Source organism: Kribbella sp. CCNWLW201 (assembly GCF_037203805.1).
Lineage (GTDB): Bacteria > Actinomycetota > Actinomycetes > Propionibacteriales > Kribbellaceae > Kribbella.
Genome location: NZ_JBBCBQ010000001.1, coordinates 1,356,131 through 1,413,801, shown reverse-complemented (window position 1 = coordinate 1,413,801; position 57,671 = coordinate 1,356,131). Strand labels below are relative to the sequence as shown.

At 68.0% G+C, this 57,671-nt stretch carries 43 protein-coding genes (1 of these 43 cut by a window edge); 27 read left to right on the top strand and 16 right to left on the bottom strand.

The window, feature by feature from the left end:
- The 4 genes from V9K99_RS06800 to V9K99_RS06785 form a co-directional block, all read left to right on the top strand.
- Positions 1 to 41, top strand: partial view of a cupin domain-containing protein gene (locus tag V9K99_RS06800; protein WP_337323255.1) — the end only. It extends 400 nt beyond the left edge of the window; 41 of the gene's 441 nt are visible here — the last part of the coding sequence; its start codon lies off the left edge, out of view; its stop codon occupies positions 39 to 41.
- Entirely contained in the window at positions 38 to 412 is a 375-nt protein-coding gene (locus V9K99_RS06795; protein WP_337323256.1) for a DUF1304 family protein, read from the top strand. The genes V9K99_RS06800 and V9K99_RS06795 overlap by 4 nt, the downstream gene beginning before the upstream one ends.
- A gap of 159 nt (positions 413 to 571) precedes the next feature.
- Positions 572 to 2,110, top strand: coding sequence for an alkaline phosphatase D family protein (locus tag V9K99_RS06790; protein WP_337323257.1), 1,539 nt, complete (start codon positions 572 to 574; stop codon positions 2,108 to 2,110).
- A 1-nt stretch (position 2,111) separates the two neighbouring features.
- Entirely contained in the window at positions 2,112 to 3,365 is a 1,254-nt protein-coding gene (locus V9K99_RS06785; protein WP_337323258.1) for a hypothetical protein, read from the top strand.
- A gap of 1 nt (position 3,366) precedes the next feature.
- On the opposite strand, the gene V9K99_RS06780 is transcribed toward V9K99_RS06785, so the two are convergent.
- Positions 3,367 to 3,726, bottom strand: a complete 360-nt coding sequence (locus tag V9K99_RS06780; RefSeq protein ID WP_337323259.1) for a DUF4345 domain-containing protein — start codon at positions 3,724 to 3,726, stop codon at positions 3,367 to 3,369.
- Positions 3,727 to 3,739: 13 nt separating this feature from the next.
- Here V9K99_RS06780 and V9K99_RS06775 point away from each other — a divergent pair, with 13 nt between their 5' ends.
- On the top strand, positions 3,740 to 3,865 hold the full coding sequence (locus V9K99_RS06775) for a hypothetical protein (RefSeq protein WP_337323260.1): 126 nt from the start codon (positions 3,740 to 3,742) through the stop codon (positions 3,863 to 3,865).
- Here V9K99_RS06775 and V9K99_RS06770 read toward each other — a convergent pair.
- The 8 genes from V9K99_RS06770 to V9K99_RS06735 form a co-directional block, all read right to left on the bottom strand.
- Entirely contained in the window at positions 3,859 to 5,907 is a 2,049-nt protein-coding gene (locus V9K99_RS06770) for a beta-galactosidase (RefSeq protein ID WP_337323261.1), read from the bottom strand. The two genes, V9K99_RS06775 and V9K99_RS06770, sit on opposite strands and share 7 nt — an antisense overlap.
- Positions 5,908 to 5,948: 41 nt before the next feature.
- Positions 5,949 to 6,800 (bottom strand): carbohydrate ABC transporter permease, encoded by an 852-nt coding sequence (locus V9K99_RS06765; protein ID WP_337323262.1) that lies wholly within the window; start codon positions 6,798 to 6,800, stop codon positions 5,949 to 5,951.
- Positions 6,797 to 7,663: a carbohydrate ABC transporter permease gene (locus tag V9K99_RS06760; RefSeq protein WP_337323263.1), complete on the bottom strand. Its 867-nt coding sequence runs from the start codon at positions 7,661 to 7,663 to the stop codon at positions 6,797 to 6,799. The genes V9K99_RS06765 and V9K99_RS06760 overlap by 4 nt, the downstream gene beginning before the upstream one ends.
- Before the next feature lie 74 nt (positions 7,664 to 7,737).
- Positions 7,738 to 9,123, bottom strand: a complete 1,386-nt coding sequence (locus V9K99_RS06755) for an extracellular solute-binding protein (RefSeq protein WP_337323264.1) — start codon at positions 9,121 to 9,123, stop codon at positions 7,738 to 7,740.
- A gap of 113 nt (positions 9,124 to 9,236) precedes the next feature.
- Positions 9,237 to 10,301 carry a LacI family DNA-binding transcriptional regulator gene (locus V9K99_RS06750; RefSeq protein WP_337323265.1) on the bottom strand — a complete coding sequence of 355 codons (1,065 nt, stop codon included), beginning with the start codon at positions 10,299 to 10,301 and terminating at the stop codon, positions 9,237 to 9,239.
- 107 nt (positions 10,302 to 10,408) lie between these two features.
- Positions 10,409 to 10,864 (bottom strand): YbhB/YbcL family Raf kinase inhibitor-like protein, encoded by a 456-nt coding sequence (locus V9K99_RS06745; RefSeq protein ID WP_337323266.1) that lies wholly within the window; start codon positions 10,862 to 10,864, stop codon positions 10,409 to 10,411.
- Positions 10,865 to 10,983: 119 nt separating this feature from the next.
- Entirely contained in the window at positions 10,984 to 12,279 is a 1,296-nt protein-coding gene (locus V9K99_RS06740) for a phosphodiester glycosidase family protein (protein WP_337323267.1), read from the bottom strand.
- Positions 12,280 to 12,924: 645 nt separating this feature from the next.
- Positions 12,925 to 15,114, bottom strand: a complete 2,190-nt coding sequence (locus V9K99_RS06735; RefSeq protein ID WP_337323268.1) for a hypothetical protein — start codon at positions 15,112 to 15,114, stop codon at positions 12,925 to 12,927.
- 229 nt (positions 15,115 to 15,343) lie between these two features.
- On the opposite strand from V9K99_RS06735, the gene V9K99_RS06730 reads away from it, so the two are divergent.
- The gene (locus V9K99_RS06730; RefSeq protein WP_337323269.1) at positions 15,344 to 16,270 is read left to right on the top strand and encodes an AEC family transporter; all 927 of its coding nucleotides are present in this window, start codon (positions 15,344 to 15,346) and stop codon (positions 16,268 to 16,270) included.
- Positions 16,271 to 16,277: 7 nt separating this feature from the next.
- Here V9K99_RS06730 and V9K99_RS06725 read toward each other — a convergent pair whose 3' ends face one another.
- Together V9K99_RS06725 and valS are read right to left on the bottom strand one after the other, a co-directional pair.
- Positions 16,278 to 17,525 (bottom strand): hypothetical protein, encoded by a 1,248-nt coding sequence (locus V9K99_RS06725; RefSeq protein ID WP_337323270.1) that lies wholly within the window; start codon positions 17,523 to 17,525, stop codon positions 16,278 to 16,280.
- A 149-nt stretch (positions 17,526 to 17,674) separates the two neighbouring features.
- A complete protein-coding gene (gene valS, locus V9K99_RS06720) occupies positions 17,675 to 20,215 on the bottom strand; it encodes a valine--tRNA ligase (RefSeq protein WP_337323271.1) in 2,541 nt (846 codons plus the stop codon).
- 74 nt (positions 20,216 to 20,289) lie between these two features.
- On the opposite strand from valS, the gene V9K99_RS06715 reads away from it, so the two are divergent.
- The 11 genes from V9K99_RS06715 (at position 20,290) to V9K99_RS06665 (ending at position 38,957) form a co-directional block, all read left to right on the top strand.
- Positions 20,290 to 21,654, top strand: a complete 1,365-nt coding sequence (locus V9K99_RS06715; RefSeq protein ID WP_337323272.1) for a bifunctional folylpolyglutamate synthase/dihydrofolate synthase — start codon at positions 20,290 to 20,292, stop codon at positions 21,652 to 21,654.
- Entirely contained in the window at positions 21,651 to 21,977 is a 327-nt protein-coding gene (locus tag V9K99_RS06710; protein ID WP_337323273.1) for a DUF4233 domain-containing protein, read from the top strand. The genes V9K99_RS06715 and V9K99_RS06710 overlap by 4 nt, the downstream gene beginning before the upstream one ends.
- Positions 21,978 to 22,016: 39 nt before the next feature.
- Positions 22,017 to 22,427, top strand: a complete 411-nt coding sequence (gene ndk, locus V9K99_RS06705; RefSeq protein ID WP_337323274.1) for a nucleoside-diphosphate kinase — start codon at positions 22,017 to 22,019, stop codon at positions 22,425 to 22,427.
- Between the two features lie 185 nt (positions 22,428 to 22,612).
- Positions 22,613 to 26,158 carry a LamG domain-containing protein gene (locus V9K99_RS06700; RefSeq protein WP_337323275.1) on the top strand — a complete coding sequence of 1,182 codons (3,546 nt, stop codon included), beginning with the start codon at positions 22,613 to 22,615 and terminating at the stop codon, positions 26,156 to 26,158.
- 13 nt (positions 26,159 to 26,171) lie between these two features.
- Positions 26,172 to 32,162, top strand: a complete 5,991-nt coding sequence (locus tag V9K99_RS06695; protein ID WP_337323276.1) for an RHS repeat-associated core domain-containing protein — start codon at positions 26,172 to 26,174, stop codon at positions 32,160 to 32,162.
- A gap of 136 nt (positions 32,163 to 32,298) precedes the next feature.
- Positions 32,299 to 33,327, top strand: a complete 1,029-nt coding sequence (locus V9K99_RS06690) for a rod shape-determining protein (protein WP_443137098.1) — start codon at positions 32,299 to 32,301, stop codon at positions 33,325 to 33,327.
- A gap of 10 nt (positions 33,328 to 33,337) precedes the next feature.
- Positions 33,338 to 34,303: a rod shape-determining protein MreC gene (gene mreC / locus V9K99_RS06685; protein ID WP_337323277.1), complete on the top strand. Its 966-nt coding sequence runs from the start codon at positions 33,338 to 33,340 to the stop codon at positions 34,301 to 34,303.
- Between the two features lies 1 nt (position 34,304).
- Entirely contained in the window at positions 34,305 to 34,838 is a 534-nt protein-coding gene (gene mreD, locus V9K99_RS06680) for a rod shape-determining protein MreD (RefSeq protein WP_337323278.1), read from the top strand.
- On the top strand, positions 34,835 to 36,892 hold the full coding sequence (gene mrdA / locus V9K99_RS06675; protein ID WP_337323279.1) for a penicillin-binding protein 2: 2,058 nt from the start codon (positions 34,835 to 34,837) through the stop codon (positions 36,890 to 36,892). The genes mreD and mrdA overlap by 4 nt, the downstream gene beginning before the upstream one ends.
- A 36-nt stretch (positions 36,893 to 36,928) precedes the next feature.
- Complete coding sequence (gene rodA / locus V9K99_RS06670; RefSeq protein ID WP_337323280.1) at positions 36,929 to 38,095, top strand: rod shape-determining protein RodA; 1,167 nt, start codon at positions 36,929 to 36,931, stop codon at positions 38,093 to 38,095.
- 118 nt (positions 38,096 to 38,213) lie between these two features.
- The gene (locus V9K99_RS06665) at positions 38,214 to 38,957 is read left to right on the top strand and encodes a hypothetical protein (protein ID WP_337323281.1); all 744 of its coding nucleotides are present in this window, start codon (positions 38,214 to 38,216) and stop codon (positions 38,955 to 38,957) included.
- Positions 38,958 to 38,961: 4 nt separating this feature from the next.
- On the opposite strand, the gene V9K99_RS06660 is transcribed toward V9K99_RS06665, so the two are convergent.
- On the bottom strand, positions 38,962 to 39,423 hold the full coding sequence (locus tag V9K99_RS06660) for an Lrp/AsnC family transcriptional regulator (RefSeq protein ID WP_337323282.1): 462 nt from the start codon (positions 39,421 to 39,423) through the stop codon (positions 38,962 to 38,964).
- Between the two features lie 79 nt (positions 39,424 to 39,502).
- On the opposite strand from V9K99_RS06660, the gene V9K99_RS06655 reads away from it, so the two are divergent.
- A complete protein-coding gene (locus V9K99_RS06655; protein ID WP_337323283.1) occupies positions 39,503 to 39,913 on the top strand; it encodes a DUF2000 domain-containing protein in 411 nt (136 codons plus the stop codon).
- On the opposite strand, the gene V9K99_RS06650 is transcribed toward V9K99_RS06655, so the two are convergent.
- On the bottom strand, positions 39,910 to 40,902 hold the full coding sequence (locus V9K99_RS06650; protein ID WP_337323284.1) for an asparaginase: 993 nt from the start codon (positions 40,900 to 40,902) through the stop codon (positions 39,910 to 39,912). The two genes, V9K99_RS06655 and V9K99_RS06650, sit on opposite strands and share 4 nt — an antisense overlap.
- A 35-nt stretch (positions 40,903 to 40,937) precedes the next feature.
- Here V9K99_RS06650 and pcaD point away from each other — a divergent pair, with 35 nt between their 5' ends.
- The 6 genes from pcaD (at position 40,938) to V9K99_RS06620 (ending at position 47,712) form a co-directional block, all read left to right on the top strand.
- Positions 40,938 to 41,681: a 3-oxoadipate enol-lactonase gene (gene pcaD / locus V9K99_RS06645; RefSeq protein ID WP_337323285.1), complete on the top strand. Its 744-nt coding sequence runs from the start codon at positions 40,938 to 40,940 to the stop codon at positions 41,679 to 41,681.
- 266 nt (positions 41,682 to 41,947) lie between these two features.
- Positions 41,948 to 44,293, top strand: a complete 2,346-nt coding sequence (locus V9K99_RS06640) for a M43 family zinc metalloprotease (protein WP_337323286.1) — start codon at positions 41,948 to 41,950, stop codon at positions 44,291 to 44,293.
- Positions 44,294 to 44,403: 110 nt separating this feature from the next.
- On the top strand, positions 44,404 to 44,589 hold the full coding sequence (locus V9K99_RS06635) for a hypothetical protein (protein ID WP_337323287.1): 186 nt from the start codon (positions 44,404 to 44,406) through the stop codon (positions 44,587 to 44,589).
- Positions 44,590 to 44,591: 2 nt separating this feature from the next.
- Positions 44,592 to 45,914, top strand: coding sequence for a M28 family metallopeptidase (locus V9K99_RS06630; protein WP_337323288.1), 1,323 nt, complete (start codon positions 44,592 to 44,594; stop codon positions 45,912 to 45,914).
- Between the two features lie 4 nt (positions 45,915 to 45,918).
- Positions 45,919 to 47,283, top strand: a complete 1,365-nt coding sequence (locus V9K99_RS06625) for an HAD-IA family hydrolase (protein WP_337323289.1) — start codon at positions 45,919 to 45,921, stop codon at positions 47,281 to 47,283.
- Positions 47,284 to 47,334: 51 nt separating this feature from the next.
- Positions 47,335 to 47,712 (top strand): hypothetical protein, encoded by a 378-nt coding sequence (locus tag V9K99_RS06620; RefSeq protein ID WP_337323290.1) that lies wholly within the window; start codon positions 47,335 to 47,337, stop codon positions 47,710 to 47,712.
- Positions 47,713 to 48,036: 324 nt separating this feature from the next.
- Here V9K99_RS06620 and V9K99_RS06615 read toward each other — a convergent pair whose 3' ends face one another.
- Positions 48,037 to 49,968 (bottom strand): TIGR03960 family B12-binding radical SAM protein, encoded by a 1,932-nt coding sequence (locus V9K99_RS06615; RefSeq protein ID WP_337323291.1) that lies wholly within the window; start codon positions 49,966 to 49,968, stop codon positions 48,037 to 48,039.
- A 142-nt stretch (positions 49,969 to 50,110) separates the two neighbouring features.
- On the opposite strand from V9K99_RS06615, the gene V9K99_RS06610 reads away from it, so the two are divergent.
- Positions 50,111 to 52,603: a S8 family peptidase gene (locus V9K99_RS06610; RefSeq protein WP_337323292.1), complete on the top strand. Its 2,493-nt coding sequence runs from the start codon at positions 50,111 to 50,113 to the stop codon at positions 52,601 to 52,603.
- Positions 52,604 to 52,910: 307 nt separating this feature from the next.
- Here the strand turns inward: V9K99_RS06610 and V9K99_RS06605 are convergent, their stop codons facing one another.
- Positions 52,911 to 53,789, bottom strand: a complete 879-nt coding sequence (locus tag V9K99_RS06605; RefSeq protein ID WP_337323293.1) for a prephenate dehydratase — start codon at positions 53,787 to 53,789, stop codon at positions 52,911 to 52,913.
- 39 nt (positions 53,790 to 53,828) lie between these two features.
- Positions 53,829 to 54,632 carry a lysophospholipid acyltransferase family protein gene (locus tag V9K99_RS06600; RefSeq protein WP_337323294.1) on the bottom strand — a complete coding sequence of 268 codons (804 nt, stop codon included), beginning with the start codon at positions 54,630 to 54,632 and terminating at the stop codon, positions 53,829 to 53,831.
- A gap of 149 nt (positions 54,633 to 54,781) precedes the next feature.
- Between V9K99_RS06600 and V9K99_RS06595 the strand changes: the two genes are divergently transcribed.
- Together V9K99_RS06595 and V9K99_RS06590 are read left to right on the top strand one after the other, a co-directional pair.
- Positions 54,782 to 57,055: a M64 family metallopeptidase gene (locus V9K99_RS06595; RefSeq protein WP_337323295.1), complete on the top strand. Its 2,274-nt coding sequence runs from the start codon at positions 54,782 to 54,784 to the stop codon at positions 57,053 to 57,055.
- Positions 57,056 to 57,156: 101 nt separating this feature from the next.
- On the top strand, positions 57,157 to 57,657 hold the full coding sequence (locus tag V9K99_RS06590) for an anthrone oxygenase family protein (RefSeq protein WP_337323296.1): 501 nt from the start codon (positions 57,157 to 57,159) through the stop codon (positions 57,655 to 57,657).
- Positions 57,658 to 57,671: the final 14 nt, after the last annotated feature.

Here is a 57,671-nt window from a genome sequence, read left to right as displayed (position 1 = left end):
CGAGCCGGCACGGGGTCACGCTCGCGGGAGCGCCGACATGAGTACGGCGGCCCAGGTACTGGCGCTGGTGATCGCCTTCATGCTGGTGGTCGTGTTCGTGATGGAGTCGTTCCTCTATCGGCATCCACGGCTCTACCCGCTGTTCCTCACCAAGCCCGGCGACTTCGACGCGATCCGGCTGTGGACCGTGAATCTGGGGTTCTACAACCTGACGACCGCGGTCGCCTTGGTGGCCGGCGTCGTACTCGCGCGGACCGGGTATGAGGCGCAAGGGCAGGCACTGGTCGTCTTCACCGCTGCCCAGCACGTGTTCCTGGCCGTCGTACTTCTCTTCACGCAGCGGAAGCTGTGGATGAACACGCTGATGGAGGGGGTTCCTGCCGCGATTCTGCTCGCACTTGCCCTCAACTAGGCAGCTGTGAGCGGTAGGAAAGTTACGCAATTTGTCTCACCATGGGTATCAAGCACCACGCACACTCAAGGTTCCCCGGCCGGCTCCGCACCCGTCATCTATCGGGCACAGAATCCGGCCGGGGAACCCCCGCCCTGAGTAGTAGTGAAGGTGAGGCTCATGAGCCCAATCAGTCGCAGAACCCTTGTCTTCGGCGGGCTTGCCGCCGCCGGTGTCAGCGCTCTCCCGGTCCGATCGACTGTGATCGCGGCGACCGCTGCTGTCCCGTATCCGTTCCAGTTGGGTATCGCGTCCGGTGAACCGGATGCGAACAGCGTCGTGCTGTGGACCCGACTGGCGCCATCTCCCCTCAACGCCGACGGTCAGGGCGGGATGGCGAACGCCGACGTGACCGTCGACTGGCAGGTCTCCACTACCGACACGTTCAGCACGCTGGTCGCGTCCGGCTCGGTCACCGCACGCTATGCGAGCGCCCACTCGGTCCATGTCGTTGCCGGTGGCCTCAACCCGGACTCGGACTACTTCTACCGCTTCCGCGCCCAAGGCCACCTGTCACCGGTCGGCAGGACGCGTACGACGCCAGCACTCGGTGCAGCCGGGCGAGACCTGGTCATGGCGTTCACCTCCTGCGCGCACTACGAGGAGGGGTACTACACCGTCTACCGGCGGATGGCCGAGGACAACCCGGGTGTGATCCTGCACCTGGGTGACTACATCTACGAGTACGGCGCTGTGGCCGGCCGAACCCGTACGCACGCAGGCACCACCGAGATCGTGACGCTCGCGGACTACCGTCGGCGTTTCGCGCAGTACAAGACCGACCCGGACCTGCAGGCCGCCCACGCGGTCGCACCGTGGATCGTCGTACCGGACGACCATGAGGTGGAGAACAACTACGCCAACATGGTGCGGGCGGACAGCACGCCGTCACTCACCAGTGCACAGTGGACGGCTCGGCGGACGTCGGCTTACCAGGCGTACTACGAAAACATGCCGCTGCGGCCCACACAGGCGAACAGTGGCAACAGCATCCCGCTGTACCGCCGACTGCGGTGGGGGAACCTCGCCACCTTCCACATGCTCGACACCCGGCAGTACCGCAACGACCAGGCGTGTGGTGACGGCTGGAAGGTCTGTTCCGATGCGGATCTGGCGTCGCGCAGTCTGCCTGGCAACGCCCAGGAGACCTGGCTGCTCGACGGTCTGGCGCAGCACTACGGCACCTGGGACATCATCGGTCAGCAGGTGTTCTTCGCGCGGCGGTTCAACGCGTCCGGCGCGAGCATGGACTCGTGGGACGGCTACCGCGCCTCCCGGGCCCGGATCCAGCAGGGCTGGGTCGACCGCGGCACCCGCAACCCCGTCGTACTCACCGGTGACGTGCACCGCGCGTGGGCGAGTGACCTGAAAGCCGACTACAACAACGCGAACTCGGCCACCATCGGCAGTGAGCTCGTCACCAGTTCGGTCAGCTCCAGCGGCGACGGCGACGGGTCGACCACGATTCCCGACGTCGGGACCAACCCGTGGCTGAAGTTCTTCAACAACCGGCGCGGTTACGTCCGTACGACGATCAGCCCGACCCAGCTGCAGGCTGACTTCCGTGCGGTCGCGAAGGTGTCGGAGCACGGCGCCGCGGCGTCGACGGTGAAGTCGTTCGTCATCCAAGAGGGCCAGCCCGGCCTGCAGGCGGTGTGAGATGAAGAAGACACTGGCTGCGCTCACGGTCGTGGCGACCTCCTTCGTGATCACCACCCCGGCCGCACAGGCCCACATCGCGACACCGACCTGGTCGGCGGCGAACAGCGTGTCGACCGGCGACCAGGACGCTCCGGCGATCGCGACCAACCGCAACGGCTACGTCGCCGTCGTCTGGGAGGACGACCGCGACACGGACAACGCGACCGACAACGTCCACAGCGAGATCTACCTGCGAACGTTCCGCAACGGTACGGCGCTCTATGAGGTGAAGCTGTCCGCCGGGGGCAGCAGTGGTGTGACCAACTGGCGTCATCTGCACCCGGACGTCGGACTCGATGACAAGGGCAACGCGGTCGTCGTGTGGCAGGACGACCCGGACGGTAACGGCTACTACAACATCCCCTATCGCGTGGTGAACACCGCTGGCACCGTCACCGCGTCGGGTAGCGCCAACACCAGTTCGGACGGTCAGCAGATCAACCCGCGCGTGGCCGTGGATCCGGACGGTGCACCTGCAGGTGGTGCGGTCGCGTTCAGTGTGGTGTGGGAGGACATCCAGACCGGTACGCCGGCCACCGTGAAGGCCGCCGGGTACACGGGTCCGACGACGCGTGCCTGGGAAGTCACCGCATCCACGACGACCGGGCAGCACCACAACCCGGATGTGGCGGTGTCCGCCTCCGGTGACGCGGTCGTGGTGTGGGATGACGACGGTGACGCCAATGCGTCGTACGAGATCGGGCTGATCCGGCTGGGCCGGACCAATGGTGCGGCCACACTGTCTCGCCGGGTCGCGAACTCGAACACCGGCGGCCAGCAGACGCGTCCGTCGGTGGCCGCGAACTTCAACGGTGACTTCGCGGTCGCGTGGGAGTCCGACCACACCGGTACGGCGGGTTCGTGGACGCGGAGCTTCACCTCGACCGGCGTCGCCCGGTTCGCCGACGTCCAGGTCGCCGCCGGCGGCAAGGCGCCTTCGATCGGTATCGACGACGAGTCCCAGACGGTCGTCGGCTGGACGGTCCAGGCCACCGACCTCGACGTGTGGGTCCGTGGCTTCGGCACGGACGGCACGGACGCGGGCCGCTTGTCATCGCAGCAACTCAACTCCGTCCCCGGCGGCCGCCAGGAACAGATGACGGTTGCGGTGTCGCCGTACGCCCAAGTCGCCGTCGCCTACACCGACGACAACGACGGCAACACCTACGACCAGATCTACCTGGGTCAGGATTTCTCCAACAACAGCTGGTGAATCAGTTGACCGCGAACCACAGGACCGCGGCCAGGACGACCTCGACCCAGAAGTAGAACCAGATCGGATAGAAGGCGGCCGGCCGGTCGAACACTCGCCCGACCAACCGGCCGGCCGCCATCCCGGCCAGCGCGACCGCGACCGCGATCACCGCGCCCCGGCGGATCTCCTCGTCGATCGCCGCGACGACGAGCAGGCCGGCGACGGCCAGTCCGAATCCGCCGTACACGGCCCGTACTTCGGTGCGCGCGTGCGGGCCGGTGGCCTGGATGCCGAACGGCTGCACCAGTGCGGCCGGTGCGGCGAGCCCGAACAGTCCCATCCCGGCGAAGAACACCGCCACGACCACTATTGCAATCATTGCAAGAGACTACATGATCGGCTCTCCGGGGCTCAGTGGTACGGCGTTCCTCGACGTCGAGGGCACCGAGGACGCTGCCACCGCAACTGCCGCCCCGACCCAAGCGCCGTCGAGCTCGGGCAACGACTACGGCTACTGAGCGGGCTCTACCAGGACTCGCACGTCCCACGGTCCGAGGTCGAGCTTGTCGCTCACTGAGGTGTCCGCGAGTACGTCGTGAACCGCCGCCGGTAGGTCGACACTCACGCTGTCCCACGACCAGTTGTGGACGAACCGGAGTCGTCGGCCATCGGCCGCGGTCGCCGATGTGACCGTCACGCTGGCAGGCAGATCGGTCCACGGCGAAGGTGCGATCCAGCGGAACAAGGCGACCGCGAGCGGCACATTGGGAACTGTGCCCACGTAGGTGATCCGGCCCGAGCCATGAGCCCGCGTGGTGATCCCCGGCCACCGCCCGAAGTGTGGATGCTCGTATGTCGCTAGTACCTCGGCACCGTCGACCTGCAGGCCGTCCGCCCACCGCGTGCCCGCCGCGTCGTCACCAAGGTCGAGCTGCGAGCTGGCAACCGGCAACTCACCGGACAGGTTGCTGTACTCGTCGTACGAGACACCTGCCGCTGCAGCAAGGCCAGCCGGCATCGTGGCCGTCCGAGCCCGCGCTTCCTGGTCTGCGTACCCAGTGCGCGGTCCGACGACTAGATGACCGCCTGCCGCGGCGTACGCCACCAATCGCTCCAGCAAAGCGTCGTCTGCCATGTACAGCCCCGGTACGACAAGCACCGGGTGGTCGGCGACGTCGCCGGTGAACTGACTCGCGTGCTGGATGCGTACCTGCAGACCGGCGTCGAAAGCCCCACGATAGAAGGGATCGAAGAGACCGTGGTACGACCGGTCGTCCGGGCTACCGTCCTCGTGCGACAACGGCGGGTACTTCTGCATCAGCCACTTGCTCGGCAGCGAGTAGAGCATCGTCACGTCGCTGTCCGGCGTGAGGTCAGCCACCAGTGCGCCGGCTGTCTCCAGCTCAGCACCCAGTTGAGCGACCTCCCTGTACGTGCGGCCGGGCTTGCCGTTGTGGGGGAGCACACCACCCCAGTACGTCTCCGCACCGAAGTGCAGCGTGTGCCAGTGCCAGTACTCGATCATCTTGGCCCCACGCGAGACGAGTGCCCACGCTGCCTGCCGCCACTGGCCGTCGTACGCAGGCCGGTTGTCCCACGGGAACCCGATCGACTGTGCGTTCGTCTCGGTCACGAGGAACGGCCGCTGCTGTGACGAGTACATGCGGTCAGCACTGAGGTAGAGCGCCCACGTGCCGTTGGTGGTCCAGTGCTGCTTGGCCGGTGTGGTCTGCGGGTGCAGCAGTCCGTCCTGCATCGCGTAGTACGGATTACCCGCGGCTACGTCGAGGCGTCGTACCAGATCGTCGTCTGCGATGGCAGGGCGTTCGTAGGAGATGCAGGTGGTGACGAACTGGTCCGGGCGGGCGTACTCGCGGACGATGTCGGCCTGCCAGCCGATGAACTCGGTGGTCTGGTCCGCCTGGAACTGCCGCCAGGCCACGTCGTACTGCGGCTGGTAGTTGCCATCCGGTGTCCACAGGTCGGCCCAGTCCGACAACCGGTGTGACCAGTAGACGAGCCCCCACTCGTCGTTGAGCGTCTGCACGTCGCCGTACTTGTGCCGCAGGCTGTCCACGAACCGCTGGAACACCCCGTGGTTGTGGAAGAGTTCGTTGCCCGGCTCGTTGTCGACCTGGAACCCGATCACCGCCGGATGGTCGGCGTACCGGCTGATGATCTTGCGGATCACCCGCTCGGCGTGGAAACGGAACCCGGGATGCGTGAAGTCCACCTCCTGCCGAGCACCCCACGGGATTCGTTGCCCCGTCTTCCGCTCGCCCGCGATCTCCGGGTAGAGCCGCACCAGCCACGGCGGTACGGCGTACGTCGGGGTGCCCAGCAGTACGGCGATACCGCGGGCATGCGCACCGTCGAGGACGGGCTGCAACCAGTCCAGGTCGAAGCGCCCGTTCTCCGGCTCCCAGGTCGACCAGACCGACTCACCGACCCGGATCACCGAGAACCGGGCCTCGGCCATCAGATCGAGATCCTGCTCGAGCCGGTCATGTGGTTGGTATTCGTGATAGTACGCAGCTCCGAAGAGCACACGCTCTTGCACAGTTTCTCCAATGGTAGAAAGGCCAAATCAATCAAGCACTGTCAGCCCTTGACTCCGCCGGTGGACAACCCCGACTGCCAGTACCGCTGCAGCAGCAGGAACGCCGCGATCAGCGGGATGATCGACAGGAGGGAACCGGTGACGACCGACGACAGCAGTGCGCCGGTTGCTCCACCACCACCGGTGGCTTGGGACGACCAGGAGGCCAGGCCGACCGTGATCGGGTACAGATCCGGGTTGTTGAGCATGATCAGCGGAAGGAAGTAGTTGTTCCAGGTCGCCACCAGCGTGAACAGGAGCACGGTGACGATGCCTGGAGCGAGCAGCCGCAGCGCGACCTGGAAGAAGATCCTGAACTCGCCTGCGCCGTCGATCCGGGCAGCCTCGATGATCCCGTCCGGTACGGCGTCCTGGGCGTAGATGCGCATCAGATACAGGCCGAACGGGCTGACCAGCGACGGCAGGATGATCGCCCACGGAGTGTTCACGAACCCGGCTCGGCTGAATAGCAGGTACGTCGGGATCGCCAGTGCCGTGGTCGGCACCATGATGGCGCCGAGCACCAGTCCGAACATGGCCGCGTTGCCGCGGAAGCGATACTTCGCGAAACCGTAGCCACCGAGCGCGCAGAGGAAGGCCGCGCCGCCCGCGCTGACGACCGCGTAGAAGACCGTGTTGCCCATCCACCGGGCGAACACCCAGTCGTTGTAGGTGACGGTCTCCTGGATGTTGTGCAGCAGCGAGAAGTCGTCCGCGAACCACAGGCCGAAGCTCGAGAACAGGTCACCGACCGTCTTCGTCGACGCCACGATCAGCCAGAACAGCGGCAGCAGGAAGTAGATCAGCACCGCCACCATGCCGAGGGTGAGGACGTTGCTCCGTCGTTCTCTCATGACCGGCTCCTCCGGTTCGCGATGAGCAGGACCGCGTACGAAGCGACCACGATGACGGCACCGAGGAGGAACGAGACCGCCGCGGCGTAGTTGACCTCTTGTCCGGTGAAGGCGAGCGTGTAGCCGTAGAGGTTCGGCGTGTATCCGCTGTCGATGACGCTCGGCGCGAGCCGCTGCATCAACTGCGGTTCGACGAACAGCTGGAAGCTGCCGATGACCGAGAAGATGACGCAGACCAGCAGGGCCGGCCGGAGCGCGGGGATCTTGATGCTCCACGCCGTCCGGATCGCGCCGGCGCCGTCCACCGCCGCGGCCTCGTAGAGATCATGCGGTACGGCGCGCAGTGCGGCGTACAGGATGATCATGTTGTAGCCGGTGAACTCCCAGGTGACGATGTTCGCCAGTGACCCCAGCATCCAGTCGCTGCTGAGGAACTGCGGCCGCGCGACGTCCAGCTTGTCGGCCAGCTGCGCGAACGGACCGAAGTCCGGGCCGTACAGGTAGCCCCACATCAGCGCGGCCACCACGCTCGGTACGGCGTACGGCAGGAAGATCCCGAGCCGGAAGGCCCTCGACAACCGGAGCAGGCCACTGTCGATCGCCAGCGCCGCCACCAGAGCGAGCACGAGCATGATCGGCACCTGGATCAAGAAGAACAGCGCGACCCGGCCGACGCCTTCCAGCAGCCGTGGATCCGTCAGGGCCCGCGTGTAGTTGTCGATCCCGGCGAACACGGTGCCGCCGATCAGCCGTTCCTGGAACAGGCTGAGGTACGCCGCGTAGCCCAACGGCAACACCAGCATGGCCAGGAACACCAGCATGAACGGCGCGACGAACAGGTAGCCGGTGGCGGCATGGCTCACACCACGCCGCCTCCGAATCGCCTCCTTACGGCTCACCGTCTGGCGCTCCGCAATCCGAAGGGTTGTGTTGCTGCTCATTGCCCCTCGATCTTGAAGCCCTGGTTCTGCGCGTACGACGTGGTCCTCTGCTGCCACTGGTCGAGTGCGGCCTTGGTGTCGCTCTTGTCCGCGAAGGACTTGCCGACGGTCTCGTCCCAGTCGTTGACGGCCTGGTCCAGGAACGGCGGCCACTGGAAGTTCGTGTCCACCGTGCTGCTGATGTCGGCGAACTGCTGGTTGACGGTCTGCCCGCCGTAGAACGCCGGCTTCAGCTGGGTGAAGGAGGGATCCGCCAGGAGATCCTTCTTCACCGGGAAGAGGAACTGCTCGGTGGCGAACATCTTCGTCGACTCGGGGTCGGTGTTGATGAACTCCGCCAGCTTGGCCGCGGCGATCGGGTTCTTCGTGCCCTGTACGACGGCAGTGGTCGAACCACCCCAGTTACCGGAGACCTGCTTGCTGCCGTCCCACTGCGGCAGCGGTGCCGCACGCCACTTGCCAGTCGTGGCCTTGGCGCTGCTCTCCAGGAAGACCGGGCCCCACGCGGCGGTCAGCCAAGTGGCGTACTTTCCGCGGTTCAACGCCTGGTACCACGCGTCGGTGAAGTCCGGGTCGGCAGCGACGGCACCTTCCTTGACCAGGCCGTTCCAGTAGTCGGCGAGCTTCTTCGACCCATCGTCGGCGAGGTTGATCTTGACCGTGTCCTGGCTCGGGTTCTCGAACGGCTTGACGCCGGCCTGCCAGAGCAGACCGAACCACACGCCGGCCTGGTTGGGAGCGAGGTTGGTGAGGTAGACGTTCGGGTCCGCGGCGTGCAGCTTGCGGGCCGCGGCGGCGAACTCGTCCCACGTCTTCGGTACGGCGATGCCGTGCTTGTCGAAGATGTCCTTGCGGTACAGCATTCCCATCGGCCCGCTGTCCTGCGGAACGGCCCAGACCTCGCCGCCGGAACCGACGACCTGCTGCCAGGTCCATGGCACGAACTGGTCCTTCAGCGACTCGGCGCCGTACGGACGCAGATCCAGCAGGCTCTTGGTGATCGAGAACGTCGGGATGTACTGGAACTCGATCTGGACGGCGTCGGGGAAGCCGGTCCCGGCCTTCAGCGCCGTCCGCAGCTTGGTGTACTGCGGTTCGCCCTGTCCGGCGTTGACCACCTTCACCTTGATCGCCGGGTACTTCTTCTGGAACAGGGCGACTTCCTTCTGGATGTTCGGCACCCAGGTCCAGAACGTGAGCTCGGTGGGTGTGGTCATGGCCTTGTCGATCTCGGCCTGGCTGACGGCCTGGGCCGGCGCTGCCTGACCACCTGAGTCGTCGTCACCGCCGCCGCAGGCGGCCAGGGCGAGACTGCCGGCGAGGACGAGCGCACTGGCGAGCGCAGCCCGCCGGCGCAGGGGTGTGCGTTGGAAACGGAACACGTGAAACAACTCCTTGGGATGTGGGCAAGGCGTAGGTGGGCAGGCTTCGCCCTGGTCGCGGCCTCGGCAGGCAGCTGCTGGACCGCCCGGACGACCCGGGCGGACGTGGGACTTCAGCTGTGGGTGCGGCTCCGCCCGCGCGGAGCGGCAGTGGACTGGCGGATTTCCAGCCGGAGCGGTGGTGGCTCCGGCGCGGGGGAGCGGTCGTCGGTGGGCGACTCGATCTCCGTGACCAGATTGGCGATCCCGCGGGCGACGTGCTCGTCGAAGTCCTGCGGGATGGTGGTGAGCGGGGGCGTCAGGAACGCGGCGGACGGTATGTCGTCGAAGCCGACGATGCTGACGTCGTCAGGGACGGATCGATCGGCCTCGGCGAGCGCGCGCAGCACCCCGATGGCCATGTCGTCGTTGGCGACGAAGATCGCGGTGACCTCGTCGTTCGTTGCCAGTTTCCGGCCGGCCTCGTAGCCCGAAGCCGGTAGCCAATCGCCTTGCAGTACAGGCGGTTCGGGAACACCGGCAGCGGCCAGCGCCTGCCGCCAGCCGTCGAGCCGCTCCCGGGCAGCCCACCAGCGCTGCGGCCCGGCGACGTGCCAGACGGTCCGGTGCCCGAGGCCGAGCAGGTGCTCGGTCGCGAGGCGGCCGGCGCCGGTGTTGTTGCCGCCGGTGAACAGCATGGAAGGAGCACTCAGTCCGGGGAACTGCCCGAAGCTGAGTACCGGGATGTCGAGGTCGATCGGCTGGTCGTCACCTTCGTCGATCGGCTCGGACAAGATGATGCCGTCCACCCCCTGCTCGAGCAGGTGGTCGACGGCGCCCGCGACTCCCCGGGTGTCGCCTTCGAGGGTGTTGACGATGCTCAGTGAGTAGCCGGTACTGCGCAGGGTGCGCTCGATCGCGACCAATTGGGTCGATGGCCCGAAGAGCGCCGTACCGAGGCAGACCACTCCGATCCGCCGGGTCCGGCCCGAGTTGAGTGCTCGCGCGACGTTGTTACGGCGGTAGCCGAGTTCACGCATGGCGGCCTGGACGCGGAGGCGGACCTCCTCCTTGACGTACGGCTCACCGTTCAGGACCCGGGAGACGGTCTTCTGCGAGACACCCGCGAGCCGGGCGACGTCCGTGCTCCCCGGACGGCGGGTCCGACCGCCGTCGGGTGCCGGTTTCGCCTCACTCATGGGCCCTCACCTTATGCCGGGCAGCCGTTCTGACTGCGTAGTCAGAATGTGTCTACGTAGTCAGAAACGTCAATCCCCAGTTACGGGACTGTGACCTCAGTGGGACCTCAGCGCTTGTAGAGACCCGTCAGGCGGCCGCGGGCCAGGGTTCGGGAGTCGATCGCCGTCAGAGCGTCGTCGAGTTTGGCGCCGTCGGGGAGGCCGGTCGCCTCCGAGAGCGCGTAGACGGTGAAGCGGTAGTGGTGCGTGCCGCTCGGCGGACAGGGCCCGAAGTAGGAGGCCCTGCCCGCCGAGTTGTTCGCCTGTTTGGCGCCGGTCGGCACCTGTCCTTCAGCGATGCTGGTGGTCGTCGGATCCAGATCGAGCAGGACCCAATGCGTGAAGGTCCCGCGCGGCGCATCCGGGTCGTCCACGACCAACGCCACCGCGCCGAGGTTGGTCGGCAGGCCCTTCCAGGCCAGCGGCGGGGATACGTCGTCCCCGTCGCAGCTGTACTTCTTCGGGATCTTCCCGCCGTCCTGGAACGCCCTGCTCGTCACGGTGATGCTGCTGGGTGCGGTCACGGCCGGCTCCTTCCTGGACTCCGGCTGCGCGCCGCCGCACCCGGCCGCCAGGCCGGTCAAGAGCAGTGGCAGCAACCGCAGTCGCACACTTTCAGAGTCGCACGGCCGTGGAACAGTGGCTAACGGCCAGGTACGAACACGATCGCGTCACCGACTGCTCGCTCGGCGCCGCCGGCTCCGCTCGGGTGGTTGACCAGCGTCCCGTCCTGCAGCGCCATCGCGGTCGACCCGCCGCCGTCCAGGTTGATCGCGTCGTGCATGCCCAGTGCGTCCGCGACCGCGGCCGTCTCGTCCATCGTCGTACCCACGCTGGTCGTCTGCCGGCCGTCGATCGTCGCCAACAGGATCTTGCCGTCCGGCGTCGTACCGGCAATGGTTCGCGGGTTGCGAGCGAAGAAGCTGCCGGTCCCAGCGGGTACGACGATCTCGCCGTTGGCGGTCAACCGGTAGCGACCGGTCACGCCGTACAGGCCGGTGCGCAGCGGGACGTCGTCGCCGTTCTCGTTCGACAGCTTGATGTCGCGGTTCAGGCATCCGTTCGCCGCGGCGTTCAGCAGGGCGACGGTGTCCTTGCCGGTCGCCTGCAATGAGGTCTGTCCCGGCGCGAGGACCGTGCCGCGCGTCGTGGCAGTCTTGACGACGCATCCGTACCGGTTGAGGACCACCTCGATACCCGCTCCGGCCGGCGTCGAGGCCGCGAACTCCTTGCTGAACAAGACGACGTCACCCGGCTCGGTGCACGTGGTCTGATCGGGCAGCGTCGCACACGCGGCCGGAATCACCGGCGGGTGGTTGATGAACTCCAGTGGCAGGCGGACGTCGGTGCTGCGGTTGACGACACTGCCGGACCACTGCAGGTGGCCCATCACCGCTTTGTTGCTGTTGGCATCGATAACCAGGTTGGCCTCGGCCGGATCGGTCAACGGCTCGCTCAGCAGTTTGCCGTCGAAGATTCCCAGTCCGACCGGATCGCCCGGGTACGTCGGGTTGGCGGTGAAGGTGAAGAAGGACGCGTTCACACCGGCGAGCGCACCCGCCGACTTCACCAGCTCCGAGGTCTTCTCCACCTTCGCCAGGTCCGGCCCGTACGTCGCCTTCAAGCGGCCCTTCGACTTGGCCGGGTCGATGGTGAGCACGTTGACCACCCACGGGCCGCGCGTCGTCGTATTGATCTGATCAGGCAGCGCGGGCTCGGTACCGCGCACGATCTGCGTCAGCGTCACCCCCTCGGCCAGCGCCCGACTGGTCCGGGTCTCGACCAGATCCTGATCACCGAGCGGCAGCCCAGTCGCGGCCGTTACTTCAGATGCTCCGTCTTGGGCGTACGCCGTCGGTACGGCGCTCAGCGTGGCCACGGTCGCGAGCACGGAAGCTGCGATCACCGCGGCACGGGGAAGTCGAGCGGAAGTAGTCATACCGGCCATCCTGTTCGTCGATGGTGGAATCTTTCCGATCAAGTCGCTAACTCGTCAGCATCCAACAGGTTACGGTTCCGTGCCGCCCCACACGACCCCTGAGCCCACCGCCGTACCCCCCAACTCACCACCACCACAGCCCCAGACCCGCCGGCCATCAAGCTCCCAACCACCCGCCCACCAATCGCCCCGGCCCCACCCGTTCCACCACCCGCAGGAGGCCCCCGCCCCCGCCTCGACACCATCCCAAACCCGCCCTCGGCACCGGCCAGTCGGAGGTCCAGCCCCAGCCCTAGCCCTCAGGCAGGAGCCATCGGCACCTGACACCGAGCGAGCGCCTCCAGCACCCAGCTATCAGGTGACGACGGGGCGCAGCGTCAGGAACCGAGGTGCGTCGATGGTGCGACAGTTGTCAGGCTTCTGCATCCACGCGGTCAAGGACCGGCAGTTGCCACGCGGTCCCGTCAAGAATCCGGCGGCTGCGCTGGGCTAGACACCGGCGATCAGTGCGACATTCGGTTCGTCTGCGATCAAGAGGCCCAGAACCCCAACGAAGGTTCGGAATCGGGTCTGGGCTGTTGGGCGTCGCACGTAATCAGTCGTGTCGGATGACCGGCACATGGTGCTCGATGTGGTTGGCGTGGCTTACAAGGGTGGTGGCTCGGCGGGGGTGACGGGTGCACGGGTGCCTGGTTGCTGGGGTTGTGGGTCTGCGGGTGTCTGGTTGGCGGGGTTGTCGGTGGCGGGGTTGGATGCGGCCGGCTTGGTGGTGCTGCTGGGGTCGGACTGTTGGGTGATGGGTCCGCGGGCGGGTGGGACGGTGGTGTGGCGGTGGCCGGTGGGGGTGGTGAGGGTGATGGAGCCGTCGGGGTGGCTGGTGGTGGTCCAGCCCCAGGTGGGGGTGTCTTTGATGATGTGGTGGTACTCGCAGTAGGGGGCTAGGCCGGTGAGGTTGGTGGTGCCGGTTTGGGTGAACGGGGTGGTGTGGTCGCGGTCGCAGTCGCGGGAGGTGCGGTTGCAGCCGGGCCAGGCGCAGACGGGGTGGCGGGCGAGGAGGGTTTCGGTGATGAGGGTGCCGGGGTCGTGGCGGGTGGTGGAGGCCTCGAGGACGGTGCCGTTGAGGGGGTCGGTGAGGAGTCGTCGCCAGGTGCCGTCGGTGGCGATGCGGCGGGCGAGGTCGGCGGGGATGGGGCCGTAGCCGGTGAGTTCGGCGGGGTCGTCGTCGAGGCCGAGCAGGGTCGAGGCGGGGACGATGACTTCGATGTGGGGGCGGCGGCGGTGCTGGTCGGGGAGTCGGCGGCCGAGCCAGTCCAGTCCGTTGCGGAGGATGTGTTCGAACAGGTCAGCGGCCACGTCGGCGCGTCGCTGCTCGGCCGTCCGTGCGTCCTTCACCACACCACCTGCCGGGGTAGGCGCGGTGGCGGTGCGAGCGTTGTCCACCGGATCGGCCGTGGCTTTTTCCGTCGCGGTTGTGTCGGCGTGGTGTTGTGCGGTGGGTGGGGCGTCGTGGATCGCGCCGTCCCCGGTGGTGGCGGCGTCGTCGGAGGTGCATGGACCCCGTCGGGCAGGCGGGGGTGCCGTGCTTGGTCCGGTATCACTTGCTGCGGGCGCAGGTGCGGCGTCGGTGGCTGTCGGGTCTGCTGTCGGGTCGTGGGATGCGGTGCCCGGCCGGCGTTGTCCGACGTCACGGAGTGAGTTGTCAGGGGTTCCTGCAGCGGCTTCTTGGGTGGTGTTCGTGGCGGTGTCGGTACCGGGAGCGGTGGTTGCCGCGTTGTTGTCTGCGGTCTGGCGTTTGGCGAGGGTGGCCATGGCCTGGATGGCGACCCACATCTGCTGGATCTTGTCGGCGGTGTGGACGATCCACAACCCGGCCATCCCGTTCGCGAGCGGCACGATCTTGCAGGTGCGCTCGGCCACCGCGGCGCGGTGCTCGTCCGCGTCCTCGGCTACACGGTGTTTGGCGACCTGGCGGCGCAGCGACTCCAGCAGGTTCTTGTGAGTCTGGGCCGCGGCCCGCTTCAACACGTGCGCCTCGACGGCTTGGGCCGCGGCGTCGGGCAGGTCGGCGGTGGCCTCGGCGATCGCGAGGGCCTTGCCCCAGGTCAGGGCGCCGCACTTCAACGCGGTTTGGGTGGCGCGCAGCGGGCCGGTCAGGCGCAGCGCAGTGGTGACCCAGCGAGCGACGGTCTGTTCGGACACGCCGAGTGCCAAGGCGATCTCGGCGTGCCAGGAGCGTTCGGGGTCGATCGGGCGGCCTTTGGTGTCGTACTGGGCCGGGCGGGGCGCGGCGGCGTGTTCGGCCTGGCGTTGCCGGTAGAACGACGCGATTGCCTCCACCTTGAGTGCCTCGATCCAGCCGGCTTGGCGGGTGGCGGCCTTCATCAGCTCGATCAGGGCGATCGGTGACATCGCCTGCGGCCGGGTCTGCTCCAGCGCGAACGCGAGGGCGCCGCCGGGTGGCAGGAACACCCAGTCGGGGGCGTCGCGGCGCAGCATCTCCCGTTCCGCCTCGTCCTGGTCGACGCCGTGCCATTCCTCCCACTCCCGGTCGTCGACGGCCGAGTACCGGTTCCGGCCCAGCAACTCGTCCAGCTCGGCGTCCCACTGGTCCTGCTCACTGACGAACCTCGGACCACCCGGCACATCGAGATCCTCAGGACACAGATCATCCGGCACGCAGAACTCACCGGGCGGACCGCCGTCCTGGGCGTGGCCGGGTGGGACCGGAGCATGGGGGTTGCTGGGCGAGGAGAGAACGCGGGGTACGGCGTGCGCGCCGGTGTCAGCGAGGACCGGGTGGTCGCCGCCGAGCTCGGTGATGAGTGCGCCTCTCATGCATCTATATTAGAACAGGTGTTCGAGGCGGGCAAATCAGTGATCGAGGTTTGACCGGGGCGGAATCCCTTGTGGGGTTGGGGGTTGATTGGTCAGTTGCTATTAGCAACGTGTTGGTGGAACGGTGAAATGCTTGGTGGTTATCCGGGGGATGAGCGGGCAGTCGTTGGTGGTGACGGTTTCGTATAGGATCTTGGGTGTGTCGAAGTCGCTGAGTGTTTGATCGGCTGTGTCAGCCGTCGTTGGTGCCTTCGTTGCGCTCGTTTCGGTTGCCGTGCTTGGTTACGTTGTCGGGCTGACCGGCGTACTGCGGGCTCAGGACGAGCTTGTGTTGTCGCGGTTGGCGTTCTTCGTGGCGACGCCGGCGTTGTTGTTCACGACGGTTGCGCGGGCGGATCTGCAGTCGATCTTCTCGGCGGTGCTGGTCACCAATGTGGCCAGTCTGTTCGTGGTGCAGTTGGTGTTTCTCGTGGTGGCGGCGCTGATCTGGCGTCGTTCCAAGTCCGAGGCGACGATCGGCGTGCTGGCGTCGTCGTACGTGAACGCGGGCAACCTGGGTGTGCCGGTGGCCGCGTATGTGCTCGGGGACGGTGCGTTGGTTGCACCGATCGTGTTGTTCCAGTTGCTGGTGATGGCGCCGGTGGCGTTCGCCGTACTGGATGGAGATCGGCAGGGATCCGGGCGGCGGGTGTCGTTGCGTACGGTGTTGGCGCGGCCGTTGCGGAATCCGCTGACTGTGGCGTCCCTGCTTGGGTTGCTGGTCGCATCACTCGATGTGCAGTTGCCTACCGTGGTGATGCGGCCGATCGATCTCGTGGCGGCGGCTGCGGTGCCGGTCGGACTGGTGGCGTACGGGCTCAGCCTCAGTGGCGGTACGCGGGACTCGATCACGTTGCGGCGGGACGTCGTACTGGCTGTGCTCCTGAAGACAATGCTGCAACCTGTTGCCGCGTACGCCGTTGGGCGGTGGGTACTCGGGCTGGACGGCATGGCGCTGCTGGCGCCGACGTTGTTGGCCGCGTTGCCGACGGCGCAGAACGTCTATGTGTACGCCGTTCATTACCGGAGCAGCCGTACTCTCGCGCGGAGTGCGGTGTTGCTGAGCACGCTGCTGTCGATCCCGATCATGACGGCGATCAGCGGGCTGCTCGGTTGAACTGCTGCTACTTCATGGCGTTGAAGGCTTCTTCGGCCACCGGCGCCACGGCGTCGACCGTCACGCCCTCGTTGGCGGACTGGACGATCACGGTCAGCGTGCTGGAACCGCGGTAGCACTGGGTCGGGAGGTTCGGGGTCTCGACACAGGTGGAGCTGCCGACCTTCTTGACCTGATCGCCGGTCGCACCGGAGTCGGCCACCGTCTTGTCGATGTCGACCCTTCCGCGCAGGGCGATCAGCACGAAGAGGCGGTCACCCTGGAAACTCCCGTATGCCTCGACCGTCACCTGCTTGCCGTCGTTGATCCGGCTCAACGCCTCGCGGGTCTGGTCGAGTTGGGCCTGGCTGCGGATCTCGGGATCGGTGATGCGGTCAAGACCGGCCAGCTTCGCCGGCGGAGTCATGCTGCGCTCGGCATTCAGCCGGTTGAGCGGGCCCAGGCCCCACACGTATCCGAGCAGCGCAAGCACCACGAGGACAACAACAACCCCGCCAACCGTCAGCCAAGGCCCCCGATTGATCCGAAGCCGCCGCTTCTTCTTCTCCTTCGCGCCTTCAGCACCCGCGCCACCAGCAGCCTTGCCGCCAGCAGCCTTGTCACCAGCGGTCGCCTGAGCTCCGGCGTCCGCCGGCTTCTCCCCGTCGCCAACGTTCCCGATAGAACTTGCCTTGCCACCCTCAGCCGCATTGCCGCCCTCGACCGCCTTGCCATCCGCGTTCGGTTTGTCGCCGGGCTTCGCCTCGGCACCGTCGGCCACCTTCGCGATCTCGACGGTGTCGTCGGTCGCGGCCTTCCCGGCGTCCTTCACCTTGGCGCCGTCAGCCGCCTCGCCGACCTTCCCGGTCTTGCCGCCGTCCGCTGCCGCGCCGCTGCCGGCCGCCGTGCTCTCGGCCGTCGTGCCGGTCGCGACCGTCGTGCTGGCAGCTGGTGACTTGTCGGCGGAACCCGTCTTCGCTGCCTTCGTCGCGTCCGCTGCCGCACTCCCGGTCGCCGCGGCCTCGCCGGCCTTCCGGCTGCCGCCCGCCTGACCGCTCGCGGCGGCCTTGGCCGGAGATCCGGTGGGGCTGGTCGTGGTGTCGGGGGATGCGGTGGTCTTCGTGGCGGGGGTTGCTGTGGTCGCCCGGGACTGTCCGGCCGGATCGGTGGACTTGGGCGGGGTGGTGGCGCGCGGCGGTTTGGGGGTGGGGTTGTTGGTGGGGGTGGTGGTGGGAGCCTCGGGGGTCGGGCGGTCCGGGGTGGTGGGGTCGCTCATGTGGGGGCTCCTCGGGACTGTGCGGTCGCGCGGTTCGACCCGATGGTTCCACATCGGGACAAGCCGATTCCGCAGCGTAGTCGTTCAAGGTGAAACGGTAGCGCCCGCCTCCCCGAGAAGGAGACGGGCGCCAGGTGGACCGCTGAAGGTCAGAGGGTCGCGACGACGGTGACCGCATCGGAGTCGTCCGGGCTCCAGACGATTTCACCGGTGATCCGGCCGGCCGCGCGCAGGTCGGGCTCGGCGCGCTCGGCCAGCGCCAGCCGGGCCTTCGGGCCGGTGACCTCGACCTTGCTGACCTCGGTCTTCATCGAGACCTGGGCCGCCGACTTCGCGCCGCGGATCCCCGCGAGCACCTCGGCGACCGCGTCCAGGACCTCGGGCTCCTGAGCCGCAACAGCGAGGTCGAGCTCCGGCTCCGGCCAGCGGGTCTGGTGGATCGAACCTTCCTGCCACCACGACCAGACCTCTTCGGTCGCGAACGGCAGGTACGGCGCCAGCAGCCGGAGCTGAACCGACAACGCAACAGCCAGCGCAGCCTTGGCCGACGAGGCGGCCGCCTCACCCTGGCCGCCGTACGCGCGCTCCTTGACGAGCTCGACGTAGTCGTCGCAGAACGTCCAGAAGAACCGCTCGCTGACCTCGAGCGCACCGGTGTAGTCGTACCGGTCGAAGGCTGCCGTCGCGTCGGCGACCACGGAGCGCAGTCGCTGCAGCATCGCCAGGTCGATCGGCTCGGTGACCGCGGCCGCGTCGACTGTGGTCGCGCCGAACCCGAGGACGAACTTCGACGCGTTCAGGACCTTGATCGCCAGCCGGCGGCCGACCTTCATCTGCGACTCGTCGAACGGCGAGTCCAGCCCCGGCCGGGCCATCGCGGCCCGCCACCGGACCGCGTCCGAGCCGAACTTGTCCAGGATCTCGTCCGGGATGATCGCGTTGCCCTTGGACTTGCTCAGCTTCTTGCGGTCCGGGTCGACGACGAAACCGGAGATCATCGACCGTGCCCACGGCAGCGTGCCGTTCTCGAAGTGGGCCCGGACGACGCGGGAGAACAGCCAGGTCCGGATGATCTCGTGCGCGTGCGTGTTCAGGTCCATCGGGAAGGTGCGGGCGAACAGGTCCGGGTCGCGTTCCCAGCCGCAGACGATGTGCGGGGTGAGCGACGAGGTCGCCCAGGTGTCCATCACATCGGGGTCGGCCTCGAAGCCACCGGGCTTGCCGCGCTGCGACTCGTCGTACCCGCGCGGGGCCTGTGAGGTCGGGTCGATCGGCAGCTCGGCCTCGCTCGGCATCAGCGGGTGGTCGTAGTCCGGCTCGCCGTCGGCGTCGATCGGGTACCAGACCGGGAACGGGACGCCGAAGAACCGCTGGCGGGAGATCAGCCAGTCGCCGTTCAGCCCCTCGACCCAGTTCAGGTAGCGGTGCCGCATGTGGTCCGGGACCCAGGCCAACTCGTTGCCTCGGTCAACGAACTCCTGCTTGAGGCCGGCGTCGCGGCCGCCATTGGTGATGTACCACTGCCGGGTCGAGACGATCTCCAGCGGCTTGTCGCCCTTCTCGAAGAAGTTCGCCATCCGCTTGGTCGGCGTCGGCTCGCCGTCCAGGTCGCCGCTCTCGCGCAGCTTCGCGACGATCAGCTCGCGCGCGCTGAACACGGTCTTCCCGGCCAGCTCGCCGTACAGCGCAGAACCTTCCAGCCACGCAGGGGTCTCGCGCAGAAGCCGGCCGTCGCGGCCGATGACGGTGCGGACCGGGAGCTGCAGCTCGCGCCACCACTGGACGTCGGTCAGGTCACCGAACGTGCAGCACATCGCGATTCCGGCGCCCTTGTCCGGCTCGGCCGCCTCGTGGGCGAGGACCGGGAGCTCGACGTCGAACAGCGGCGAGCGAACCGTCGTACCGAACAGGTGCTTGTAGCGGTCGTCCGACGGGTGGGCGATCAGCGCGACACAGGCCGGGATCAGCTCCGGACGCGTGGTCTCGATGTAGATCGGGCCGTCGGCGCCGTGGAACGCGATCCGGTGGAAGGCGCCCGGGTAGTCGCGCGCCTCCAGCTCGGCCTGCGCGACCGCGGTCTGGAACGTGACGTCCCACATCGTCGGCGCCTCGGCCAGATACGCCTCGCCGCGGGCGAAGTTGCGCAGGAAGGCGCGCTGGGACGTACGGCGGGAGTCCTCGGAGATCGTGGTGTAGAGGTACGACCAGTCGACGCTCAGGCCGACCCGGCGCCACATCGCCTCGAACGCCTGCTCGTCGATGTGGGTCAGCTCACCGCACAGGTCGACGAAGTTCTGCCGGCTGATCGGGACCTGCTTCTTCGGGTCCGGCTTGGCCGGCGGGGTGAAATCCGGGTCGTACGGCAGCGAGGGGTCGCACCGGACGCCGTAGTAGTTCTGCACCCGGCGCTCGGTCGGCAGGCCGTTGTCGTCCCAGCCGATCGGGTAGAAGACCGTCTTCCCGCGCATCCGCTGGTAGCGGGCGACCAGGTCGGTGTGGGTGTAGCTGAAGATGTGCCCGACGTGCAGCGACCCGGACACGGTCGGTGGCGGCGTGTCGATGGAGTACACGTCGGCTCGCTCGGCCGTCCGGTCGAAGGCGTAGGTCTGCTGCTCCCGCCATACGGAAGCCCACTTCTCCTCGAGGCCTTCGAGGGTGGGCTTGTCTGGAACACGGGACGTCTGGCTCATGCGCACAATCGTAGTGGTTGTCAAGGGGTGCTTCCGACCGGTTATCCACAGCCCCTCCTAGACTGGGCCTCCTGATGAGTGACCTCTCCTTCGCCGAGGTATCGGCACGGCTCCAGCAGCGCTGGCCGGAGCACAAGATCGAACCCACGCTGGACCGGGTCCAGCGGCTCGTCGAGCTGCTCGGCGATCCGCAGAAGGCGTACCCCGTGGTGCACCTGACCGGGACCAACGGCAAGACCTCCACCGCGCGGATGGTCGACGCCCTGATCCGCGAGGCCGGGCTGCGGACCGGCCGGTTCACCAGCCCGCATCTGGAGTCGGTCCGGGAGCGGATCACCCTGGACGGCGAACCGATCAGCGAGCAGCGCTTCGTCGAGGCGTACGACGAGATCGCGCCGTACCTGGACGTGGTCGACGCCGAGCAGGAGCACCCGCTGTCGTTCTTCGAGGTGATGACCGCAATGGCCTTCGCCGTCTTCGCGGACGCCCCGGTCGACGTGGCGATCATCGAGGTCGGCCTGGGCGGCACCTGGGACTCCACCAACGTCGCCGACGGCACCGTCTCGGTGATCACCCCGGTCGCGGTCGACCACGCGCACATCCTCGGCGCGGATCCGGTCACGATCGCCCAGGACAAGTCCGGCATCATCAAGCCCGGCGGTACGACGGTGATGGCGCAGCAGAGCCTGGACGTGTTCGAGGTGCTGCTCCGCAAGGCCGCCGAGGTCGGATCCCAGGTCGCCCGCGAGGGGATCGAGTTCGGCGTCACCAGCCGCTCGGTCGCGGTCGGCGGCCAGTTGATCTCGCTCAAGGGCCTGGGCGGCGAGTACGAGGAGATCTTCCTCCCGCTGCACGGTGAGTATCAGGCCCACAACGCGGCCACCGCGGTCGCCGCCGTGGAGGCGCTGTTCGGCGCCAGCGCGCAGACCGAGGGCCGCGTCACCACCGAACTCATTCAGGCCGGCTTCGCCGAGGTGACCAGCCCGGGCCGGATGGAGGTGGTCCGGACCAGCCCGACGATCATCGTCGACGCCGCGCACAACCCGCACGGCGCCGAGGCGACCGCGGCCACGGTGTCCGAGGCCTTCGCGTTCCAGCCGCTGATCGGCGTCCTGGGCTGCATGAAGGACAAGGACGTGTACGGCGTCCTGGAGGCGTACGAACCGATCATGGAGACGGTCGTCTGCACCCGGAACAGCTTCGTCGACCGGTCGATGCCGGCCGAGGAACTCGGTGAGCTCGCGGCCGAGGTGTTCGGCGAGGACCGGGTCCTGGTCCGGCCGCACCTGGTCGACGCGATCGACGACGCGATCCGGCTGGCCGAGGAGAACGCGATCGCTATGGGCACCGGCGGCGTACTGATCACCGGATCCGTCATCACCGCCGGTGAGGCCCGCGCCCTGCTGGTCCGCAAGCCGAAGCAGAGGGACGAGTCATGAGGTCGCTGGCGTCGATCGTGCTCGCGTTCGAGTCGCTGGTGATCGCACTGGCGACACCGGTGATGATCTCGATCGCCGATGTCCGGCCCGCGGTCGCGCTGCCGGTCTGCCTCGGGCTGGCGTTCCTGGCGCTGCTGGCGACCGGGTTGCTGCGCAATCAGGTGGGCTACGCGCTCGGCTGGGTGGTCCAGGTCGGTGCAGTCGGGCTCGGGTTCGTCGTACCGGTGATGTTCGTGCTCGGCCTGGCGTTCGCGTCGTTCTGGGTGGCGGCCATCGTTCTCGGCCGCCGGATCGAGGAAGCGAAGCAGGCACACACCGGTTAGGCTCAGCGGCCCGACCTACTTCGAGAGAGAGTTTGACTGATGTCGCAGCGCACCCTGGTCCTGCTGAAGCCCGACACGGTAGGCCGTGGCCTGGTCGGGGAGGTGCTCGGCCGGTTCGAGGCCAAGGGACTCCGGATCGTCGCGATGGACCTGCGCACGATCGACGCCGACCTCGCCGACCAGCACTACGCGGAGCACGTCGAGAAGGCCTTCTACCCGCCGCTGCGCGACTTCGTCACCAGCGGTCCGCTGGTCGCCCTGGTGCTCGAGGGTGACGAGGCGATCGAGGTCGTCCGCGCCCTGAACGGCGCCACCGACGGCCGCAAGGCCGCCCCGGGCACCATCCGCGGCGACCTGTCGCTGTCGAACCGCGAGAACCTCGTCCACGGCTCGGACTCGCCGGAGTCGGCCGAGCGCGAGATCAAGATCTGGTTCCCCGACCTGCCCTGAGCCTCTCCAGGTGGTCGGCGGCGGCACCGCTGCGCCGTCCGGACACGATGCGTGCGCGGCCGATCTCAGCCCGCGAGCCCGTGAAAGCGTTCTGAAAGTCCGTACCCCGACCATTTCGGCGTCGGCCTCTCGGCCGGCCTGATCTGGAGGGGTGCAGCGTGGGGCAAGGGGCATTGAGGTGGGGCATGCGCCGGGTCGTTCCCGGCGTCTTGGCGGCGGTCCTGCTCGCCGCGTCGTCTGTACAGAGTTCGGTCGCATCGGCGCCGGTGATGCAGTCAACGGAGCCACAGCTGTCGGCGGAGGCTAGGGCTCAGGCTGAGGCGCGTCGTACCGGCAAGCCGGTCGCGGTGGCCGGCCGACAGGATGCGGCCACCTCGGTGGTGGCCAATCCCACCGGCGGCTTCACCGCGACCCTCAAGGCAACTAGTGCTCCGGCGGCTCAGTTCGGTGTTGCCGGCGTACCGACACCGACCGATCCGGCACAGGCCGGCTGGGCGCTGGTCGTCTCCGGCCACCCCGGCAATCCGTACTGGAATGGCGACGGTGACGGTGTCGCCAAGGTTGGTCAGTGCTACAACGCCAACGGCGACTGTGACGGCATCGGCGCGGCTCGGTCCTACTTCCAGTACAACACTGGCTGGCTGAACGGCCGGGAGATCATCAGCAGTTCGTTCCGCGCGCTGGAGGTTCACGCGCCGAGTTGCCAGGCCCGCTGGGTCGACGCGTACGGCACCTGGCCGGTCTCCGGTGGGACCACCTGGAGCCAGCAGCCAGGAGTGACGCACAACCTGGGCGGCTATAACATCGCCGCTGGCCGGTCCGGCTGCCCGGCGGCGTACCTGGAGTTCAACAGCGCCGATCTGGTCCGCTGGTCGACAACTCCGTCGAACGGGTTGGGCACGACCACGGTGATGCTGCGCGCCCGCGACGAGGGCGACCAGATCGCTTGGAAGAAGTTCGCCACCACGCCGGTGCTGAGTGTCACCTACAACACCCGGCCGAACACTCCGGACGGCCTCGCAATCGAGAACGACCGGCCCTGCGGTACTGGAGCGAACGAGGTCCGGGTCAACCCGCAGCTGAACGCACCACCGGGGGAGCCGTCCCGCGGCCCGCGGCTGTGGTCCACCGTGAGCGATCCGGACGGCGGCAGCGTTGCCGCGCGCTATCGGGTGTACGAGCGCGACCACAGCACACTGGTGCACTCGGCCGACACCACTGGGCTCAACTCGCCCGGACGCTTCAGCATCGACGTTCCGGCCGCTCTCAGTGCTGACGGGCGACAGCTGTCGTACCGGGTGCTCGGGTGGGACGGCATGCACGAGTCCGCGGCCGCCTCGGCCTGGTGTGACGTCACCATCGACCGTACGGCGCCGTCGTACGCGCCGAATGTCACGTCGCCGACGTACAAGGAGTGCCCGGACGAGCTCACCTGTCCGGCCAGTGGAGCGGTCGGCTTCACCGGTGGGTTCGCGTTCACCTCTGGTGGGGACACCGATCTGGCTGGGTACCTGTACACGCTTGAGGGTGCCGGACCGGTGGGTGGTGAGCCGCAGCAGGAGAAGTACGCCACCATCGGCGCGGACGGGGTCGCCCGGGCGTTGGTGACACCGCAGGACGACGGTCCGCAGACGCTCATCGTTCGTGCGGTCGACAAGGCCGGGAACGCATCGGCGGTGGTCAAGTCATTCCGGTTCTGGGTCGGCCGGGGTACGCCGCCGACCGCGCACTGGCGGCTGGACGGGCACGGCACGGACACGGCTGTCGTGGACGACCGGCCGGGCCGTCTGGACGGGGTGAAGCCCGCCGGCGACGCGGTGGCGTGGCGCACCGGCCGTATCGGCGATGCGCTGTGGATGAACGGCTCGGCGAACGCCTACGTGTCGACCAGCAAGCAGTCGGCCATCGACACGTCGAAGTCCTTCACTGTCTCCGCCTGGCTGAAGCTGGACGAGGCCGGGACCGTGCACCGGACCGCGGTCAGCCAGGACGGCTCGACCATCAGCGGCTTCTTCCTGCAGTACAACCCGGCCTCGCGGAAGTGGAACTTCGTCCTGCCCGCGACCAACGCCGACGGCGCGGTCCGCGACCTCGCGGAGTCGTCTGCACCCGCCGTTGCAGGCCGCTGGACCCATCTGGTCGGCGTCTTCGACGATGGCGCCAAGCAGTTGCGGCTGTACGTGGACGGCGTACCGGGAACGACCGGCAGCCACCCGACCCCGTGGGCTGCGACAGGGCTCGCCAAGCTCGGCGCGGCTCAGGTCGGCAAGCAGGTGGTCAACCAGTGGCTGGGCTCGATCGACGACGTCCGGCTGTACCAGCGGGTGCTCACCAAGGCGGAGATCGACGATCTGGCCGGCCGACCCAGCACCGAAGAGCTCTTCTGGGGCTTCGACGAGTCCACCGGCGGCCGGGTGTCCGACGCCTCCGGCAACTACCGCCAGGGCGCGCTGCGGCCTGACGCGAGCAGGACAGCAGGTGCTGTCGGCAGTGGTGCGGTCCGTCTGGACGGCAGTGGGCTCGGCATCTTCCCGGGCGTACCAGTGGTCCGGACCGACGGCAGCTTCACCGTCAGCGCCCGGGTCAAACTGGACGCGGTCGACGGAGTCAGCCGGACCATCCTCAGCCAGGACGGCGCACAGGCCAGCGGATTCCAGCTGAGCTATCGCGGCGACAACCGGCGCTGGTCCTTCTCACTCGACAAGGGCGGCACGGTGGATTCCGATCAGATCGCCAGGCAGGGCGTCTGGACCGAGCTCACCGCCGTGTACGACCAGGCGGCCGGACAGATGCGCCTGTACGTCGACGGCGAACAGCCGGGCGCCTTCGCGCTGGCCCAGAGCAGCGTCAACAGCACGGGTACGTTCCGGGTGGGCGCAGGGCAGCAGGGCGCGTCTCCGCTCATCGGTGAGATCGACGACGTACACGCGTGGACTGGTGCGCGGACCGGTGACCAGATCCTCGCCGACCACGACCAGGCCGCTACCCAGCGGTCCACTCCTTACGGCGGACAGCTGGCCAGGTACGCCACCAACGAAGGCATCAGCATTGTCACCAACGGTCCGGTGCCGCCCGGTGCGCACTACCTGGGATCACTCGGAGTTCCAGCGCCAGAAGGGACCGCCGGCACCCGCACGATCTACTCCTGCCTCAACAACACGCGGGACTACTTCCTCAGCGCGACCTGTGAGGGCCACCTCGAACTTGGCCCGGTCGGTCAGTTCTGGATCTCGAAGCCGTCCGGCATCGACACGATCCCGGTCTACCGGTGCTACGTCCCCGGTGTCGCTCACTTCGCCTCGACCGACCCGAACTGCGAGGGCGCGACCACGGAGTTCCTGCTCGGCTACACCAAGGCCTACTCGGGCTTGGTCCGGCATCTGGCCACCAACTACCCCTACGACCACCTGTCCAGCACCGCACGCACCACCGGCAATGTGCGGCCGGAGCTACCGCTCGGCTACCTGTCACCGATCCAGGTCCCGGGTACGACGGCTCTGAAGCTGTGCAAGGCGGGAGAGGACGCATTCAGCTCCACCGACGCCTCCTGTGAAGGCGAGACCGTCGTCGGCAGCTCCGGCTTCATCTGGACCGAGCCACCGACCGATCGCACCAGCCGTCCGGTGTATCGCTGCCGCACCAGCTGGAACGACCTGTTCGACTCCAACGACCCCAACTGCGAAGGCCAGACCGTAGAGCGCCTGCTCGGTCACGTGGTCGTCCGCCCCTGAGATGAGGACGGGAATGAAGCTCTCCACTCGTGGACGCCGCGCGGCCGTCACCGCGGTCGCCGGCCTCCTGACCCTGTCGCTGGTCGCCCCAGCCCAAGCCGTCGACCAGACGGTCGAGCAACAACAAGCCACCGGCAAGCGCCCTGACCCGCAACGCCTGCCATCCGTCCCCGGCAAGGACTACGTGCCAGAGGTAGCCAAAGGGCAGCCGCAGGCCGCTCGAGCATCAGCGGCCGTAGCGTGGCCGAAGGCAGGTACGGCGGAGGTCGCGCCAGGCACCCGGCAAGCTCTGCCGGTGCGACTCTCGTCAGCCGGCTCCGGTACTCCGGACCGCGTACGGATCGACCTGAAACCCACCACTGGCAAGGACCTGCGCTTCACCCTGCAACGCTCCGACGGAGCCAAGGGAACCGGCACTGTCCGGGTTGCCGTCGACTACAAGGCTTTCAGAGACGCGTACGGCGCCGACTGGGCAACCCGACTCCAGATCACTCCGGCCGTACGCCAGGCCGGCAACAACACCGAGACAGGCATCGTCTCGGCCGACGTACCGGTCGACGGAACGGCCCGGACCTTCGCCGTGACAGCCGGCCCTTCCGGCTCGACCGGCGACTACCGTGCCACCTCCCTGGCCCCATCCGGCAAATGGCAAGTCTCCAACAACGGCGGCGGCTTCACCTGGAGTTACCCGTTCCGGACGCCGCCCGTCCCGGGCGGGCTGGCGCCGGAGTTGGCCGCCGGGTACGCATCACAGGGCTCGGACGGCCGGACCGTAGCCACCAACAATCAGTCGTCCTGGTTGGGGGAGGGTTGGGACCTGAGTGCGGGGTCGATCGAGCGCGCATACAAGCAGTGCTCCGACGATCTGGACGGAAACAACGGCAAGACCAAGACCGGGGACCTGTGCTGGGAGACCGACAACGCCGTGGTGGCCTTCGGCGAACAGTCCGGCGAGTTGGTCAGGGAGAACGGCGTCTGGCACCTCAAGGACGACGACGGCACCAAGGTCGAGCGGCTTACCGGCACCACGAACGATGACAACGACGGTGAGTACTGGAAGATCACGACCACTGACGGCACGCAGTACTACTTCGGCCTCAACAAGCTGCCCGGCTGGAGTAGTGGCAAGCTGACGACCCAGTCCGCCTGGACTGTGCCCGTGTACGGCAACGACACCGGAGAGCCCTGCCGGCAGGACACCTTCGCGGCGTCGGCGTGCCGGCAGGCCTACCGGTGGAACCTGGATCACGTGGTCGACCCGCACGGCAACACGATGAGCTACTTCTACGACGTCGAGACCAACGCATACGGTCAGAACCTGGGCGCGACCAAGGCTGTCTATACCCGCGGTGGCGTGCTGCGCCGGATCGAGTACGGCACCCGGGCAGGTGACGCGTACGCGACTGCGCCCGCACGGGTGGTCTTCGAGTCAGCCGATCGTTGCGAGGCAGGGCAGAACTGCGCCTCGCACACCGCCACCGCGTGGCCGGATGTGCCGTGGGACCAGGACTGCTCGACCGCTACCTGTCCGGACAAGGTCTCTCCGACGTTCTGGTCCACGAAGCGACTGGCGAAGGTGACTACTCAGGTGTCCACCGGCGGAGGCAATTACCGCAGCGTGGACCAGTGGGACTTCGCGCACTCCTACCCGCGGCCCGGGGACGGTACCGCCCCAGGGCTGTGGCTCAACTCGATCACGCACGCGGGACTCGCTGGTGACGCGATCACGCTGCCCGCGGTGACGTTCACGCCCACGCTGCTGCCGAACAGGGTCGACACGCCGACCGACCAACTGCCTGCGCTCTACAAGCCGCGCATCACCACCGTCACCACCGAATCCGGCGGCCAGGTCACGATCGGCTACGCGCAACCGGACTGTACGCCGACCCAGCTCCCGACAGCTCCGGACAGCAACGGGAAGCGCTGCTATCCGGTCAAATGGACGCTGCCGCCAGAGACGGAGCCACGCGACAACTGGTTCCACAAGTACGTGGTGTTCACCACCACCGAGCACGACCGCGCCGCCGGCAACAAGGACCTGTTGACCGCCTACGTGTACGAGGGTGACGCGGCCTGGGCGTACGACGACAGCCCGCTGGTGGATCCGAAGTACCGGACGTGGTCACAGTGGCGCGGCTACGGGAAGGTCGTCGTGGTCAAGGGAGACGAGTCTCAGGACCCAGGGATCAAGCGCACTGCCACCAGATACCACTACTTCCGCGGTATGCATGGCGACAAGCTCGCGGCAGGTGGTACCAAGACCGTGGACGTCGTGGACACCACCGGTGCGGCGACACCGGACGTCGAGCAGTACGCCGGCTTCCTGCGTGAGCAGATCGTCTACAACGGCGTCGGCGGTGGTGAGGTCCAGGCGGAGATCCACGATCCGTGGTCCCGGCTGACCGCCACTGAGGGCGCCGAGCAGGCACACCAGGTGGAGGACGTGAGGGTCCGGACGCGCACAACGATCGCCGGCGGCGGCGTACGTCGCACGGACGTGACAAGGACCTTCGACCAGTTCGGCAACGAGACCCAGGTGAACGACCTCGGCGACATCGCTGTCGGCACGGACGACCGATGCACGACGAAGACCTACGTCCACAACACAGCGGCGATGCTGGTCACACTGCCCAGCACGGAGAAGACGATCGGCGTCGCCTGTGGGACCACGCCGAACCTGCCGGCCGACGCGATCTCCGACACGCGGACGTCGTACGACGGCGGCACCGTCGACGCAGCGCCTGTCCGTGGCGCGGTCACACGCACCGAGCAGGCCAAGTCGTACAGCGGTGGCACCCCGGTGTACCAGACCACCAGCACTGCGACGTACGACGCTTACGGACGCCCGCTGGAGCAGAAGGACGCGCTGGAGCGGGTGTCGACGACCAGCTATACCGAGGTCAACGGCCTGACTGTCGGTGTGATCAAGACGAATCCGAAGGGGCACCAGTCGACGGACACGATCGACCCGGCCTGGGGTGTCGCGGTGCAGCAGATAGACGCCAACCAGCGGGTCACTTCACTCAAGTACGACGCGCTCGGCCGACTCAGCAAGGTGTGGAAGCCAGGCCGAACCGAGGCCGACCAACAGACGCCGCACGTCGCGTATGAGTACGGCCTGAGGCAGACGGGCGGACCCAGTTGGGTCAGGACGCTGACCCTGAAGGCCAACGGCAATCAGGTGGCCTCGTACACGCTGTACGACGGGCTTCTGCGCGAGCGGCAGACGCAGCAGCCCAGCCCGGCAGGTGGCAGGATCCTGACGGACGTCGAGTACGACAGTCGCGGTCTGGCCGTCGTCAAGCGGGCCGGCTACTACAACAGCCAGGCAGCGCCGGGGACAACGCTGTTCAAGCCGGACCCGGGCAAGGTGCCGAACGCCACCGTCATCGCCTACGACGGCGTCGGCCGGCCTACCAGCGAGACGTACGCCAAGTTCAACGTCGCGCAGTGGGCGACCACGACGACGTACGGCGGCGATCGTGTGACTGTGCTGCCGCCTGAGGGCGGCACGCTGGCCACCACCGTGTCGGACGCCCGGGGCCAGGTCACGGCCAAGATCCAGTACCAGGGCCGGACCACGGCTACGCCGGCGGAGACGACACGCTACGACTACACCAAGCGGGGTGACCTGGCCCGGATCACCGACCCGGCCGGCAACATCTGGCAGTACGAGTACGACGTTCTGGGCCGCAAAGTGAGGGCTGTCGACCCGGACAAGGGCGCGGCGGCGCTGGGCTATGACGACGCGGGTCAGTTGACCAGCGTGACGGACGCACGCGACCGGACGGTTCTGACCAGTTACGACGCACTCGGCCGGAAGATCGCCGCCAGGATCGGCTCGCCGACCAGTCAGCCGGTAGCCGAGTGGGTGTACGACACGGTCTACAAGGGCTCGCTCACGTCTTCGACCCGCCGCGTCGGCACAGCCGAGTACACGCGGGCCGTGACCGAGTACGACACGGCAGGGCGGCCGACTGTTTCGACCGTCACCATCCCGGCAGTCGAGGGCAAGCTCGCCGGCACCTACACAACGACCAGCAGGTACGCCGACGACGGCAGCATCCGGTCGATCCGGTTGCCCAAACTGGGTGACCTGCCGGAGGAGAGCATCAACAACGAATACGACGCTCTCGGCCTGCAGGAGAAGGTGACCGGTGCGCTGCCTTATGTCACCGCGACCGAGTACAACGGCCTCGGCGACGTCACTCAGGTCGAACTCGGTGGAGAGGCTCGCCGGCTCTGGCGATCCAGCTACTACGAGGACGGCACTCGCCGGCTGCTCCAGGTGCGGACTGACCGGGAGCAGGCGGGCGGGGTTCGGCTCGACAACCTGACCTACGCGTACGACCAGGTCGGCAACGTCACCCGGACCACCGACGAGGTGAGCGGGAGCCCGGCCGATACGCAGTGCTACAGCTACGACCACCAGCGGCGTGTCAAGGCGGTCTGGACCGCGACAGACAACTGCGCTGCGGCTCCATCCACGTCGACGGTCGGGGGACCGGCGCCGTACTGGCAGGAATACACCTACGACGTGGTGGGCAACCGCACCAAGATGGTCGACAAGGGTCTGGCCGGGGCGGCCGACGTGACGAGCACGTACAACTACCCGACGGCGCATGAGCTCACCTCGGTCACCACGGGCTCGGTCACTGGCGACTACACGTACGACAACGCGGGGAACCTGCTCACCCGGCCCGGTCCGAACCGAGCCGAGCAGGCGCTCACCTGGGACGACGAGGGTCTGCTCACCTCGATCGGGACGACCAAGTACGTGTACGACGCCGACGGCACCCAGTTGATCCGCCGGGATGCGGGGTTGACCACGTTGTTCGTCGGCGGCGGAGAGGTGACGGTCACCACGACCGGTGTGGTCAAGGGCACGCGTTACCTGGACGGCATCGGCACGCGGACCGCAGCCGGCTTCACCTGGACGATCGAGGACAACCACGACACCGCGGTCGCCGGAATCACCGAGGCCGGCCTGACGGTCTCGGCCCGCCGGTTCGACCTGTTCGGCAACGCTCGTACCGGCACCGGAAGCTGGACCGGCGGCGACCGTTCCTTCGTGGGCGGCTCGTCCAACTCAGAGACCGGCTTGATCCGCCTCGGCGCCCGCGAGTACGACCCGGCACTGGGCCGCTTCATCTCGGTCGACCCGGTGATCGACCCCCAGGACCCGCAGCAGCTCAACCCGTACGTCTACGCGAACAACAGCCCCGCCACGTTCACCGATCCCGACGGCCTGAGGTTCTTCGGCGGCGGCTCCCGCGGCTGGTTCAACCTCGGGGCGATCTTCAAGAAGGTGGCGAAACGGATCACGGCCATCGCGAAGAACCTGCGCAAGAAGCCCGGACCCAAGGACAACCTGTGCAAGATCGTCAAGTGCACGGTCAAGGGCAAGCCGATGGTGCACAACTGGCTGCTCGACAACATGAACACCGACACCCTGAACCGCATCCGCCGCATCTCGAAGGAAGCCGGCATCGATCCGCAACTGCTGCTCGCGATGCTGATTGCAGAAAGCGCGGACAAACACGAGAGCATTTTGGAGGTTCCCGCGAATCCCTGGGCCGGGAGCGTCGGAGTCGCGAACATGCAGGAGCAGCCGTTCGTCGCCGCCGCCATTCAGTCGAAGGGAAAGATGGACTTCAGCTACGCCGACACCTTCTCGGTCACCGACAATCGCGAGGTGTACAACTCGATCAAGGCCGCCGCCTATTACATCGCCTTCCTGCAGGATCGGCTGGAAAAGACCGTCGGCAAGCCGAAGTACGTGACCGTGCCGCAGGCGATCCGGATCGGTTACAACATGGGCGTCGGCCGGGTCATGACGCAGTACCCGGGCACCAAGACCACGGTCCATCTGAACCTGGGCCGCGACAACATGACGAAGGTGGCAGTACTCAACCGGGCGCCACGTGGTCAACATGGCGACGTCGTGCGCAGGTTCGCCCACGAATGGGATATCGCCGGGAACCTGCTTGACGCTGCCGGCTGACCGCCCGGCCGAGGCCCCTGGTGGCCGGTAGTGAGTGGACCGATACGATTCGTCTTGGGCGGACGGGTCGTGTCGGTCCATGGGCTGGGCGCGGGCGGCGTTTAGCCTGATCGGGGACCGAGTGGGAGGTGCCGCGGTGGCGAACAGCATGCTCGGCCGCGACATGGCGGTCGACCTCGGTACGGCGAACACCCTTGTCTACGTGCGGGGCCGCGGTGTGGTCCTGAACGAGCCGTCGGTGGTCGCGACCCGGACCGACGAGCCGCGGGAGGCGGTCGCGTTCGGTCACGAGGCGAAGAAGATGATCGGCCGGACACCCGGCAACATCACCGCGATCCGGCCGCTCAAGGACGGTGTGATCGCCGATTTCGACGCCGCCGAGCAGATGCTGCGCTACTTCATCCAGCGGGTGCACCGGCGCCGGTACTTCGCCAAGCCGCGGATCGTGGTCTGCGTACCGTCCGGGATCACCGCGGTCGAGCAGCGCGCGGTCCGTGACGCCGGGTACATGGCCGGCGCCCGCAAGGTCTACATCATCGAGGAGCCGATGGCCGCCGCGCTCGGCTCGAACCTCGAGGTCCGCGACGCGACCGGCAACATGGTGGTCGACATCGGCGGTGGTACGACGGAGGTCGCGGTCATCTCGTTCGGCGGGATCGTCACCAGCCAGTCGATCCGGGTGGCCGGCGACGCCATCGACAAGGCGGTGGTGAACTACTGCAAGAAGGAGTACTCGCTGATGCTCGGCGAGGCCACCTCCGAGCAGATCAAGATGACCATCGGCTCGGCCTTCCCGACCACCGACGGGCCGGACTCCGAGATCCGCGGCCGGGACATGGTCTCCGGCCTGCCGCGCACCGTGAAGGTGTCGTCGTCGAACATCCGGCAGGCGATCGAGGAGCCGATCACCGCGATCGTCGACGCGGTCAAGGCCACCCTGGACAAGACCCCGCCCGAGCTGGCCGGCGACATCGTCGACCGCGGCATCGTGCTGACCGGCGGCGGTGCGCTGCTGAAGGGGATGGACGAGCGGCTGCGGCACGAGACCGGCATCCCGATCCACGTCGCGGACAACCCGCTGGACGCTGTCGTCCTCGGCGCCGGCAAGTGTGTCGACAACATCGAGACTCTGAACCGCATTCTGGTCACCGACACCCGGCGCTAAGGTTCCACCGATGCTCAAAGACCTCGGTACGCCGACGGCCAGGAGCGCCTTCCGCTCCGCCGGAGAGGCGCCGCTTCGCTCGGCCGGCACCCCCGGCACGGTCCGCCGGCGCCGGACCGTGCTGGTCCTCGTCGTGCTGGCCTGCTTCACGTTGATCGTGCTGGACGCCCGCCGCTCGGCCGGCTCGCCGGTGGACCCGCTGCGGCAGGCCGCCGCGAGTGTGTTCGGCCCGTTGGAGTCGACCGCGAGCTCGGCCCGGCAGCCTGTGGACAACCTCCGCGACCGGTTCGCGGAAATGGATAGGTTGAAAGCAGAGAACGAAAAACTGAAGAGTGAGAACGAGAAGCTCCACCAGGATCTGAACACCACCGACTACGCCCGCAACCGGGCGGCCGAGCTGGATCGGCTGCTCAAACTCGCGCCGGCGTACACGATGACCCCTGCCCGGGTGATCGGGATCGGTAGTGCGCAGAGCTTCAACCACACGGTCACGATCGACGCCGGTACGGCGGACGGCGTGCACGTCGACATGACCGTGCTGAACGGGGACGGCCTGGTCGGCCGGGTGGTCCGCACCACCCAGGCGACCGCGACCGTGCTGCTGATCGGCGACCGCAACTCGACCGTGGGCGGCCGGCTGAACGCCTCGATGGCGCTCGGCTTCGTCTCCGGCCGGGGCGAGGTCGGCGGCACCCTCGACTACAAGCTGGTCGACCTCAAGGCCAGGCCGAAGGTCGGGGACCGGATCGTCACCTGGGGTTCGAGCGGCAACGCGCCGTACGTGCCGGGGGTGCCGATCGGCGTGGTCACCTCGGTGACGCCGAACGAGGGAGCTCTCGGGTCCACGGCGACCATCAAGCCGTACGTCGATCCGACCCGGATCGACACCGTGGGCGTGGTGACCGGTCCGCCGGCCCGCGGACCGCGCACGCAACTCAAACCGACGACGACTGTGACAGAAGGGAAGGGGAACTGACGTGATCGCGCTACGCATCGGGTTGGCGGCCCTGTTCCTGATGATCGCCGTCACCGTGCAGACGTCCGTGCTGTCGAACATCGCGGTCGCCGGGGTCACCTGTGACCTGGTGCTGATCGTCGTCATCGCGCTGGCCCTGTCCCGCGGAGCGGAGTGGGGTGCGATCACTGGCTTCGCAGGTGGTCTACTGCTCGACGTCGTACCTCCTGCTGATCACACCGCCGGCCGCTGGGCGCTCGCGCTGGCCATCGCCGGGTACGTGGCCGGTCTGATCCGGCGGGAGACGTCGGCCGGCCCGGTCGGACCGTTGATCGTCGCCGCGACCGTCGTCCTCGGGGCCTCGCTGTCTCTCTTCATCTACTGCGCGACCGGATCGCTCCTGCACGACCCGTCGGTCGACTGGGGTGAGTTCGGCGTCCGCCTCGGTATCGCGGCTGGGTACGACGTGGTCGGTGCGATCGTGGTGATCCCACTGGTCATGTGGATCATGGGTCGAGTCGTCGCCGCCAGAGAACGGCGCCGGGTGCTGCCATGAGTTTCGACGGCTTCGAAGCCCCACTCAAGGCGCGGTTGCGGTTGTTTGTGATCGGGGTCCTGGTTTTCTCGTTGTTCTGCACGTTGTTCGCGCGGCTTTGGTACATGCAGGTGATGTCCAACGCGGACTACACCCAGGCCGCGACGCAGAACCACACCCGCCAGGTGCTGGTGCCCGCCCCGCGCGGCACGATCGTCGACTCGCAGGGCCGCACGCTGGTCGGCAACCGGGTGTCCCTGGTCATCACCGTCGACCGTTCGGTGCTGGCCAAACTCCGGGACAGTCAGCAGAACGTGGTGATCGCCCGGCTGGCGAAGGTGCTCGGCCAGAAGCCGAAGGACCTGAAGGCGCGCACGATGCTCTGCGGTGAGCCCGGTGCCTCGAAGCCACCGGCCTGCTGGAACGGTACGCCGTACCAGCCGATCCCGGTCGCGAAGGACGTCAGCGAGCAGGTCGCGATCGAGGTGATGGAGCGCCGCGAGGACTTCCCGGGCGTGGCCGCCGAGTCGCAAACGCTGCGCGCGTATCCCTCGCCGTACAAGGTGAACGCGGCACACATCCTCGGGTACCTGTCGCCCATCACGACCGAGGAGCTGGACGACCTGGAGAAGGCCGGTACGGACTCGGTTCCGCACCGTTCCGACCTGGTCGGCCGGGCCGGGGTGGAGCGCACCTACGACAAGCTCCTGCGCGGTACGCCGGGTGTCAAAGACGTCACCGTCGACGCTGTCGGGTACACCACCGGCGTCCAGAAGCAGACCGCGCCGGTGCCAGGAGCCACGCTGGTCTCCACGATCGACGCGCGGATCCAGGCGTCGGTCGAGGCACAGTTGCGCAACGCGATCCTGACCGCGCGGAAGCAGTACGACAAGATCACCAAGCGCAAGTACGTCGCCGACTCCGGTGCCGCCGTGGTGATGGACACCAAGACCGGCCGGATCGTCGCGATGGCCAGCTACCCGACGTACGACCCGGGCGTCTGGGTCGGCGGTATCTCGCAGCGCGAGCTGGACGCGTTGTACTCGACGAAGTCGGGCACCCCGCTGGTCTCACGCGCCCTGCAGGGACAGCTCGCCCCCGGGTCGACGTTCAAGCCGATCACCACCGCGGCCGCGATGGCCGCCGGGTACAGCACGAAGACCCGGCTGGACTGCTCGTCGTACTTCGAGGTCGGCAACCGCCGGTTCAAGAACTACGAGTCCGCGTCCTACGGGATGATCGGCTTCGACCAGGCGCTGTCGCTGTCCTGTGACACCTTCTTCTACCGGATCGCGTACGCGCTCTGGCTGAAGGAGGGCGGCAACTCCAGCGACGTGACCACCCGTGACCCGCTGGTCGAGATGGCGCAGAAGTTCGGCCTCGGCAAGCCGACCGGGATCGACCTGCCCGGTGAGGTCAGCGGCCGGATCGCGGATCGCAAGTGGAAGAAGGAGTACTACGACTCCCAGAAGGACTACTACTGCAAGCTCGCCGACAACCCGCCGGCCGGGACGTCGGCGTTCCTGAAGCAGTTCTCCCGCGAGTTCTGCGCCGACGGGTACCGGTACCGCGCCGGTGACGCGGTGAACTTCGCCATCGGCCAGGGCGACACCACCGTCACCCCGCTGCAGTTGGCCACGGTCTACTCGGCGCTGTCCAACGGCGGCACGCTGTACGAGCCGCGCGTCGTCCAGTCGTGGATCGGCGCGAACGGCAAGCCACACGAGATCAAGCCGAAGGCGAAGGCGAAACTGCCGGTGTCGTCGTCGAACCTCCGCTACATCGACCGTGCCCTGAAGGAGACGGTCAAGACCGGTACGGCGGCCTGGAAGTTCAACGGATTCCCGGTCGACCAGGTGCAGATCCGGGCCAAGACCGGTACGGCGGAGGTCTACGGCAAACAGACCACCTCGTGGCTGGCGTCGTACACGGATCGCTATGCCGTGGTGATGATGATCAGCCAGGCCGGTACCGGTTCGGGCGCCGGTGGTGACGCGGTCCGCAAGATCTACGAGACGCTCTACAACATCAAGCCGACGCCGCCGGCCGAGCAGCAGAAGCCGAGCAATGAGTAGCGCCGAGTCCGGCCCGGCCGCCGGGGGATCGCGATCATGGCGCTGCTGACGCCGATCCGGACCAGGCCGCGGATGGACCGGCGGTCGACCGTGTGGCACGTCGACTGGGTCCTGGTCCTCGGCGTGGTCGCGCTGTCGTCGATCGGCGCGATGCTGATCTGGTCCGCGACCCACAACCGGACGTCCCTCACCGACGGGAACCAGTACGCCTTCCTGCTCCGGCACGCGCTGAACTTCGCCATCGGCCTGGTGCTCGCGGTCGGCGCCGCCGTCACCGACCACCGCCGGGTCCGCATCCTCGCCCCGGTCCTGTACGCCGCCTCGATCGTCGGGCTGATCCTGGTCCTGGTACCCGGGGTCGGCGCCGTGATCAACGGCTCGCGGTCGTGGATCCAGCTGCCCTGGATGTCGATCCAGCCCAGTGAGTTCGCCAAGCTCGCGGTGATCGTCGGGATGGCGCTGCTGATCGCCGAGAAGGGCGAGACCGATCACCGCGAGACGGCCCGGACCATCGACGTCGCGCAGGCGATCGCGGTCGCCGCCGTACCGGTGGTGCTGGTGATGATGCAGCCCGACCTGGGCACGGTGATGGTGCTCGGCTCGATCGCGTTCGGGATCATCGCGGTGTCCGGCGTACCGAAGCGCTGGATGCTCGGGCTCGTCACCGCGGGCGTGGTGGTGGCGGCGCTGGCGATCAAGTTGCAGGTGCTGAAGGAGTACCAGCTGGCCCGGTTCATCGCGTTCGCGGATCCGTCCCAGGACCCGCAGGGCATCGGGTACAACGTGAACCAGGCCCGGATCGCGATCGGCAACGGCGGAGTGTTCGGCCAGGGGCTGTTCCACGGCGGCCAGACGCAGAACGCGTTCGTGCCCGAGCAACACACCGACTTCGTCTTCACGGTGGCGGGGGAGGAGCTCGGGCTGATCGGGGCAGGCGCGATCATCGTGCTGTTCGCGCTGGTGCTGCTGCGCGGATTGCGGATCGCGATCAACGCGCGGGACGCGTTCGGCCGGCTGGTGGCGACCGGGATCGTCTGCTGGTTCGCGTTCCAGGCGTTCGAGAACATCGGGATGACACTCGGGATCATGCCGGTCACCGGCCTGCCGCTGCCGTTCGTCTCCTACGGCGGCTCGTCGATGTTCGCCTGCCTGCTTGCGATCGGTCTACTCCAGAACATCCACCTCCGCTCGCACCGGTTCTGACACACGGAGCCGGTCACGCCTTCCCCGAGAAGACCTGACCGGTCAGGTACGCTGCTGCCTGCTCGGCCACCGGTGGGCCTGCGCGCCCTCAGAGGTTCTGGAAGGTTCTGGAAGCCCCATGACCAGGTTCGTGTCGTTCCCGCTCGCCCTCGTGACCGCCGTCAGCCTTTCGCTGACCGCCTGCGGTGATGACAACAAGGACTCAGCATCTGCTCCGCCCGCGAGCACACCGACACCCACCGTCACGCCAGAGACACCCGATGCGACCGGGACGCCGGCCGCCACGGTCAAGCGCACCTCGGCCGAGCTCGCCAAGGCACTGCTCGAACTCGCCGACCTGCCCGAGGGTTACCAGTTGGAGAAGGACGATCCGGCCGGCGACACCGAGAAGCCGTTCTCGTCGACGAGCAGCAAGTGCAAGACGCTGGTCAAGTTCCTGAACGCCAACGAGGCACCGGGAGCCAAGGCCACCACGCACCGCTCGTACTCGGCCGGCCAGGAAGGCACCTTCCTCGACTTCGGGATCGATGCGATGGGCAACAAGGATGAGGTCGCCTACCTGCAGCACGCCTACAAGAAGGCGGTCACCTCCTGCCCGAAGGTGACGATGAAGATCGGCGCGGGCAGCTACTCGATGGAGGTCGAGGAGATCTCCGCACCGCAGTTCGGCACCGACCCGTTCGCGTTCCGGCTCACCGTCATCTCCGGTTCGCGCCGCGGTCTGGAGTTCACCGCCGCCACCTCGGGAGTCGAGGACGTCGTCGTCTCCGTCACCCTGCTCGCCGGTCAGGACGGCGAACTCGAAGGCGCCACCGAAGCTGCGGTCGCCAAGGCCCAACAGGTCCTCAAAAAGGGCGCCTGACGGGCTATCGGCGCTCAGGCAGCGGCATGACCGTCGTACGGCGGTGATGCTCGAAGACGACCGAGCTGCGGATGTCGGCGATCTCCTGCCGTTTCGCCAGCGCGAGGACGAGGTCGCGCAACGCCTGGGTGTCCTTGACCGCGACATGGGCGAGGAAGTCCGACGCACCCGACACCATGAACATCGCCAGTGTCTCCGGTAGTTGGTTGACGTAGTCCTGGAAGGCGGTCGCGACCGCCATGGCCTGCGGGCGGAGCTTGATCGAGATGATCGCCTCGGTGGACCGATCGATCGCCTTCAGATCGACCTCGGCGTGGTACCCGCTGATCACCCCGCGGTCGCGCAGGCCGCGGATCCGCTCCAGGCACGTGGACGGCGCGATGCCGAGCTCGGCCGCCATGTCCCGGTTGGTCCGGCGCGCGTCGTTCTGCAGCATCCGCAGCAACGCCGTATCAAGTTCGTCCATGATACGTAGTTTGGCAGGTTTGCCGAACGATGTTCGGTGGCCGGAGTGACCTGCCGGGCAGCCGACTAACTTTGGCCGCGTGCTGACGAACAAGATGGTCGTGGTCATCGCGGCCGAAGCGCCGGTTGGCGTCGCCCTGAACACTGCCGCCCTGCTCGGCGTCGCCCTCGGCGACCACCACGATGACGTGGTCGGCCCGGACACCGAGGACGCGGCCGGCAACCCGCACACCGGGATGTGCGCGTACCCGATTCCGGTACTACGGTCATCGTCCGAACAACTGCACGACCTCCGCACCCAGGCGGCGGCCCGGGACGGCGTCACCGTGCACGACATGCACCAGATCGCCCAGCGCGCCCGGACCTACGAGCAGATGTCCACGACCCTGAGCGGAACCAAGCCGGACGACGTCGAGTACCTGGGCCTCGCCCTCTTCGGCCCCCGCGCCGCCGTCGATTCCCTCACGGGAGCGCTGGCCCTCTACCGCTAGATCGTCCGACCGCGCCGGGCCGGTTGGAGCTGCAGTTCGATTGCGCCGACGGGTTGGCCGCCGCCTAGTACGGGCACCTCGAGCAGTTCCGCGGCGGCTGAGACGTCCACGCCACACATGCTCAGCAGCATGAGCCCGAGAGCCGTCGTGGCCCGCGGGTTGCCGTCGATCACCTTGACCGCCACCGCGTGACCGTCAGGCGCCGCCATCGCGATCACGCCTTCCGCGCCACCCTTGGCGATGACCCCTGGGAGCAACTGCATCACCAGGGTGTTCTGGTGACCGCGACCGCCGACGTACTCGGAGTGCTGCCGCATCGCCTCTGCCACTTGGTGTTCCGGCGTACCGACCGCAGCCGTGGCCAGCCGGCCGAAGCTCGCCGCCAGCCCGCGCAGCGGAACGCCGACCAGCGGAGCGCCGCATCCGTCCACGGTGACGATCCCGGTCGTTGCCCCGGTCAACCGTTCGATCTCCGCGGTGATCGTCTTCTGGACCGGGCTTCCCGGGTCCAGGTACGACGCCGGATCATTGCCGGACGCAACCGTTGCCATGAGCATCGCGGCGTGCTTGCCCGAGCAGTTCATCAGGACCCGGGACGGCCCGATGCCCGCGGCGATCAACCGGTTCCTGGTCTCCTCGTCCTCGGGCAGATCCGGCGGGCACCCCAGCACACCTCGATCGAGCCCGGCGCTCGCGAGCATCCGGTCGACCACGGCGACATGGACGTCCTCGCCTGTGTGGCTGCCCGCCGTGATCGCGGCCTCCTCACCCGTCAGCGCCGCGCCGGCCGCGATGCACCCGACAGCCTGCAGCGGCTTCGTCGTGGACCGGGGCAACACCACCGCGTCCACGTCGCCGACCGCGACGACCGGCGTACCGGCCGGATCGACCGCGACCGCGATTCCGAAGTGGCGACTTTCGACGAACCCGCCGCGCACCACCGAAGCCAACTCGCGGACAGATTCCAGGCCCGGCACACCCTTGGTCATGCCGCGGAGAGTAGCAGCGTCCGTAGTGTGGGCCTATGCGACTCAACTATGAGGAGACCGGTCCCGCCGACGCGCCCGTGGTTCTGCTCGGGTCCTCGCTCGGGACGACACATGCGATGTGGGCGCCGCAGGTCGAGGTGCTGGCCGAGCGGTTCCGGGTGATCGCGTTCGACCACCGCGGCCACGGCGAGTCCGAGGCACCGCCCGGTCCGTACACGATCGACGACCTCGGCGGCGACGTACTCGAGCTGCTCGACACCCTCGGTGTCGACCAGGCGTCGTATGTCGGCATCTCCCTCGGCGGCGCGGTCGGCCTCTGGCTGGCCGAGAACGCGCCCGACCGGTTCCACCGGTTCGCGCTGCTCTGCCCGCCGTGCAGCCCGGCCGACGACGCCCAGATGTGGACCGACCGAGCGGCCACCGTCCGCGCCGAAGGCACCCAGGCCATCACCGACGCGACCCTGAGCCGCTGGTTCCTCCCCGACTTCCCCGACACCGAGCCCCTGCGCGAGCAACTCCTCAACACCCCCGACGAGGGTTACGCCGCCTGCTGCGAGGCCCTCGGTACGACGGACCTCCGCGCCAAACTTGCCGACATCACCGCCCCCGTCCTCCTCGTCACCACCGAACAAGACACCTCCATCCCACCCGAAACCGTCATCCCCCTGGCCTCCGCCATCCCCGGAGCCCACCTGGAAATCATCGAAAACGCCGCCCACCTAGTCACCTACTCCCACCCCGAAACCATCAACCCCCTCCTGCTGGCCCACCTCTCCTAGCTGCGGCGTCCACCTTTGAGGGTTCAAGCAATTCTTCAACGGGGGTTGGGGGATTGGGGGAAAGTTCACTGCCTGGGTGCGAAGGGTTGTGCGCGTGCGGTGATGGGTGGAAGGTGAACGGAGAGCAGTGAGTTGGGGGCACGCTGTTCGGTGGGGGAAGGCGGGCGGGACCGTCTTCGATCGAAGGGTGGGCTGGGGAATCCTTGTCGGTCCGGGATCGTGCTGATCCCGACCTGCGTGTTCGCCCCCGCTTGGAAGGGGGAGAGATGCCGAGGAAGGCCAACGGGAGAGCGGACAAGCACCGCGACGACGGTCACCGAATGCCGGGTGAGCACAGTGCGAACGGTGCACCGGCGGCGAACGAAATGCCTGGGGCGGGCAACCGCATGTCGATGAGCGGATCAGGCACCGACATGCCGGGCGGATCCGGTGCACCGGGTGCCGGGATGGGTGGTGGCGCCGGCGGCGGTGCCGGAATGAGCGGTGCCGGGCAGGCAGGCGGCGCTGGGATGAGCGGCGGCGGCCAAGCGGGCGGTGCCGGAATGAGCGGCGGAGCCGGAGCCGGTGGTGCGGGCATGAGCGGCCCAGGATCGGGCACCGACGGGCGAACGGAGACTCCGACCAGACGGCAGTGCGGCGTGATGGACGTGCACCGCCGACTGCTTTCCACCTCACCCGAGTACGCCGCCGCACGGTCGGCGATCGAGAACGCGACGACGCAGTACGTGGCCCGCCAGCAACGTTTTGCCGGTATAGCGCGGATCCCGTGTGTGGTGCACGTGGTCTGGAAGACCGCGGCACAGAACATCTCGCAGGCCCAGATCGACAGCCAGATCGACGTCCTGAACCACGACTTCCGCGCCACGAACTCCGATATCGGGATCGTCCCGCCGGCGTTCAGCGGGCTGATCGCGGACGCGCGGATCGAGTTCTACCTGGCCACCGAGGATCCGGACGGCAACGCGACCACCGGTGTCACCCGGACGCAGACGAACGTCAACGGGTTCGGCTCGGACGACAAGGTGAAGTCGTCGGCGACCGGCGGGCACGACCCGTGGCCGACCGACCGGTACCTGAACATCTGGGTCTGCCAGCTCAGCGGCGGCCTGCTCGGGTACGCGCAGTTCCCGGGCGGACCGGCCGACACCGACGGCGTGGTCATCCTGCACAGCGGGTTCGGCACCAACGGTACGGCGGCCGCACCGTTCGACCTGGGCCGGACCACGACCCACGAGATCGGGCACTACCTGAACCTGTTCCACATCTGGGGCGACGACGGCACCGGCTGCAGCGGCAGCGACGAGGTCGCCGACACCCCGAACCAGGCCGGCCCGAACTTCGGCGTACCGACGTTCCCGCACGTGACCTGCAGCAACGGGCCGAACGGCGACCTGTTCTACGACTACATGGACTACACCGACGACCGCGGCATGGTGATGTTCACCGACGACCAGGTGGCCCGGATGGAGGCCTGCCTGGACACCGTCCGACCCGGCCTGATGACTGGCGGCGGTGGTGGCGCCGGTACGCCGGAACCCGCCGGGTCCGTGGTGGCGTGGGGTGCGAACCGGCTGGACGCGTTCGTGCTCGGCACCGATCTGGCGATGTACCACAAGTGGTGGAACGGCTCGGCCTGGGGACCGTCCGTCAGCGGCTACGAATACATGGGTGGTATCTGTATGAGTGCTCCTGAAGTCGCGTCCTGGGGGCCGGACCGGCTGGACGCGTTCGTCCTCGGGACCGATCACGCGCTGTACCACAAGTGGTGGAACGGCTCGGCCTGGGGACCGTCCGTCACCGGGTACGAGTACCTGGGCGGCATCTGTATGAGTCCGCCGCGACTGGCCACCTGGGGCCCGGACCGGCTGGACGCGTTCGTCCTCGGCACCGACCGCGCGCTGTACCACAAGTGGTGGGACGGCTCGAACTGGGGACCGTCGACGACTGGGTACGAGTACCTCGGCGGGATCTGCATGAGCCCGCCCGAAGTCGTTGCCTGGGGCAGCGACCGGCTCGACGTGTTCGTGCTCGGCACCGACAACGCGGTCTACCACAAGTGGTGGGACGGCTCGAACTGGGGACCGTCGGCGACCGGCTACGAGTACCTCGGCGGGGTCTGCGCTTCTCCGCCGCGGGTCGTCGCCTGGGGTGAGAACCGCCTCGACATGTTCGTCATCGGCACCGACTCCGCGCTTTACCACAAGTGGTGGAACGGCTCGGCCTGGTCGGACTGGGAGTACATGGGCGGTGTGTGTACGACGGCTCCGACCGTCGTCTCGTGGGACACCGACCGGCTCGACGTGTTCGTGCTCGGCACGGATTCCGCGCTGTACCACAAGTGGTGGAACGGTTCCGCCTGGGGACCGTCGGTCACCGACTGGGAGTACATGGGCGGCATCTGCACCGACGAGCCGCGGGTCGTCTCGTGGGGCGCGAACCGGCTCGACGTGTTCGTCACCGGCACCGACAAGCAGCTGTACCACAAGTGGTGGGACGGCTCGGCCTGGGGACCGTCGGTCACCGGGTACGAACCGCTCGGCGGCATCATCAGCGACTTCAAGGTGACGGTTCCCGAGACACCGGCGTCGATCGAACAGGTGGTGCTGAGCTGAGCGAGCACACGCCAGGGCGGTGGACGCATTCCTTCGAGGAGGACCACGACGGGATCACCGTCTACCGCCGCGACGACTTCGCCTTCCCGCCGGCCCGAGGCCGGCGGGGGGTGGAGTTCCGCCCGGACGGCACCTGGGTGGACTGGGCGATCGGCCGCGGTGACGCGCCCGAGGCCCGGCCGGCCGGCCGGTGGGACGCCACCGGCCGGCTCACCCGCGACCCCGGCGGCGTTCAAGGTGCCGGCCGTATCGTCACGGCTGAGCCCGACCGCCTCGAGATCAAATGGCAGGGCTGAACATGACCGCTGCACCGGTTCGTTATCTCGTCGTACCGACTGCCGAAGCCGCCGACGGCGCGCACTCGGCGCGGTTCGGCGACAAGACCCTCCTCTGGGTCCCGGCCGACCAACGCCTCGGCCGGGCCTCCCGGACCGCACCCGGCCTGCTGCTCGTCACGCAGGTGGGCCGGAGTTTCCAGGACGACTTCCCCGATGTCACGCCGCTGGTCGACCACGGCCGGCACCTGGTGATCTCGTCCGCCGACAAACCCCGCCGCCGGTCGAACAACTGCTGGCGGGTCGAGCCGTTGCGCGCCGGTACGACGGTCGTCGATCTGCCGGCTCCGTCCGCGGCCCGGGTGGATCCGGCCGTCGCGGATCTCGTCGGTGAGCTGTCGCCGACGTCGTACCAGGCTGATCTGACCTGGTTCGCGAGTCTGCCGACGCGGCACTCGGTCAGTCCGTCGTTCACCACCGCGATGGACTTCGCCGCGGCCCGGATGGTTGCCCTCGGCTACGGAGTGACGCGGACGACGGTCACCGTCGGCGGCGGGAAGTCGCAGAACCTGATCGGCGATCGACCGGGGACCGGTGGCGGCGGCGTCGTACTGATCACCGCGCACCTGGACTCGGTCAACCTCGCGGGTGGACCGGCCGCGAACGCTCCCGGTGCGGATGACAACGGAAGCGGCTCGGCCGGGGTGCTCGAGTTGGGACGGCTGCTGTCGACCCGGTCGTGGCGGCACGACGTACGGCTGATCCTGTTCGGTGGCGAGGAGCAGGGGTTGTTCGGCAGCAAGCAGTACGTCGCCGCACTGCCGCAGGCCGAGCGGTCGCGGATCCGCGCCGTACTGAACATGGACATGATCGCGAGCAAGAACAGCGCCGTACCGACAGTGTTGCTGGAAGGTGCGGCCGTGTCGTCGAGTCAGATGGACGACCTGGCGACGGCGGCCGCGACGTATACCGGGCTGAAGGTGGAGACATCGCTGAACCCGTTCGCGAGCGACCATGTGCCTTTCATCAACGCCGGGATCCCTGCCGTGCTGACGATCGAAGGGGCGGACAGTGCGAACGGGCACATCCACACCGCGACCGACACGCTGAACATCCTCGACTGGGCGCTGGCGGCCGAGATCCTGCGGATGAACGTGGCCGCGCTGGCCGGCTGGCTCGAACCGATCGCCGCGGTGACCCGGCCCAGACTGGCCGGCTCGGTGGTGGCGTGGGGTCCTGGCCGGCTCGACGTCTTCGCGGTCGGGGTCGACTCGGCGATGCACCACAAGGCATTCGACGGCACGTGGAACGACTTCGAGTCGCTCGGAGGTGTTGTCCTAAGCTGACCGGGTGTGGAGCGGATGCCTGAACGCGCGTGACATCGGCGGACTTCCGACCCGGTACGGCGTACCGACACGCAGCGGGACCGTGCTCCGGACGGACTCACCGGACAACCTGGACGACGAAGGGCAGGCCGCCTTCGTCGCCGCCGGACCCGGGTTGGTGCTCGACCTGCGCTCCGACTGGGAGATCAAGCAACCACATCTGCTCGACGGCTCGGCGTCGTACCAGCGGATCCCGTGGATCGACCCGGCCGCCGAGGTGCACCGTGATGCCGCGGCCGAGCCGCTGCTGGCGGACATCTATCGGGGCAGTCTCGACCGGAACAAGAGCCAGATCGCCAAGGCGTTTCGTGCGTTGATCGCGGCGCCGGCCGATGCGCCGGTCGTGGTGCACTGCAAGTCCGGCAAGGATCGGACCGGGCTGCTGATCGCGTTGTGGCTCGACCTGGTCGGGGTACCTCGCGAGGTGATCGCCGCCGACTACGCGGTGAGTGAGGAGCGGCTTGGCATCCTCGCGCAGCTCGCTGAGATGCCTGCGAACAAGCGGCCGAGAGCGGAGATCCTCTCGCGGACGATGCCGTCGACGATCCTCGAGTCGCTCGATCACGTGGACCGGCGCTACGGCGGTGTGCGGGCGTATCTGGCCGCGTGCGGGCTGAGTGAGGCCGACGTACATCGGCTTGCGGCGCGGTTGGTGCCGGTCGGGGTGCGGGCGGTGGTGTTCGACTTCGACGGGCTGTTGATGGACACCGAGACGACGATGGTGGAGAGCTGGCGGTCCGAGTGGGCGCACCACGGGCTCGAGCTGGATCTCGACGACTTCTGGCCCGGGCACGGCGGTGACATCACCGAGGCGCGGTACGAGCCGCTCGGCGCGGCGGTCGGGGCCGGCTTCGACCGGGCGGCGAGTCACGCGCGCCGGACCGCTCACCGCGACCGGTTGCACGAAGAGCTGGACTTTCGGCCGGGGATCCGGGAGTGGATCTCGGCGGCGCGGGAGCTGGGGCTGACGGTGGCGATCGCGAGCAGTTCACCGCGACCGTGGGTGCGCGGTCATCTGGAGCGGGTGGATGCGATCGAGCTGTTCGATGAGATCGTCACCGGCGACGAGGTCGCGACGCACAAGCCCGATCCGGCGATCTACGAGTTGGCTCTGCGACGGATCGACGTACCAGGTGCGGAAGCGATCGCGGTCGAGGACACCGCGCATGGGGTGGCGGCGGCACAGGCGGCGGGGATGTTCGCGGTCGCGATCCCGAATCCCTATGTCGACGAGGCGCACGTGGCTGCCGCTGACCTGGTTCTGGGCAGTGCTGACCAGGTCCTGCTCAGCGACCTGCTTCTTTCGGCGTCGACGGGTGTAACTGACTGACCTATTCTGATTGCTCTCTGTAAATTTCCCACCGCCCCAGAGAGGAATCAGATGAAGAAGCTTCTTGGTGCCGCGCTGACCACCGCTGCTGTCGCCGCCGGCCTGGCCGTGGGCGCCCCGGCGCACGCTGCTCCGGCCGGGATCCAGGCCTGCGACCTGACGACGGCGAACAGCGTCGGCTACAGCGCACTGATGCTGTACGTCGGCGTCGGTCTCGAAGGCTGCTCGAACAGCGTCACCGAGGTTCGCGTCGAGCTGCAGAAGGGCGCGAGCGCCTCCGGTCCGTTCACTACGGTCGCCGAGACGTACGCCTACTCCGGTGGCGGCGCGTGGTTCGACGAGGGCACTGGCTGCGGTTATTACATCGGCGTTGCCCACTGGCAGGACCAGACCGAGACGACTCCCAGCCCGGCGTACTACTGCAACTGATTGCCCCGGCCCGCGGCGCGCGGACGACAGCCTGGTCGGCCCGTGCCGCGGGATAGGGTGAGCGGCGGATGCCGGGCTGGTTGGGGAGGCCTCGCGGCCTCCGAACCGTGGGTTCGGATGGCCGCCGAGAACGGTCACCTGGTCGCCAAACGCTTCTTCCGCAAGGGTTCCGCCCTGAACCTGGACGGCACCAACCCACTCTGACCTCAGCCGACCATTTCAGGGGATAACCCCTGAAATGCTCCCTTCTCACGTCGTATTTCGACGGGAGAACCGGCAACGTGAGGGGTTATCCCCTCAAATTGCCGGGGGCGGGGCGAGGGGTTAGACCACGGACAGCGGAAGCAGCTTCTTGCCGGTGGGGCCGATTTGGATTTCGGTGCCCATCTGGGGGCAGACGCCGCAGTCGAAGCAGGGGGTCCAGCGGCAGTCCTCGACCTCGATCGCGCCGTCCTCCTCGAGCGAGTCCTGCCAGTCCTCCCACAGCCAGTCGCGGTCCAGGCCGGAGTCGAGGTGGTCCCACGGCAGGACTTCGGCGTACTCGCGCTCGCGGGTCGTGTACCAGGCCAGGTCGACCGGCTCGTCGGCCAGCGCCTTCTCGGTCGCCTCGACCCAGCGCTCGTAGGAGAAGTGCTCGCTCCAGCCGTCGAACCGGCCGCCGTCACGCCAGACCTGCTCGATCACCCGGCCGACCCGGCGGTCGCCGCGGGACAGCAGGCCCTCGATGATGCCGGGCTTGCCGTCGTGGTAGCGGAACCCGATCGCCTTCGCGTACTTCCGGTCCGAGCGGATCGCGGCACCGAGCTTGGCCAGCCGGGCGTCGGTCTCCTCGACGCCGAGCTGCGACGCCCACTGGAACGGCGTGTGCGGCTTCGGCACGAAACCGCCGATCGACACGGTGCAACGGATGTCGTTGCGGCCGGACACCTCGCGGCCGGTGGCGATCACTCGCTTGGCCAGGTCGGCGATCGCGAGCACGTCCTCGTCGGTCTCGGTCGGCAGGCCGCACATGAAGTACAGCTTCACCTGCCGCCAGCCGTGGCTGTACGCCGCCGCGACGGTGCGGATCAGGTCTTCCTCGCTGACCATCTTGTTGATCACCTTGCGCATCCGGTCCGACCCGCCCTCCGGGGCGAAGGTCAGGCCGCTACGCCGGCCGTTGCGGGAGAACTCGTTGGCCAGCGTGATGTTGAACGCGTCGACCCTTGTCGAAGGCAACGACAGTGAGACGTTGCTGCCCTCGTACCGGTCGCCCAGGCCCTTGGCCACGTCGGCGATCTCGCTGTGGTCGGCCGAGGACAGGCTGAGCAGCCCGACCTCCTCGAACCCGGACTGCTTCAGCCCGTTCTCGACCATGTCGCCGATCGTGGTGATGCTGCGCTCGCGCACCGGCCGGGTGATCATGCCGGCCTGGCAGAACCGGCAGCCGCGGGTGCAGCCGCGGAAGATCTCCACCGAGTACCGCTCGTGCACGGTCTCGGCCAGCGGGACCAGCGGCTTCTTCGGGTACGGCCAGGCGTCGAGGTCCATCACCGTGTGCTTGGCCGTCCGCCACGGTACGCCGGGACGGTTCGGAGCGACTCGCTTGATCCGGCCGTCGGTCAGGTACTCGACGGTGAAGAACTTCGGGATGTAGACGCCGCCCGACGCGGCCAGCCGCATCAGCACCTCGTCGCGCCCACCCGGGGAGCCCTCGTCCTTCCACTCCCGGATCACGTCCGAGATGGCCAGCACGATCTCCTCGCCGTCACCGAGGACGGCGGCGTCGATGAAGTCGGCGATCGGCTCCGGGTTGAACGCGGCATGCCCGCCGGCCAGCACGATCGGGTCCTCGTCGGTCCGGTCGACGGCGTACAGCGGGATGCCGGCCAGGTCGAGCGCGGTCAGCATGTTGGTGTAGCCGAGCTCGGTCGAGAACGACAGCCCGAACACATCGAACGCGCGCACCGGCCGGTGGCTGTCCAGGGTGAACTGCGGGATGCCGTTGTCCCGCATCACCTTCTCCATGTCCGGCCAGACCGAGTAGGTCCGCTCGGCCAGCAGGTGGTCGCGCTCGTTCAGCACCTCGTACAGGATCTGGACACCCTGGTTCGGCAGTCCGACCTCGTACGCGTCCGGGTACATCAGCGCCCACCGGACACTCGCCGCGTCCCAGTCCTTACTGACCGAGTTCAGCTCGCCTCCGACGTACTGGATCGGCTTCTGCACCCCCGGCAGCAACGCCTCGAGGCGCGGGAACAACGATTCGACAGTCATCGGGCACTTCCGGTCGGGATCAGAGCGCCTACCAGACTAACGCTCGCCCCCCGATATCCCCGCATCGCTGCGCCCGAGCCGAAATGGCTGGGGTGGGTCCGGACATTCGGACAGTGAAGCTTCGACTACGAAGGGGATGTCTGTGCGGAAGAGACGATGGGTGCCGATGCTGCTGGGGGCGACGCTGTGCGCTCTGGGTCTGCCAACGATCGGCCAGGCTGCGCTGCCGGCCGAGCCGAGGGATCGTGTCGTCACGTTGATCACTGGTGATCGGGTGATTCTGCGCGGTGAGCAGGTTTCGATTGCGAAGGGTGCCGGTCGGGAGCGGGTGACGTTCGAGAGTCGCCGTACCGGCAAGGAGTGGACGGTGATCCCGTCTGATGTCCGGGAGGCCGTCCGGACCGGGCAGTTGGACAAGCGGCTGTTCGACGTCGACCTGCTGTTCCGCGACGGGTACGACGATGCCGCCCGTGGGGATATTCCGCTGCTCGTCACCGGTGAAGTCCCGCGGGTGAAGACGGTCCGCACGTTGAAGTCGGCGGCCGCGCTGGCTGTGCCGAAGCGGGACGCCGCCGCGTTCCTCACCCAGGCCCGGCAGCGGAAGGCCGGCGGCAAGATCTGGCTCGATCGGAAGCTGCGTACGTCGCTCGACCACAGCGTCCCGCAGATCGGTGCACCCGCGGCGTGGCAGGCGGGATACACCGGCAAGGGCGTCACGGTCGCGGTCCTGGACAGCGGCATCGACACCGCTCATCCGGACCTGGCCGGCCAGGTGGCCGCCGCCAAGAACTTCACCGCGAGCCCGGCGGCCGACGTCGCGGGCCACGGCACCCACGTCGCCTCCACGATCGCGGGTAAACGCGGTGTGGCCCCCGACGCGAAGCTCCTGGACGGGAAGGTGTGCGACGACTCCGGCGACTGCTCGGAGTCCGCCGTACTGGCCGGCATCGAATGGGCCGTCGCCCAGCACGCTCCGGTGGTCAACCTCAGCCTCGGCAGCCCGGGCGGCGACGAGACCGATCCGCTGGAGGAAGCGATCGACCGGCTGACTCGGACCACCGGAACACTGTTCGTCGTTGCCGCAGGCAACCGTGGTGGTCCCGAGTCCGTCGAGTCACCCGGTACCGCCGAGGCCGCGCTGACGGTCGGCGCGGTCGACCGGGACGAAGCGCTCGCGGACTTCTCCGGCCAGGGGCCGGCGGCCGGCGGAGCAGTCAAGCCCGACATCACCGCCCCGGGTGTCGGAATCGTGGCGGCACGCGCTGCGAACGCCGTACTGGGGGAGCCGGTCGGCGACCACTACAGCCGGATGTCAGGCACGTCGATGGCGACACCGCACGTCGCGGGTGCGGCCGCGCTGCTCGTCCAGCAGCACTCCGGCTGGAAGGCAGCCGAGCTGAAGGGCGCCCTGATGGCGGCTGCCAAGCCGAACGACGCACTGACGCCGTACCAGCAGGGTGCGGGCCGGGTCGACCTGACCCGCGCTGTCACGCAGTCCGTGGTCGCCGCCACCGGCAGCATCTCGTTCGGTACGGCGCTGTGGCCGCACGCTGACGACAAGCCCGTCAGCAAGACACTGACCTACCGCAATCTCGGCAGTACTCCGGCCACCCTCGATCTGAACGCCGAGCTCGCTCTTGGCGGCCAGGCGGCTCCGACCGGCGCGCTGCGGCTCAGCGCTCAACGGATCACCGTCCCGGCCGGTGGTGAGGCGTCGGTCCAGGTCATCTCCGACACCACGCATCCAGGCGCCGATGGCGTCTACAGCGGCCGGATCACCGCGACTGGGGGAGCGCAGCGAGTCGTCGTACCGCTGGTGGTCGACAAGGAGGTCGAGAGCTACGACGTCGCCCTGCGCGTGCTCGGTGCCGATGGCGCGCCCGTCCCGGCGTCCCGCGGCTACGTCTCCTTCTGGAACGTGCGGACCGGCGACACCGAGGACGCCACCGGCAAGACGACCGTCCGCGTGCCGCGCGGCACCTACATTCTCGAGGCCACGATCTTCGGTCCCAGGGGACAGCTGTACCGGTTGGTCGAGCCCGGTTTCGACGTACGGCGTGCCACGAGTGTGACCGTGGATGCCCGCCGGGCGAAACCGGTCAGCATCACGGTGCCACGCAAGGACGCCAGCGGTTTCGTGGCCTTCGTCGGCTATCAGTACAAGGGTGGCGACCAGGATCTGCTCACCTGGCAGCTGCGCCCGGAGATCAAGGACCTATACGTCGGCCGGATCGGCTCTCGCCAGGTGGCCGAGTTCACCGCCTTCCAGGTCTCCTATCTGGGCAAGGTCGCCGCCAACGGTTCGCTGGAGGGGAGTCCGTACCTGTACGGCCTGGTCAACACGCACCGCGGCCAGTTCTTCGACGGTCTCCGCCGCCGCGTCTACTCCGATCGCCACTTGGCCGAGGTCGTTGCGCAGTACAACGGCCCGGCCGGTACGACGACCTCGTGGCGGCTGGGCACTCCCGGGTTCAAGGTGATGCCGATCGGTGCCGAGGTCGAGCTCCCCAGCCGGCTGAACCACTACCTCGAACCCCGGGTCGACTGGGAACAGGCTTTCAGCTCCGAGACCCGCCCGCCACGCCAGTTCACCGCCGGCACCACCACCCACCAAACCTGGAACTACACGCCTTAGCCTCAGTCCGTGGAGCGCCAGCCGCAGCCGCTGGTGCAGGCCGGCCGAACTGCCCGCAGCCAGGGATCCTGTCCGTCGGCGGACCTCCAGCACTCACCAACCACAGGCAACCCCCGCGGCTCACGCTCAGCCTCGAGCTCAGACCGGCGATCAGCAAGGGTTGGTGAGTGGCGCAGGTCCGGGAACGGCAACCCCGGCCCACGGATTCAGGTGCCCGCGGTGGGAGCGGCGGACGAAGGTGTCGTACTGGTTCAGCCGGCTGGGAGTTCCCGGCGTACCGCCCATCTGGGTGTACGCCGCCAGCTCGCTAGTGGTGGGGGCGGAGGGCGCGGTTGGCGGCTGGTTCGGCTATTTGGGCGCGGAAGGGGTGGGCGGGGTAGACGCCGAGGAGGCGGACCTCGACGGAGAAGAAGGCGAGTTCCTCGAGGGCCAGGGCGACGTTCGGCTCGTCGGGGTGGCCTTCGATGTCGGCGTAGAACTGGGTGGCGAAGAACATGCCGCCGAGCTGGTACGACTCCAGCTTGGTCATGTTGACGTTGTTGGTGGCGAAACCGCCGAGCGCCTTGTACAGCGCGGCCGACACGTTGCGGACCCGGTACACGAAGCTGGTGATGACGGGGCCGGAGCCGACCGGCGGCACCTCGGGTTCGCGGGACAGCACCAGGAAGCGGGTGGTGTTGTGGTGCTCGTCCTCGACGTCGCTGGCCAGCGTCTCCAGCCCGTACAGGTCGGCCGCGGCCCGGGGGGACAGCGAGGCGACGGTCGGGTCGGCGAGCTCGGCGACCTCGCGGGCGGAGCCGGCCGTGTCGTCGGCGACGACGGTCGACCACCCGTGCTCGCGGATGATCTTGCGGCACTGCCCGAGGGCGTGCACGTGGCTGCGGACGGTCCGGATCTGGTCGATCGACGTACCGGGGACGGCCAGCAGCTGGAAGTGGATCGGCAGGAAGTACTCGCCGACGATGTGCAGACCGGACTCCGGCAGCAGGTGGTGGATGTCCGCCACCCGGCCCGCGATCGAGTTGTCCACCGGGATCATCGCCAGCCCGGCCCGGCCGCTGCTGACCGCCTCGAGCGCGTCCTCGAACGTCGTACAGGGCAGCTGCTCGCGGTCCGGGTACATGTCGGTGCATGCCATCGCCGAGTTGGCGCCTGGCTCACCCTGGTAAGCGATCGATCCGTCCACGATCTCCCAGGGTAGACCCCACGTGTCTCGCCAACTGGATCAGGTGTCCGACTTGCGGACCTTCTTCGGTGCGCCGGTGACCGCGCGGCCCTCGAGTGCCTTGGCCTTGGTGGCGTACATGTCGATGTACTCCTGGCCGGACAGTTCCATGATCTTGTACATGATCTCGTCGGTGACGGCGCGCAGGATCAGCCGGTCGCCCTCCATCCCCTCGTACCGGGAGAAGTCCAGCGGCTCGCCGAACTTGACCGTGGGCGGGGCGACCGAGGCGACGATCTTGCCGGGCGGCGCGACCTTGTCGGTGCCGATCACGCCGCACGGGATGACCGGGACCTTGGCCTCCAGCGCGAGCCGGGCGACACCGGTGCGGCCCTTGTACAGCCGGCCGTCGTGCGAGCGGGTGCCCTCGGGGTAGATGCCGAACAGCTCGCCGCGCTCCAGCACCTTCATCCCGGCCCGCATCGCGCCCTCGGACGCCGATCCGCCGGACCGGTCGATCGGCACCTGGCCGGTGCCCTTGAAGAAGCCGCGCTGGAACCGGCCCTTGATCCCGGCACCGGTGAAGTAGTCGGACTTCGCCACGAAGGTGACCCGCCGGCGCAGCACCAGCGGCATGAAGATCCAGTCGGCGTAGGACAGGTGGTTGCTGGCGATGATCGCCGGGCCTTCGGCGGGGATGTTCTCGGCACCGATCACGTTCGGCCGGAAGATGCGCTTGACCGGGGGACCGATCAGCACGTTCTTCAGCACCCAGTAGATACCCTTGCCGTCGCCGTCTCCAGCGTCATCAGCCGGTCGTCCCCGGTCCGGCTCGGGCCGCGGCGCCTGCGCCGGTTCCGTCATCGATATCCTTTCCTCACAGTTCCCCGACCCCTCATGATGCCGCACGACGGCCCCGATTGGCGCGCATGTCGCCACGCGTGAACTCCTGACACGGGCCGACGTACCTTCGTAAGCTGCTCACGCCAGTGTCGCCCGACTGGGGAGGTCTTGTGCGGACAAGAGGACTGACGGCAGTGCTGGGGGTGGTCGCGGCGGTGTTCGCCGGCCTGCCGGTCGCAGCCGGAGCCAGTACGACGGAAGTCGTGGCAGCGACGCAAGCAAGGGTGGTCCCGATCCAGGTCACCGGGCCGGCCGAGTCGCGGTTCAACCTGGTCGTGATGGGCGACGGGTACACCGCGGCCGAGCTGCCGAAGTTCCGCGAGCAGGTCGACAAGCACCTGAACGTGCTCTGGAGCATCGAGCCGTTCAAGTCGTACCGGAACTACCTGAACGTCTACGCGGTCGAGATCCCGTCGCCCGAGAGCGGCGTCGACTGTGACCCGAACCTCACCTCGCCCAAGGTCGACACCCCACTCCAGATGGGGTTCTGGGGCGGCTGCAACCCGAACAGCGTCCAGCGTCTGCTCACGGTCAGCTCGACCGCGGCCATCCAGTACGCCGACCTCGTCGCCGGCACCACCGCCGCCAACCGCCAGATTCTTGCTATCGGCAACAGCGATACGTACGGCGGCGCCGGCGGGACGTACGCGACCGCCTCCGGTGGCAACGCGCTGTCCGCCCTGATCACCCCGCACGAGCTCGGCCACTCGCTCGGCGGCCTGCAGGACGAGTACGACTACTACGCCCGCGGCGACCGGGGCGCGCCGTACCAGGGAGCTGAACCCTCCTCGATCCACCACACCTTGCTGACCGAGCAGCAAATGCGGGATCAGCAGAAGAAGTGGTACCGCTGGCTCGGCGAGCCGTCCGAGTCCGGCGGCACCATCGCCCGCTACGAGGGCGGCATGTACGCCGGATCAGGCGTCTGGCGACCGAGCCGGCACTCGATGATAAAGACGCTCGGCTACTACTTCGACCAGGTGTCGCGGGAGCGGATGACTCAGCGGATCTCGTCCCGGGTCAACCTGCTCCAGGGCAGTACGCCGACCGGACAGGTGGCCGCCGACCAGGTCGTCTGGCTGCAGACCTTGCACCCGGTCAGCCACGAACTCGAGGTCACTTGGACCTTGGATGGTACGACGCTGCCGACCGCGAACCGCCGTGCCGTCGATCTCTCGCTCCTCGACCTCTCACCCGGTCTGCACACCCTCACCGCCAAGATCGTCGACCCGACTGGGTTCATCCGCGATCCCGCCGTACGTCCGACCGCTTCTCGCTCGTGGACCGTCAACACCGAGCTCACGGCCGAGCCGTCGTCGGAGCCGGTCGAGTTCACCGGATCGACGTCGACCGAGCATCCGGTGAGCGCCGACGAGGTGGTCTACGCCGAGACGACCCAGTCCGACACGTCGCAGCCGGCGATCGAGTGGCGGTTGGACGGCCAGCCGGTCGCGAACCCGGGCAACGACCGGGACCTCGACCTCGAGCCGCTCAAGCTGACCGGGCGGCACACGCTGACCGCGACCGTGGGCGGCGAGACGCTGACCTGGTCGGTCGACGGGGTCGAGCCGGTGGTGGAGTCGACCCTGTCGAAGCCGCTGCTGAAGGTGAACAAGCCGACCGGACCGGAGTACATCTACAACGACGCCTTCACCATGGGCCTCGCGGCGACGGACGACAGCGAGGGGTACGTCGTTCCGGAGTTCAGGGTCAACGGGGACGGTTGGTACAACTACTACGGCTGGCCGACGGACGCGTCCGCGCCGTTCCGGTTCACCGCCGAGGGGACCGAGATCGACCAGCTCGTCTACGGGAAGCTCGGGGTGCCGCGGGTGGTGCCGTGGGACGACGTACCGTCCGGGTATGGGCGGCATCTGGTCGAATACCGGGCTATCGATGCCACCGGCAACATCGGGACCCCGCGCCGCTTCGCGGTCACCTTGTTACGTCCGGCCCCTGCTTGTACGACGACCGTGACCGGGGTGCGGAACGGCCCGCTGTACGTGCGGTCCGGGGTGACCTGCCTGGTCGGTGCGACCAACAACGGCCCGGTCCTGGTCGGCGCCGGCGCGTCGCTCGTTGCCACCGACAGCCGCGTCGTGGGTCCGCTCCGGGCGGATCGTGCGGCCGACCTGCACCTGCTCCGGAGCCGGGTCGAGGGCCCGGTGAGCGTCGACGGCGCGACCCGGAGCGTGGTCGCGGTCGGCAGCTCGGTCGAGGGGCCGGTGTCCGTGACCAGATCGGGTACGACGGAGGCCGCCGTGCTGGCCGGGAACACGGTCGGCGGGCCACTGAGCTGCTCGGGCAACGCGCCCGCGCCGGTCAACCTGCAGGCGCCGAACCAGGTGTCCGGACCACGCTCCGGCCAGTGCGTGGGGTTGTGAGCCCCACTGACATGGATCTGAGTTTCGGTGACATGTCCGGGCAGGTTTCGGTGCTCTAGTTTTTCCGGTGCGGGACGGTCCCGTCGTACTGGAGGGGTGAGATGAACGGACTGCGAGTGGCGTCGTTGCTGGCGGCCACGATGGTGACGGGATTGATGGCGGGGATCTACGGGATCTACTCGAACGCCTTCATGCCCGGCCTGGCGAAGACGGACGACAAGACCTTCGTGGGCGCGTTCCAGGCGGTCGACCGGGCCATCCTGAACCCGGTGTTCCTGCTGCTCGGGTTCCTCGGCGCGGCGGTGTTCACGGTGCTCGCCGGTCTGCTCAGCCTGAAGGAGGACGCGCTGCCGTGGATCGCGGCGGCGTTCGTGCTCTACCTGATCACGATGATCATCACGATCGCGGTGAACGTCCCGATGAACGACGCGCTCAAGGCCGCCGGCGACCCCAACACGATCGACGTCACCGCCGCCCGAGCCGCCTTCAACGAGAGCAAGTGGCAGGCCTACAACCTGGTCCGCGTCATCCTCAGCACCCTCGCCTTCGCCCTCCTCGCCTGGTCCCTCTACCTGACCGGCAAATCAGCCGCCCAGCCCTGACCCCAACCACGCCG

What these genes read in the sequence shown, in the direction of transcription:
- mrdA (WP_337323279.1), top strand. Translation starts at nt 34,835, where the DNA reads ATGAGTTTCGACGGCTTCGAAGCCCCACTCAAGGCGCGGTTGCGGTTG.
- V9K99_RS06735 (WP_337323268.1), bottom strand. Translation starts at nt 15,114, where the DNA reads ATGAGAGGCGCACTCATCACCGAGCTCGGCGGCGACCACCCGGTCCTC.
- V9K99_RS06615 (WP_337323291.1), bottom strand. Translation starts at nt 49,968, where the DNA reads ATGACTGTCGAATCGTTGTTCCCGCGCCTCGAGGCGTTGCTGCCGGGG.
- V9K99_RS06630 (WP_337323288.1), top strand. Translation starts at nt 44,592, where the DNA reads ATGACCGCTGCACCGGTTCGTTATCTCGTCGTACCGACTGCCGAAGCC.
- ndk (WP_337323274.1), top strand. Translation starts at nt 22,017, where the DNA reads ATGTCGCAGCGCACCCTGGTCCTGCTGAAGCCCGACACGGTAGGCCGT.
- V9K99_RS06765 (WP_337323262.1), bottom strand. Translation starts at nt 6,800, where the DNA reads ATGAGAGAACGACGGAGCAACGTCCTCACCCTCGGCATGGTGGCGGTG.
- V9K99_RS06750 (WP_337323265.1), bottom strand. Translation starts at nt 10,301, where the DNA reads ATGAGTGAGGCGAAACCGGCACCCGACGGCGGTCGGACCCGCCGTCCG.
- V9K99_RS06640 (WP_337323286.1), top strand. Translation starts at nt 41,948, where the DNA reads ATGCCGAGGAAGGCCAACGGGAGAGCGGACAAGCACCGCGACGACGGT.
- V9K99_RS06665 (WP_337323281.1), top strand. Translation starts at nt 38,214, where the DNA reads ATGACCAGGTTCGTGTCGTTCCCGCTCGCCCTCGTGACCGCCGTCAGC.
- V9K99_RS06715 (WP_337323272.1), top strand. Translation starts at nt 20,290, where the DNA reads ATGAGTGACCTCTCCTTCGCCGAGGTATCGGCACGGCTCCAGCAGCGC.
- V9K99_RS06790 (WP_337323257.1), top strand. Translation starts at nt 572, where the DNA reads ATGAGCCCAATCAGTCGCAGAACCCTTGTCTTCGGCGGGCTTGCCGCC.
- valS (WP_337323271.1), bottom strand. Translation starts at nt 20,215, where the DNA reads ATGAGCCAGACGTCCCGTGTTCCAGACAAGCCCACCCTCGAAGGCCTC.
- V9K99_RS06660 (WP_337323282.1), bottom strand. Translation starts at nt 39,423, where the DNA reads ATGGACGAACTTGATACGGCGTTGCTGCGGATGCTGCAGAACGACGCG.
- V9K99_RS06620 (WP_337323290.1), top strand. Translation starts at nt 47,335, where the DNA reads ATGAAGAAGCTTCTTGGTGCCGCGCTGACCACCGCTGCTGTCGCCGCC.
- V9K99_RS06650 (WP_337323284.1), bottom strand. Translation starts at nt 40,902, where the DNA reads ATGACCAAGGGTGTGCCGGGCCTGGAATCTGTCCGCGAGTTGGCTTCG.
- V9K99_RS06600 (WP_337323294.1), bottom strand. Translation starts at nt 54,632, where the DNA reads ATGACGGAACCGGCGCAGGCGCCGCGGCCCGAGCCGGACCGGGGACGA.
- mreC (WP_337323277.1), top strand. Translation starts at nt 33,338, where the DNA reads ATGCTCAAAGACCTCGGTACGCCGACGGCCAGGAGCGCCTTCCGCTCC.
- pcaD (WP_337323285.1), top strand. Translation starts at nt 40,938, where the DNA reads ATGCGACTCAACTATGAGGAGACCGGTCCCGCCGACGCGCCCGTGGTT.
- V9K99_RS06795 (WP_337323256.1), top strand. Translation starts at nt 38, where the DNA reads ATGAGTACGGCGGCCCAGGTACTGGCGCTGGTGATCGCCTTCATGCTG.
- V9K99_RS06785 (WP_337323258.1), top strand. Translation starts at nt 2,112, where the DNA reads ATGAAGAAGACACTGGCTGCGCTCACGGTCGTGGCGACCTCCTTCGTG.
- V9K99_RS06590 (WP_337323296.1), top strand. Translation starts at nt 57,157, where the DNA reads ATGAACGGACTGCGAGTGGCGTCGTTGCTGGCGGCCACGATGGTGACG.
- V9K99_RS06695 (WP_337323276.1), top strand. Translation starts at nt 26,172, where the DNA reads ATGAAGCTCTCCACTCGTGGACGCCGCGCGGCCGTCACCGCGGTCGCC.
- V9K99_RS06725 (WP_337323270.1), bottom strand. Translation starts at nt 17,525, where the DNA reads ATGAGCGACCCCACCACCCCGGACCGCCCGACCCCCGAGGCTCCCACC.
- V9K99_RS06710 (WP_337323273.1), top strand. Translation starts at nt 21,651, where the DNA reads ATGAGGTCGCTGGCGTCGATCGTGCTCGCGTTCGAGTCGCTGGTGATC.
- V9K99_RS06780 (WP_337323259.1), bottom strand. Translation starts at nt 3,726, where the DNA reads ATGATTGCAATAGTGGTCGTGGCGGTGTTCTTCGCCGGGATGGGACTG.
- V9K99_RS06700 (WP_337323275.1), top strand. Translation starts at nt 22,613, where the DNA reads ATGCGCCGGGTCGTTCCCGGCGTCTTGGCGGCGGTCCTGCTCGCCGCG.
- V9K99_RS06740 (WP_337323267.1), bottom strand. Translation starts at nt 12,279, where the DNA reads ATGACTACTTCCGCTCGACTTCCCCGTGCCGCGGTGATCGCAGCTTCC.
- rodA (WP_337323280.1), top strand. Translation starts at nt 36,929, where the DNA reads ATGGCGCTGCTGACGCCGATCCGGACCAGGCCGCGGATGGACCGGCGG.
- V9K99_RS06775 (WP_337323260.1), top strand. Translation starts at nt 3,740, where the DNA reads ATGATCGGCTCTCCGGGGCTCAGTGGTACGGCGTTCCTCGACGTCGAG.